The organism is Streptomyces goshikiensis (assembly GCF_014650555.1).
In the GTDB taxonomy this organism is placed as follows: domain Bacteria; phylum Actinomycetota; class Actinomycetes; order Streptomycetales; family Streptomycetaceae; genus Streptomyces; species Streptomyces goshikiensis.
The window spans coordinates 991,086-1,047,219 of the sequence record NZ_BMVE01000002.1 but is presented as its reverse complement, the minus strand read 5'-3'; the positions used below and the strand labels follow the sequence as shown (position 1 = coordinate 1,047,219).

At 73.2% G+C, this 56,134-nt stretch carries 49 protein-coding genes and 3 pseudogenes; 24 read left to right on the top strand and 28 right to left on the bottom strand.

All coding sequences use genetic code 11. From position 1 onward, the window contains the following. Positions 1-248: 248 nt before the first annotated feature. On the bottom strand, positions 249-1,475 hold the full coding sequence (locus tag IE248_RS09820) for a serine hydrolase domain-containing protein (protein ID WP_229895203.1): 1,227 nt from the start codon (positions 1,473-1,475) through the stop codon (positions 249-251). Positions 1,476-2,082: 607 nt separating this feature from the next. On the opposite strand from IE248_RS09820, the gene IE248_RS09815 reads away from it, so the two are divergent. Further along, a complete protein-coding gene (locus tag IE248_RS09815; protein ID WP_073796648.1) occupies positions 2,083-2,547 on the top strand; it encodes a type II toxin-antitoxin system PemK/MazF family toxin in 465 nt (154 codons plus the stop codon). On the opposite strand, the gene IE248_RS09810 is transcribed toward IE248_RS09815, so the two are convergent. Next, positions 2,532-3,410: a TIGR02452 family protein gene (locus tag IE248_RS09810; protein ID WP_190030414.1), complete on the bottom strand. Its 879-nt coding sequence runs from the start codon at positions 3,408-3,410 to the stop codon at positions 2,532-2,534. The genes IE248_RS09815 and IE248_RS09810 overlap by 16 nt on opposite strands. Before the next feature lie 120 nt (positions 3,411-3,530). Here IE248_RS09810 and egtA point away from each other — a divergent pair, with 120 nt between their 5' ends. Genes egtA through egtD form a run of 4 tightly spaced genes read left to right on the top strand, consistent with a single transcriptional unit; the run spans position 3,531 to position 8,017 of the window. Then, on the top strand, positions 3,531-4,889 hold the full coding sequence (egtA, locus tag IE248_RS09805) for an ergothioneine biosynthesis glutamate--cysteine ligase EgtA (RefSeq protein WP_190030413.1): 1,359 nt from the start codon (positions 3,531-3,533) through the stop codon (positions 4,887-4,889). Continuing rightward, complete coding sequence (gene egtB, locus IE248_RS09800; protein WP_190030412.1) at positions 4,886-6,196, top strand: ergothioneine biosynthesis protein EgtB; 1,311 nt, start codon at positions 4,886-4,888, stop codon at positions 6,194-6,196. The genes egtA and egtB overlap by 4 nt, the downstream gene beginning before the upstream one ends. Beyond that, a complete protein-coding gene (egtC, locus tag IE248_RS09795; RefSeq protein WP_100580166.1) occupies positions 6,196-6,990 on the top strand; it encodes an ergothioneine biosynthesis protein EgtC in 795 nt (264 codons plus the stop codon). Before egtB ends, egtC begins: the two co-directional genes overlap by 1 nt. Then, positions 6,983-8,017, top strand: a complete 1,035-nt coding sequence (egtD, locus tag IE248_RS09790) for an L-histidine N(alpha)-methyltransferase (protein ID WP_190030411.1) — start codon at positions 6,983-6,985, stop codon at positions 8,015-8,017. Before egtC ends, egtD begins: the two co-directional genes overlap by 8 nt. A 266-nt stretch (positions 8,018-8,283) precedes the next feature. On the opposite strand, the pseudogene IE248_RS38380 reads toward egtD, so the two are convergent. From IE248_RS38380 to IE248_RS09775, 3 genes and pseudogenes are all read right to left on the bottom strand, one after another. Next, positions 8,284-8,814 (bottom strand): annotated as a pseudogene (locus IE248_RS38380) (lysophospholipid acyltransferase family protein); the annotation flags it as partial. Beyond that, positions 8,811-9,634, bottom strand: a pseudogene (locus IE248_RS09780) (GNAT family N-acetyltransferase). The pseudogenes IE248_RS38380 and IE248_RS09780, both read right to left, overlap by 4 nt. Positions 9,635-9,759: 125 nt before the next feature. Then, positions 9,760-11,022: an extracellular solute-binding protein gene (locus IE248_RS09775; RefSeq protein ID WP_373301498.1), complete on the bottom strand. Its 1,263-nt coding sequence runs from the start codon at positions 11,020-11,022 to the stop codon at positions 9,760-9,762. A 161-nt stretch (positions 11,023-11,183) separates the two neighbouring features. On the opposite strand from IE248_RS09775, the gene IE248_RS09770 reads away from it, so the two are divergent. After that, the gene (locus IE248_RS09770) at positions 11,184-11,399 is read left to right on the top strand and encodes a dodecin (protein ID WP_037792278.1); all 216 of its coding nucleotides are present in this window, start codon (positions 11,184-11,186) and stop codon (positions 11,397-11,399) included. An 82-nt stretch (positions 11,400-11,481) separates the two neighbouring features. Here IE248_RS09770 and IE248_RS09765 read toward each other — a convergent pair whose 3' ends face one another. Continuing rightward, positions 11,482-11,976 (bottom strand): phosphatase domain-containing protein, encoded by a 495-nt coding sequence (locus IE248_RS09765; RefSeq protein WP_190030410.1) that lies wholly within the window; start codon positions 11,974-11,976, stop codon positions 11,482-11,484. Positions 11,977-12,054: 78 nt separating this feature from the next. Between IE248_RS09765 and IE248_RS09760 the strand changes: the two genes are divergently transcribed. Together IE248_RS09760 and IE248_RS09755 are read left to right on the top strand one after the other, a co-directional pair. Continuing rightward, complete coding sequence (locus IE248_RS09760) at positions 12,055-13,122, top strand: LLM class flavin-dependent oxidoreductase (RefSeq protein ID WP_190030409.1); 1,068 nt, start codon at positions 12,055-12,057, stop codon at positions 13,120-13,122. Positions 13,123-13,132: 10 nt separating this feature from the next. After that, entirely contained in the window at positions 13,133-15,508 is a 2,376-nt protein-coding gene (locus IE248_RS09755; RefSeq protein WP_190030408.1) for an excinuclease ABC subunit UvrA, read from the top strand. A gap of 47 nt (positions 15,509-15,555) precedes the next feature. Here the strand turns inward: IE248_RS09755 and IE248_RS09750 are convergent, their stop codons facing one another. From IE248_RS09750 to IE248_RS09735, 4 genes are all read right to left on the bottom strand, one after another. After that, positions 15,556-16,212, bottom strand: coding sequence for a hypothetical protein (locus tag IE248_RS09750; RefSeq protein WP_229895201.1), 657 nt, complete (start codon positions 16,210-16,212; stop codon positions 15,556-15,558). 190 nt (positions 16,213-16,402) lie between these two features. After that, complete coding sequence (locus IE248_RS09745; RefSeq protein ID WP_008740280.1) at positions 16,403-17,143, bottom strand: succinate dehydrogenase/fumarate reductase iron-sulfur subunit; 741 nt, start codon at positions 17,141-17,143, stop codon at positions 16,403-16,405. Next, positions 17,140-19,089, bottom strand: coding sequence for a fumarate reductase/succinate dehydrogenase flavoprotein subunit (locus tag IE248_RS09740; RefSeq protein WP_073772838.1), 1,950 nt, complete (start codon positions 19,087-19,089; stop codon positions 17,140-17,142). Before IE248_RS09740 ends, IE248_RS09745 begins: the two co-directional genes overlap by 4 nt. 2 nt (positions 19,090-19,091) lie before the next feature. After that, a complete protein-coding gene (locus IE248_RS09735; RefSeq protein ID WP_073772837.1) occupies positions 19,092-19,796 on the bottom strand; it encodes a succinate dehydrogenase cytochrome b subunit in 705 nt (234 codons plus the stop codon). Positions 19,797-19,892: 96 nt separating this feature from the next. On the opposite strand from IE248_RS09735, the gene IE248_RS09730 reads away from it, so the two are divergent. Further along, positions 19,893-20,771 (top strand): LysR family transcriptional regulator, encoded by an 879-nt coding sequence (locus IE248_RS09730; protein WP_008740276.1) that lies wholly within the window; start codon positions 19,893-19,895, stop codon positions 20,769-20,771. Positions 20,772-20,825: 54 nt separating this feature from the next. On the opposite strand, the gene IE248_RS09725 is transcribed toward IE248_RS09730, so the two are convergent. Further along, on the bottom strand, positions 20,826-21,449 hold the full coding sequence (locus tag IE248_RS09725; protein WP_190030407.1) for a TetR/AcrR family transcriptional regulator: 624 nt from the start codon (positions 21,447-21,449) through the stop codon (positions 20,826-20,828). A 70-nt stretch (positions 21,450-21,519) separates the two neighbouring features. Here IE248_RS09725 and IE248_RS09720 point away from each other — a divergent pair, with 70 nt between their 5' ends. Together IE248_RS09720 and IE248_RS09715 are read left to right on the top strand one after the other, a co-directional pair. Beyond that, the gene (locus IE248_RS09720) at positions 21,520-21,753 is read left to right on the top strand and encodes a hypothetical protein (RefSeq protein WP_073796658.1); all 234 of its coding nucleotides are present in this window, start codon (positions 21,520-21,522) and stop codon (positions 21,751-21,753) included. Between the two features lie 338 nt (positions 21,754-22,091). Then, positions 22,092-22,535 (top strand): IS110 family transposase, encoded by a 444-nt coding sequence (locus tag IE248_RS09715; protein ID WP_373301497.1) that lies wholly within the window; start codon positions 22,092-22,094, stop codon positions 22,533-22,535. Positions 22,536-22,930: 395 nt separating this feature from the next. Here the strand turns inward: IE248_RS09715 and IE248_RS09710 are convergent, their stop codons facing one another. Beyond that, positions 22,931-23,575 (bottom strand): TetR/AcrR family transcriptional regulator, encoded by a 645-nt coding sequence (locus IE248_RS09710; RefSeq protein WP_073796660.1) that lies wholly within the window; start codon positions 23,573-23,575, stop codon positions 22,931-22,933. A gap of 111 nt (positions 23,576-23,686) precedes the next feature. Between IE248_RS09710 and IE248_RS09705 the strand changes: the two genes are divergently transcribed. Beyond that, positions 23,687-24,754 (top strand): FAD-dependent monooxygenase, encoded by a 1,068-nt coding sequence (locus tag IE248_RS09705; RefSeq protein ID WP_190030406.1) that lies wholly within the window; start codon positions 23,687-23,689, stop codon positions 24,752-24,754. Positions 24,755-25,071: 317 nt separating this feature from the next. On the opposite strand, the gene IE248_RS09700 is transcribed toward IE248_RS09705, so the two are convergent. Beyond that, a complete protein-coding gene (locus IE248_RS09700; protein ID WP_190030405.1) occupies positions 25,072-27,240 on the bottom strand; it encodes a putative bifunctional diguanylate cyclase/phosphodiesterase in 2,169 nt (722 codons plus the stop codon). A 14-nt stretch (positions 27,241-27,254) separates the two neighbouring features. Next, positions 27,255-28,100 (bottom strand): SAM-dependent methyltransferase, encoded by an 846-nt coding sequence (locus tag IE248_RS09695; protein WP_037792291.1) that lies wholly within the window; start codon positions 28,098-28,100, stop codon positions 27,255-27,257. An 899-nt stretch (positions 28,101-28,999) separates the two neighbouring features. On the opposite strand from IE248_RS09695, the gene IE248_RS38145 reads away from it, so the two are divergent. The 3 genes from IE248_RS38145 to IE248_RS09685 all read left to right on the top strand — a co-directional run bounded on the left by IE248_RS38145 (position 29,000) and on the right by IE248_RS09685 (position 30,810). Then, positions 29,000-29,125: a hypothetical protein gene (locus IE248_RS38145; protein WP_256382841.1), complete on the top strand. Its 126-nt coding sequence runs from the start codon at positions 29,000-29,002 to the stop codon at positions 29,123-29,125. A gap of 61 nt (positions 29,126-29,186) precedes the next feature. Beyond that, on the top strand, positions 29,187-29,957 hold the full coding sequence (locus IE248_RS09690; RefSeq protein ID WP_008740266.1) for a bestrophin-like domain: 771 nt from the start codon (positions 29,187-29,189) through the stop codon (positions 29,955-29,957). Positions 29,958-30,150: 193 nt separating this feature from the next. Continuing rightward, positions 30,151-30,810, top strand: coding sequence for a hypothetical protein (locus tag IE248_RS09685; RefSeq protein WP_190030404.1), 660 nt, complete (start codon positions 30,151-30,153; stop codon positions 30,808-30,810). A 95-nt stretch (positions 30,811-30,905) separates the two neighbouring features. Here IE248_RS09685 and IE248_RS09680 read toward each other — a convergent pair whose 3' ends face one another. Continuing rightward, a complete protein-coding gene (locus IE248_RS09680) occupies positions 30,906-31,481 on the bottom strand; it encodes a hypothetical protein (protein ID WP_190030403.1) in 576 nt (191 codons plus the stop codon). Between the two features lie 352 nt (positions 31,482-31,833). Between IE248_RS09680 and IE248_RS09675 the strand changes: the two genes are divergently transcribed. Beyond that, on the top strand, positions 31,834-32,499 hold the full coding sequence (locus tag IE248_RS09675) for a class F sortase (RefSeq protein WP_008740262.1): 666 nt from the start codon (positions 31,834-31,836) through the stop codon (positions 32,497-32,499). Between the two features lie 34 nt (positions 32,500-32,533). Here the strand turns inward: IE248_RS09675 and IE248_RS09670 are convergent, their stop codons facing one another. Continuing rightward, on the bottom strand, positions 32,534-33,481 hold the full coding sequence (locus tag IE248_RS09670) for a polysaccharide deacetylase family protein (protein ID WP_190030402.1): 948 nt from the start codon (positions 33,479-33,481) through the stop codon (positions 32,534-32,536). A gap of 70 nt (positions 33,482-33,551) precedes the next feature. Further along, positions 33,552-36,854, bottom strand: coding sequence for a bifunctional lysylphosphatidylglycerol synthetase/lysine--tRNA ligase LysX (gene lysX, locus IE248_RS09665; RefSeq protein ID WP_190030401.1), 3,303 nt, complete (start codon positions 36,852-36,854; stop codon positions 33,552-33,554). A gap of 60 nt (positions 36,855-36,914) precedes the next feature. Between lysX and IE248_RS09660 the strand changes: the two genes are divergently transcribed. Continuing rightward, positions 36,915-37,376 carry a universal stress protein gene (locus IE248_RS09660; RefSeq protein WP_008740259.1) on the top strand — a complete coding sequence of 154 codons (462 nt, stop codon included), beginning with the start codon at positions 36,915-36,917 and terminating at the stop codon, positions 37,374-37,376. 251 nt (positions 37,377-37,627) lie between these two features. Here the strand turns inward: IE248_RS09660 and IE248_RS09655 are convergent, their stop codons facing one another. Then, positions 37,628-38,878: a CapA family protein gene (locus IE248_RS09655; RefSeq protein WP_073796666.1), complete on the bottom strand. Its 1,251-nt coding sequence runs from the start codon at positions 38,876-38,878 to the stop codon at positions 37,628-37,630. A 280-nt stretch (positions 38,879-39,158) separates the two neighbouring features. On the opposite strand from IE248_RS09655, the gene IE248_RS09650 reads away from it, so the two are divergent. Together IE248_RS09650 and IE248_RS09645 are read left to right on the top strand one after the other, a co-directional pair. Beyond that, complete coding sequence (locus IE248_RS09650) at positions 39,159-39,692, top strand: sigma-70 family RNA polymerase sigma factor (protein WP_008740257.1); 534 nt, start codon at positions 39,159-39,161, stop codon at positions 39,690-39,692. A 226-nt stretch (positions 39,693-39,918) separates the two neighbouring features. Then, a complete protein-coding gene (locus IE248_RS09645; protein ID WP_037792272.1) occupies positions 39,919-40,422 on the top strand; it encodes a hypothetical protein in 504 nt (167 codons plus the stop codon). A gap of 19 nt (positions 40,423-40,441) precedes the next feature. Here IE248_RS09645 and IE248_RS09640 read toward each other — a convergent pair whose 3' ends face one another. From IE248_RS09640 to IE248_RS09625, 4 genes are all read right to left on the bottom strand, one after another. Beyond that, positions 40,442-40,843 carry a hypothetical protein gene (locus IE248_RS09640; protein WP_008740255.1) on the bottom strand — a complete coding sequence of 134 codons (402 nt, stop codon included), beginning with the start codon at positions 40,841-40,843 and terminating at the stop codon, positions 40,442-40,444. Between the two features lie 18 nt (positions 40,844-40,861). Then, positions 40,862-41,722 carry an Fpg/Nei family DNA glycosylase gene (locus IE248_RS09635; protein ID WP_190030400.1) on the bottom strand — a complete coding sequence of 287 codons (861 nt, stop codon included), beginning with the start codon at positions 41,720-41,722 and terminating at the stop codon, positions 40,862-40,864. A gap of 90 nt (positions 41,723-41,812) precedes the next feature. Next, the gene (locus IE248_RS09630; RefSeq protein ID WP_008740253.1) at positions 41,813-43,876 is read right to left on the bottom strand and encodes a SpoIIE family protein phosphatase; all 2,064 of its coding nucleotides are present in this window, start codon (positions 43,874-43,876) and stop codon (positions 41,813-41,815) included. 7 nt (positions 43,877-43,883) lie between these two features. Next, positions 43,884-45,236, bottom strand: coding sequence for a DUF6777 domain-containing protein (locus IE248_RS09625; protein ID WP_190030399.1), 1,353 nt, complete (start codon positions 45,234-45,236; stop codon positions 43,884-43,886). A 190-nt stretch (positions 45,237-45,426) separates the two neighbouring features. On the opposite strand from IE248_RS09625, the gene IE248_RS09620 reads away from it, so the two are divergent. The 3 genes from IE248_RS09620 to IE248_RS09610 are packed head-to-tail and all read left to right on the top strand — an operon-like array spanning position 45,427 to position 48,335. Further along, positions 45,427-46,317: a YndJ family protein gene (locus tag IE248_RS09620; protein WP_190030398.1), complete on the top strand. Its 891-nt coding sequence runs from the start codon at positions 45,427-45,429 to the stop codon at positions 46,315-46,317. 24 nt (positions 46,318-46,341) lie between these two features. Next, positions 46,342-46,884 (top strand): DUF1990 domain-containing protein, encoded by a 543-nt coding sequence (locus tag IE248_RS09615; RefSeq protein ID WP_190030397.1) that lies wholly within the window; start codon positions 46,342-46,344, stop codon positions 46,882-46,884. 11 nt (positions 46,885-46,895) lie between these two features. Beyond that, a complete protein-coding gene (locus IE248_RS09610) occupies positions 46,896-48,335 on the top strand; it encodes a lipase maturation factor family protein (protein ID WP_073796672.1) in 1,440 nt (479 codons plus the stop codon). On the opposite strand, the gene IE248_RS09605 is transcribed toward IE248_RS09610, so the two are convergent. Both IE248_RS09605 and IE248_RS09600 read right to left on the bottom strand, forming a co-directional pair. Then, on the bottom strand, positions 48,321-49,304 hold the full coding sequence (locus IE248_RS09605; protein WP_100580182.1) for an NAD-dependent epimerase/dehydratase family protein: 984 nt from the start codon (positions 49,302-49,304) through the stop codon (positions 48,321-48,323). The two genes, IE248_RS09610 and IE248_RS09605, sit on opposite strands and share 15 nt — an antisense overlap. A 205-nt stretch (positions 49,305-49,509) precedes the next feature. Beyond that, complete coding sequence (locus tag IE248_RS09600) at positions 49,510-49,683, bottom strand: hypothetical protein (RefSeq protein ID WP_008740241.1); 174 nt, start codon at positions 49,681-49,683, stop codon at positions 49,510-49,512. A 332-nt stretch (positions 49,684-50,015) separates the two neighbouring features. Here IE248_RS09600 and IE248_RS09595 point away from each other — a divergent pair, with 332 nt between their 5' ends. Then, the gene (locus IE248_RS09595; protein WP_190030515.1) at positions 50,016-50,543 is read left to right on the top strand and encodes an HD domain-containing protein; all 528 of its coding nucleotides are present in this window, start codon (positions 50,016-50,018) and stop codon (positions 50,541-50,543) included. A gap of 60 nt (positions 50,544-50,603) precedes the next feature. Here the strand turns inward: IE248_RS09595 and IE248_RS09590 are convergent, their stop codons facing one another. After that, the gene (locus IE248_RS09590) at positions 50,604-52,085 is read right to left on the bottom strand and encodes an SDR family NAD(P)-dependent oxidoreductase (RefSeq protein ID WP_190030396.1); all 1,482 of its coding nucleotides are present in this window, start codon (positions 52,083-52,085) and stop codon (positions 50,604-50,606) included. A 257-nt stretch (positions 52,086-52,342) separates the two neighbouring features. Between IE248_RS09590 and IE248_RS09585 the strand changes: the two are divergent. After that, positions 52,343-53,179 (top strand): annotated as a pseudogene (locus tag IE248_RS09585) (DMT family transporter); the annotation flags it as partial. A gap of 27 nt (positions 53,180-53,206) precedes the next feature. Here the strand turns inward: IE248_RS09585 and IE248_RS09580 are convergent. The 3 genes from IE248_RS09580 to panD all read right to left on the bottom strand — a co-directional run bounded on the left by IE248_RS09580 (position 53,207) and on the right by panD (position 56,027). Beyond that, positions 53,207-54,454 (bottom strand): transglycosylase family protein, encoded by a 1,248-nt coding sequence (locus tag IE248_RS09580; protein ID WP_190030395.1) that lies wholly within the window; start codon positions 54,452-54,454, stop codon positions 53,207-53,209. 455 nt (positions 54,455-54,909) lie between these two features. After that, complete coding sequence (locus IE248_RS09575; protein WP_190030394.1) at positions 54,910-55,602, bottom strand: aspartate/glutamate racemase family protein; 693 nt, start codon at positions 55,600-55,602, stop codon at positions 54,910-54,912. Between the two features lie 5 nt (positions 55,603-55,607). Then, positions 55,608-56,027 carry an aspartate 1-decarboxylase gene (gene panD / locus IE248_RS09570; RefSeq protein WP_073772810.1) on the bottom strand — a complete coding sequence of 140 codons (420 nt, stop codon included), beginning with the start codon at positions 56,025-56,027 and terminating at the stop codon, positions 55,608-55,610. Positions 56,028-56,134: the final 107 nt, after the last annotated feature.

Below are 56,134 nucleotides of genomic sequence, written 5' to 3'. Positions count from 1 at the left end.
CGCCCGACCGGTACCCGTGCAGAGCGGAAACGCCGCCCTCCGGGCGGAAACCCTCCCGGACCTGCACTCCACGGTGTCCAGATCAACCAAGGCAGCGGTCAGGCGCATCAGATCGCTACCCGCCTGCCACTCGGCTCAGCGGCTGCGGACCGGCCGTGGCTGGACACAAGCCGCCCACGGCCCCGACAGACTTCTCGCCCCACGCGACTGCGGCCTGTCGGTGGCTGCGGTCGCATATGTAAGGCCCTTTAGGGGGTGGGGAGGTTGAGGCCGGTGTAGACCTGGTTGAGGACGGTGGGGAGCAGGGCCTGGGCCGTGGTGTGGCTGTCGGGGGACAGCGTCAGGTTGGTCCAGATCACGAGGGTGACGTCGTTCTCCGGGTCGTGGCCCATGAAGGAGTTGAAGCCCGGGAGTTCACCGCCGTGGTAGTAGATCGAGGCGTGCGGGGCGAGGTGTTGGTAGGCGATCCCGTAGCCGTACTTCTGGCCGTCTGGCACCGCCGGGTCCTCCGCCTGGGGGCTTGCGAGCCACTGCTGTTGGGACGCGGCGTTCAGGACTTTGCCCGTCACCAGCGCCTTGATCCAGGTGGCCAGGTCGTCTGCGGTGGAGACGGCTCCACCGGCGGCGTTGGCGTAGGAGGGGTTCTGGTGGGTGTAGTCGGTGGGCTTGAGCTTGCCCGTACGTGCCGCCTCGCTGATCGCGGCCGGGTAGGGATCGTCGGCCAGGGCGTACGAAGTCCCTCCGTACATGTAGCCGTGCGAGAAGGGGGCGGGGAGTGAGCGGTCGTGTATGCCGGGCAGTGAGGTCCCCTTCAACCCGAGGGGGGCGAACAGCCGGTCCTGGAACTGCTGGCCCAGGGGGCGGCCTCCGGCCTTTTCTGCGACGAGGCCCAGGAGGACGTAGTTGGTGTTGGAGTACTCGTACGACGCGCCCGGCGCGAAGTTCGGTGGGTGCCGGAACGCTATGTCCAGCATCTGCCGTGGGGTGAAGGCCCTCCCGGGGTCGGCGTCCAGGGCGGCCGAGAGTTCGGGGGCCATCGTGTAGTTGTAGAGCCCGCTGCGCATCTTCAGCAGCTGGCCGATCGTGATGTTCCCGCCGTTGGGAACCCCCGAGACGTACGCGGAGACCGGATCGCTCAACCGGAGCTTGCCGTCCTGGGCGAGCAGCGCGATCACTGCGGCCGTCATCGTCTTGGTGTTGGAGGCGATCCGGAAATGGTCGCCTGCGTCCGGCGGCTTGGCCGTGCCGAGTTCCGTCGTGCCGACGGTCGCGTGGAAGGTCCCCTGCGGGGTGCGGAGCAGGACGACCGCGCCGGGCACCGTCAACTTCTTCGCCGCACGCTCCACAGATGCCTGGAGGGCAGCCGGATCGATCGGCTTCAAGGCCGACGGAACAGGGGTCGCTGTCGCGACGGGCGTGGGCTCCGCGAGCGCCGAGGCGGTCGAGCCGAGGGGAATGGTGCCGCCTGCGATCACGAGGGCCGCACACGATACGAGGACGGCCCTCCGGGCAGGGATATTGCGAGCCGCGCGTGAGGTCACCACCGTTGCCTCCACTCTGGGTGGAATCGCCCAATTTTATCAGCCCCAGCCCAAGACGAGCCGACGGCCGATCCGCACCGCATGACAAGCATGGGCGGCTTGTGTCCAGCCACGGCCGGTCCGCAGCCGCTGAGCCGAGTGGCAGGCGGGTAGCGATCTGATGCGCCTGACCGTTGGCTTGGTTGATCTGGACGCCGTGGAGTGCAGGTTCGGGAGGGTTTCCGCCCGGAGGGCGGCGTTTCCGCTCTGCACGGGTACCGGTCGGGCGTCTCGCGATGGCTCGGTGGTCATGGTCCCCCCTGACCGTCTCTTTGGGGGTTCCCGACAGTCTTTGGCATTCCGGGGCGGGCCGGGCTGTCAAGGGTGGCCGAAGGCCATCGCGAAGCGACGCGACGACGAGGAACGAGGAGGAGCGCCCTTGACAGGCCGGACCGAACCGGAAGGACAGTGAGACTGGCGGGAAGCCCCCAGCACTGCCCGATCCCGCCCGACCGGCACCCCCTCCTCCTGCGGGGCCGTCCGAGCCACTAACCTCACCCGGATGACGGCACTCTCTCACCACGGTTCCGACGGCACCGAGCAACCCGGGCGCGGCGGGTACTCCGCGACCACCGAGGCCGATCCGCGTGCCATCGGGCCCGTGCGGACCTCGTACGCCCCCGATCCCGACGGGGATCCCGATCCCGGCGAGATCGTCTGGACCTGGGTGCCGTACGAGGAGAACGACGGCCGCGGCAAGGACCGGCCGGTGCTGGTGGTGGCCCGGGAGGCGGGCGGGCGGACGCTGCTCGCCGTACAGCTGTCCAGCAAGCGGCACGATCACGACCGGGAGTGGGTGCCGATCGGGACCGGGCCGTGGGACAGCGCCGGGCGGGAGTCCTGGGTCGACGTGGACCGGGTGCTGCGGGTGCACGAGTCCGGCATGCGGCGCGAGGCGTGCGCGCTGGACCGGGGGCGTTTCCAGCTGGTGGTGGACCGGCTGCGCGAGCGCTACGGCTGGGAGTAGCCGCCGCCCGGCGGTACTCCGTCCTGGCCCACCACCCCGAACACCCGCTCGAACGCCTGTCGCGGCCCCGGGGCGCGGTCCAGGACGGCGAACACCACCCGCTCGAAGACTCCCGCGAAGCGCCCCGCCAGCAGGCCCCGGAAGGCCTGCGCCACCTGCGCCGGGTCGTTCTGGAAGACCCCGCACCCCCAGGCGCCGAGGACCAGCTGCTCGTACCCGTGCAGCGCGGCGACCTCCAGGACGCGCTCCGCGCGACGGGCGAGGGCGGCGGGGATCTCGTGCGTCCGCTCGGGTTCCTGGCGGCGGATGGTGCCCGCGTTCGGCGCGGGCGAGGTCAGGAATCCGACGCGGAAGGGGGTCTCCAGCAGCTCGCCCCTGTCGTCGCGGAAGACGGGCACTCCGGGCGAGTGAATCACCCGGTCGGTGTAGAAGGTGCTGCGGCCCGCGCGGTGCACCTCGTAGTACTCCGGGGCCAGCAGCAGCGTCTCGTACAGGGCCGAGGCGCGGCAGAGCGCCTCCTCCTGCGCCTTGGCCCCGCGAACGTAGCCGCCCCCGGGATTCCGGGCCGAGGCGAAGTTCAGGACGGCTATGGAGCTCGCCCCGGGCGGCTCCGGATCCGCGGCGGCGAGCCTACGGGCTGCGACCGTGCTGCTCTCCCCGGTGACCTCCACCGCGGTCCGGTCGGTCCTCGCGGTGAGCTTGTCGCCTGGAACGACGGGCTTTGGCCCATATATCCTGGTTCCTGCCTTGGCTTCCGCCACGGCGGCGGCGAGGGAGATCTGCCGCCCCGACCGCGTCCGGTACGCGCCGGCCGCCACAATCTCCGCGTTCTCCCGCGCGATCTCGCGCAATCTGCTGCTCACGTCGGCCATCCTGGCCACCACAACTGCTGGTGACAACGGGTTTATGGAGTGTTTGTCGCCCAAGTGACGGGTAGGAGCGGGTGTTGGCCCCGGTCCACGACAGGAGATGAGGATCCGGTCATGCCCCCTGACGCACCCACCTCGCACACCTCATCCAGCGCGCTTAACCCACCCAACCCACTCAGCTCACCCACCCCACACAGCACAACCACCCCACTCAGCGAAACCGAAGCCGAAGAACTGATCCACGGCATCTGTTTCAAGACGGGCCCGCCCCGGGTGCTCGGGGCCGAGCTCGAATGGCTGGTCCTGGACGCCGAGCGGCCCGGGCTGCCGCTGGCGCCCGAGCGGCTCACCGCAGCGCACGAGGCGGCCGGCGCCCTGCCGTTGCACTCCCGGCTCACCGTAGAACCCGGCGGCCAGCTGGAGTTGAGCTCGGCGCCCGCCGACTCCCTCTCCGCCTGCGTGGACGGCCTCCAGGCCGACCTGACCGCCGTCCGGGGTGTCCTGCGCGCCCAGGGCCTCGTCCTGCGGGGCCTCGGCCAGGATCCGCGCCGCCCCTACCGGCGGCTGCTGACCGACCCGCGCTACGAGGCGATGGAGCGGTACCTCGACCGGGCCGGACCGGCCGGGCGGGCGATGATGTGCGCCTCCGCCTCCGTCCAGGTCTGCGTGGACGCGGGCCACGAGGAGCCGGGACCCCTCGGTCACGGCCGGCGGTGGCGGCTCGCGCACCTGCTGGGCGCAGTGCTGGTGGCCGCGTTCGCCAACTCCCCCGCCGTCGACGGCCCGTACGCCGGCTGGCGGTGTGCGCGCCAGGGCGTCTGGGAGGACCTCGACACCGGGCGCTCCCTCGCGCCCCCGCTCGACATCGAGCCGCGCGCGGCGTGGACGCGGCACGCGCTCGACACCCGGGTGATGTGCGTACGGGCCCCGGAAGGCGCCCCCGACGACACCCCGTGGACGGTCCCGGAGGGGCTGACGTTCCGCGACTGGATCCGTACCGGAGGGCCTCGGCCGGCGACCGCCGGGGATCTGGAGTACCACCTGACCACGCTGTTCCCGCCGGTGCGGCCGCGCGGGCACCTGGAGCTGCGCATGATCGACGCGCAGCCCGGGGACGACGGCTGGCTGGTCCCCGTGGCCGTGGTCCACGCCCTGTTCGATGACCCGGAGGCCGCCGAGACGGCGTACCGGGTGTCCAAGGCGCTGGCGGACTCCTACGGCCCGCATCCCGCTCCGCGCAATCCGCTGTGGCGGTCCGCCGCCCGCGCCGGGCTCGCGGATCCGGAGCTGCGCTCCGCCGCGACGGCCTGTTTCCTGGCGGCGGCCGAGGCGCTGCCCCGGCTCGGGGCCTCGGACCTGGTCCGCGACACGGTCGCCGAGTTCACCGAACGCCATGTGCTCGCGGGCCGGTCTCCGGCCGATGACCACGCGCACCCTCGCCAGCAGCTCTCCGGGAAGGGGACCCGCCCGTGACCACCGCATCCCGTCCCGAGGCGCTGCGCGAGCGGGCGCTGGCGGCGCTGACCGCCGCCCGGGCCCGTACGGCCGCGCTCACCGACCCGGTGAGCGAGCCGGATCTGACCGCGCAGCATTCCCCCCTGATGTCGCCGCTGGTCTGGGACCTGGCGCACATCGGCAACCAGGAGGAGCTGTGGCTGCTGCGCAACGTGGCGGGCCAGGAGTTCCTGCGCCCGGACATCAACTCGCTGTACGACGCGTTCGAGCATCCCCGCTCGGAGCGGCCGAAGCTGCCGCTGCTGGGGCCGCGGGAGGCCCGGCGGTACGCGGCGGACGTCCGCGGCCGGGTCTTCGACCTGCTGGAGCGCACCCCGCTGGAGGGTTCGGGTCTGCTCGACGACGGTTTCGCCTTCGGGATGATCGCCCAGCATGAACAGCAGCACGACGAAACGATGCTGATCACCCACCAGCTGAGGCGGGGCGCGCCGGTGCTGTCCGCGCCGGATCCGGATCCGCCGCTGGGTCCGCCGCCCGCCGCCGCCGAAGTCCTGGTGCCCGGAGGCCCGTTCACGATGGGGACGTCGGCCGAGCCGTGGTCGCTGGACAACGAGCGGCCCGCGCACACCCGTGAGACGGCGGCGTTCTGGATCGACACGGTGCCGGTGACCAACGCCGCGTACGAGGCGTTCATCGCGGACGGCGGCTACGGCGAGCGCCGCTGGTGGGCGGCCGAGGGCTGGGACCAGATCCGCGCGCACGAGATCGAGGCTCCGCTGTTCTGGCGCCGGGAGGCCGGGCAGTGGCTGCGGCGCCGCTTCGGGGTGACCGAGCCGGTGCCCGGCGACGAGCCGGTGCTGCACGTGAGCTGGTACGAGGCGGACGCGTACGCCCGCTGGGCGGGGCGGCGGCTGCCCTCGGAGGAGGAGTGGGAGAAGGCGGCCCGGTTCGACCCGGCCTCCGGCCGTTCGACGCGCTATCCGTGGGGCGACGCCGACCCGACGCCCGCGCACGCCAATCTGGGCCAGCGGCATCTGCGCCCGGCCCGCGCGGGCAGTTATCCCGCCGGGGCCTCCCCGCTCGGGGTGCGGCAGCTGATCGGGGACGTGTGGGAGTGGACCTCCTCGGACTTCCTGCCGTATCCGGGGTTCCGCGCCTTCCCGTACCGGGAGTACTCGGAGGTGTTCTTCGGCCCCGGTCACAAGGTGCTGCGCGGCGGTTCCTTTGCCGTGGACGAGGTGGCCTGCCGGGGCACGTTCCGCAACTGGGACCTGCCGGTGCGCCGCCAGATCTTCTCCGGGTTCCGGACCGCGAGGGATGCCTGATGTGCCGTCACCTCGCTTACGTGGGACCGGAGATACCCCTGGGGCGACTGCTGACCGACCCGGAACACTCGCTGGTGCGGCAGTCCTGGGAGCCGCGCCGGCAGCGGTACGGCACCGTCAACGCGGACGGGTTCGGAGTCGGCTGGTACGCGGAGGGCGATCCGGTGCCCGCCCGCTACCGGCGGGCCGGGCCCATCTGGGGCGACATGACCTTCGCCGACCTCGCCCGTGTGGTGCGCAGCGAGGCCGCGCTGGCCGCCGTGCGCGACGCCACCGATCCGGGGGCCGACGGGGAGGCCGCGGCGGCGCCGTTCGCGTCGGGGCCCTGGCTGTTCAGCCACAACGGCGCGGTGCGGGACTGGCCGGACGCGGTGGCCCCGCTGACGGCCGGGCTGCCGCCGCAGGAGCTGCTCTCGCTGGCGGCGCGCACCGACTCGGCGCTGATCTGGGCGCTGGTGCTGCGGGGGCTGCGGGAGGGCCGCGGCCTCGGGGAGTCGCTCGCGGGGCCGGTGCGGGCGGTGGCCGGTGCCTCGCCGGGTTCGCGGCTGAACCTGCTGCTGACCGACGGGTCCGAGATCGCCGCGACGGCCTGGGGGGATTCGCTCTGGTACCTGGCGGACGTACCCGCGCAGCGCACGGTGGTGGCGTCCGAGCCGTACGACGACGACACCCGGTGGCGCGAAGTGCCCGACCGGACCCTGCTGACCGCCACCCGTACACGGGTCGACCTGACCCCGCTCAAGGCGCCTCCCCTCGGGGAGTCCCCGCACAAGGAGACGAAGCCCGGTGAGTGACTTCCAGCTGACCCGAACCCTCGACGAGCACACCGCGGACGCCGCGCTGCGGGAGGACGTGCTGCGCGGGCTGACCCAGGCCCGCAAGGTGCTGCCGCCCAAGTGGTTCTACGACGCGCGGGGCAGTGAGCTGTTCGAGGAGATCACCCGGTTGCCCGAGTACTACCCGACGCGCGCGGAGCGGGAGATCCTCCTCGCGCGGGCCGGGGAGATCGCCTCGGCGAGCGGGGCCCGGACGCTGGTGGAGCTGGGTTCCGGTTCCTCGGAGAAGACCCGGCACCTGATCGAGGCGATGCCCGCGCTGGACACGTACATCCCGGTGGACGTGAGCGAGAGCGCACTGCGGGGGGCGGCGGAGGTCCTGCTGGCGGAGCATCCGGGGCTGCGGGTGCACGCGCTGCTGGCCGACTTCACCAGGGCGTTGCAGCTGCCGGACTCCCCCGGGCCCCGGCTGGTGGTCTTCCTCGGGGGGACCATCGGGAACCTGCTGCCCGCGGAGCGGGCCCGGTTCCTGGCGTCGGTTCGGGCGATGCTGTCGCCCGGGGACGCGCTGCTGCTGGGTACGGACCTGGTGAAGGACGAGGACGTTCTGGTGGCGGCGTACGACGACGCGCAGGGGGTGACGGCCGAGTTCAACAAGAACGTGCTGACCGTCATCGACCGGGAGTTGGGCGCGGACTTCCACACCGCCGACTTCGCGCACGTGGCGGTGTGGAATCGGGAGGAGGAGTGGATCGAGATGCGGCTGCGGGCCCGGTCCGAGGCTCTGGTGAAGATCAGGTCGCTGGATCTGGTGGTGCCGTTCGCGGCGGGTGAGGAGATCCTGACGGAGGTGTCCGCGAAGTTCCGTCAGGAGGGCATCCGGAAGGAACTGCTGGCGGCGGGGCTGGAGTTGACCCAGTGGTGGACGGATTCCGAGGGTCGTTTCGCGCTGTCCCTGTCCGTGGCGGAGGGCGGTCCGGGCTGGGAGGGGATCCCCGGCAGTGAGGGCGGCGCCGGCGCCGGTCCGGGGACGACCGCGGCCTGAGCGGCGGCCGCGAGGTCCCGCCGGTGCGCGTGGCGGCCCGGCGGGATCCGCGGCAGCAGCCGTACCTCGGCCCGCACCCCGCGGGCCCGGACGATCCGCCACAGCGAGGCGGTCAGCGGGTCGTCCCCGACGAAGGCGGGCGCCCCGGCCGGATAGACCCCCGTCGGGCGCGCCCCGGCGGGGGTCCGTCCGTCCAGCAGGTACGTGATGCGCACGGGCTGTACGGGGACGCGCGCGTCCAGCGCGGCCTGGAACGCGGCGCGCCGGAAGGGGCCCTGGGCGCGTCCGCACCAGGTGGAGCCCTCGGGGAAGACGGTGACCCGGTCGCCGTCGAGGAGGGCCCGGGTGACGGCCGCGACGGTGTCGGGGAGGGCTCGGATCCGATCGCGTTCGATGAACAGGGTGCCGTTCTGGCGGGAGAGCGGACCGAGGACGGGCCAGGTCCGGATGTCGCTCTTGGCGAGCATCCGGCTGGGTGTGACGGCGGCGACGAGCGCGATGTCGAGCCACGAGATGTGGTTGGCGACGATCAGGCGGCCGCCGTCGGGGCCGGGGCTCCCGTGCACGGTGAGCCGGATGCCGAAGGCCCGTACGAGAGCGGTCGCCCAGGCCCGGACGAGCGCCTGCCGGGGCCGCTCGGGCAGCAGCCGGACCGGCTGGGCGCCCAGGATCCCGAGCAGGACCACGGCGACGGCGGCAATGAGCCGCGCGGCCGCGTGCGGGACGCTCGCGACCCGCCCCTCGTGGCCGGCGCAGGCCGCGGGGGTGCAGGGCGAGGTGGGCAGCCAGACGCTCATGCGCCCGGGGTGAGCGAGAGGAAGTGCTTGAGGTAGCGCGGGTTGGTGCGGCGCAGCGAGAGCAGGACGTACAGGTCGGCGCAGCCGAAGTCGGCGTCGAGGGCGGGCTCGCCGCAGACCCAGGCGCCCAGGCGCAGGTAGCCGCGGAGCAGCGCGGCAGCTCGACCCGGTCGGGGAAGGTGATGCCCTCGGCGTTCCAGGGGGTGTGCGGGGTGACGCGGTACTCCTCGGGGGCGAGGTTGCGGGTGAGGACCTTCGCGCGGGCGGCGGCGGCCAGCACGCCGCCGTCGGCGAGGGGGATGGAGCAGCAGCCGGCCAGCCAGTTGTGGCCGGAGCGGTCCATGTAGCGGGCGAGGCCGGCCCAGACGAGGGCGATGACGGCGCCGCCCCGGTGGTCGGGGTGTACGCAGGAGCGGCCGACCTCGACGAGGTCGGGGCGGATGGGGGCGAGGGCGGAGAGGTCGAATTCGCCCTCGGAGTAGAGGCGGCCGGCCACGGCGGCGCGCTCGGGGGGCAGCAGCCGGTAGGTGCCGACGACCTGCTCGGTCTCTTCCTCGACGACGAGGAGGTGGTCGCAGTACGCGTCGAAGGCGTCGGAGTCGAGGCCCGGCTCGGGGCCGTCGAGGCGGGCGCCGAGCTCTCCGGCGAAGACGGTGTGGCGCAGCCGCTGGGCGGCGCGGACCTCGTCCTCGTCGCGGGCGAGGCGGACCGCGTAGCGGGGGGCGGTGGGGACGCCCTGCGCGGTGACGGTGGCGGGGGCCGCGACCGGGGCCGCGGTGGGGGGCGTGGTGCGGGACGGGGACAGGGGGGCGATGGTCATGGCGGCTCCTGATCCGGACACGGATGGCCGGGCCGACAGGTGTGCGGCCTGGCTCTTTACTTCTTCCGTGACCGGCTGGATTCGACATGACCTCGCAGCGGCAGTTGGATGTGCGGACGCTGAACTCACCGGTCGGAGCTGAGCACCTTGCTGATCGTCTCCGAGGCCGTCCGGGCCGCCTGGCGGGGGTCCTGGCCGGTGAGCACGGCCGTCATGTACGGCTTGATGGGGTTCTTGCCCTCGACCTCGGCCCAGCGGGCGGAGTTCGGGGTGGCCCGGCCCTGGGCGGCGCCGGGGGCCATGGCGGCGGCGCCCTCGTTGCCCTCGACCACGTGCGCGAGGGTGGTCTTGTTCGGGACGTAGCTCATGGTGCGGGCGAGCTCGGTCTGCCATTCCTCGCTGACCAGGGCGGTGATCACGGCCACGGCCTCGCGCCGGTTCCGCGTCCGCTCCGGGATGATCAGGTCGGAGCCGCCGGTGAAGACGGCGCCGGGCTTGTCGGAGGTCTTGCCGGGGATCGGGAAGAAGCCGAGCTTGCCCTTGAGGGCGGGGTTGGCGGCCTCGATCTGGGCGGCCTGCCCGGGCGGGGCGATGATCTGGGCGATCCGGCCGCGCGCGAAGACGTCCGCCTGCGGGGGCGTCTCCTCGTCGGCGTCCTTGGGGCCGTCGCCGAGGGCCTGGAGCTGCTTGTAGAACCGCATCGCGGCGAGCGCCTTCTCGTCGTCGAGGGCGCCGACCCACTGGCCGGCGCTCTCGACGGCGAGTTCGCCGCCCTCGTCCCAGATGAACCCGGCGAGGACGTACCAGTTCTGGCCGGGGAGGTAGATGCCCTGGCGGTCGCCCTTGTCCAGCTTCTGGGTGGCCTGGAGCCACTCCTGGCGGTTCCTGGGCGGGTTCTTCAGCCCGGCGTCCGCGAAGAGGTCCTTGTTGTAGATCACCACGCGGTTGGCGGCGTACCACGGGACGCCGAACTGGGCTCCGCCCACGCTCCCCGGGTCGGAGAGGCCTTTGAGCCAGTCCTTGCCGCCCCACTCGCGCAGGCCCTCCAGGGTGAGCTCGGAGAGGCCGCCGGCCTCGACGTACTGGGCCACCTGGGTGTTGCCGACCTCGATGACGTCGGCGCCTTCCCCGCTCGTGCCGTCGAGGACGGCGTTGACCTTGTCGCCGATGCCGGTCCACTCCTGGGTCCTGACCTCCAGGTCGACGCCGGGGTGGCGGTGCTCGAAGTCGGCGGTGAACCGGGTGACGAAGTCCTCCGAGGCGCTGCCCTTCATCAGCCAGAGCGTCACCTTCCTGGAGCCCCCGGCCGGATCGGCGAGCCGGCCGCAGCCGGTGAGGGCGGTGGCGGCCGCGAGGGCGGTGCACACGGCAAGGAAGCGCATCTTCACGTAGGTCACCTTCCGGGGACGGATGAGATGGCTTGAAATTGGCATAGACCAATGGGTGGGTCAAGGGGCTTCCGGCCGGCATCGCCCACCCATAGTTCGCGGACTCGGACGTACTGGGGCACCGTGGAACAAGGCAACAGAGACCACGGTCGGGAGGCCCCATGTCCAACCACACGTACCGGGTGACCGAGATCGTCGGCACTTCCGACGAGGGCATCGACCAGGCCATCCGCAACGGGCTCGCGCGGGCGGGCCAGACCCTGCGCAACCTGGACTGGTTCGAGGTCACTCAGATGCGCGGGCACATCGAGAACGGCGAGATCGCGCACTACCAGGTCGGCCTCAAGGTGGGCTTCCGCCTCGAAGGCGAGGACTGACCCCCGCCGGCCCCCCCGGGCGCGAGAGCGGGGCGCGGGGCGTACGGGGCTCAGGGCGTACGAGGTTCAGGGCGTACGGGGTTCAGGTGCGGCCCTCGCCCTCCTGGGCGGACTTGAGCTCGGGCGCGTCCGCCGCCCAGTTCGCGAGCACCACGCTGAAGCCCGCCGCGCGCGCCGCCTGGCAGACCAGCTCGTCGTCGTCCACCAGCATCCGCACCTGGCGCCCCCGCGAGATCCGCTTCAGCACCTCCAGCTTCGTCGTGCGCGCCGGGCGGCGGTCCTGATCGCCGCGCATCCACAGCCGCCCCTCGGGCAGCCCGTGCCGGGCGAGCCACTCCTCGGTGTCGGCCCGGCACCGCTCCGGACGGCCGGTCAGGTACACGACCTCGCAGTCCGCCGCGCTCTCCACCGCCAGCTCCACGCCGCGCGCGAGCGGCGGATCGGCCGGGGCCGCGCCGAAGAAGCCGTCCCAGTCGCGGGGCCGGCCCTCCAGGAAGTGCTGGCGGTGGTCGGTGTCGGCCAGGGTGTTGTCGATGTCGAACACGGCCAGCGGCCGTCCGTTGCTGATCTCGCTCATGCGGCCAGCGTAAGCGCGGGGAACGGGCCCGGTCCGGCCGCCCGGGAATGCCCGCCGCCCCGGGGCGTTGAGGAGGGTGTGTTCCGCGAAATCTCGGTCCTCGACCGCTCCCGCACCCGCGAAGGGCACCCGGCCGCCGGGGCGCTGCGCGACACCGTCGAGCTGGCCCGCGCCGCGGACCGGCTCGGGTACCGCCGCTTCTGGGTCTCGGAGCACCACAGCGTTCCCGGGGTCGCCGGTTCCGCCCCCACCGTGCTGGCCGCCGCCGTCGCCGGCGCGACCGGCCGGATCCGGGTCGGCACGGGCGGGGTGATGCTGCCCAACCATCAGCCGCTGGTCGTCGCCGAGCAGTTCGGGGTCCTGGAGGCCCTCTTCCCCGGGCGGATCGACATGGGGCTCGGCCGGTCCGTGGGCTTCACGGGCGGCATCCGGCGCGCGCTCGGCCGTGACACCGCCGACGCCGACGCCTTCGAGGAGCAGCTCGCCGAACTGCTCGGCTGGATCGACGGCACCCAGCGGGCGCATCCCGAGGTGCACGCCCGTCCCGCGGAGGGGCTGCGGATCCCGGCGTTCGTGCTGGCGACCGGCGAGGGCGCGGGGATCGCCGCGCGGGCCGGGCTGCCGCTGGTGGTGGGTGACCTGCGGGCCCGTGACAGGGTCGTGGAGATCATCGAGGGGTACCGCGCGGCGTTCCGGCCCTCGGCCCGGGGCGCGGAGCCGTACGTGGTGGTCTCCGGGACGGTCGCGGTGGCCGCCACGGCGGAGGAGGCCCGCCGGATCCTGGTCCCGGAGGCGTGGGCGCTCGCGTACTCCCGGACCCGGGGCAGTTTCCCGCCGCTGCGCCCCGCCGGGGAGGTGGAGGCGCTGGCCATGACGGCGAAGGAGCGGGAGCTGTACGAGGGCGCGCTCGCCGGGCACGTCTTCGGCACCGAGGAGCAGGTCGCGGCCGAGCTGGAGCGGGTCCGGGCGGCGACGGGGGCGGACGAGCTGCTGGTCACCACCTCGACGTACGACCGGACGGCCCTGTTGGACTCCTTCGGCCGGCTGGCCCGCCTGGCCGGGCTCGCGCGCACGACGGCGCCGGCTACGGCGTCCGCTACGCCGCCCGCCGGGCCGCTCGCGGCGGCGCCGAGACCGGCGCCCTAAACTAGGGCGAATGCACCAGTCCACCGATCCCTACGTCCGCGTCCGGGGCGCCCGGGAGCACAATCTGCGCGGCGTCGACGTGGACATCCCGCGCGACGCGCTGACCGTGTTCACCGGGGTCTCCGGCTCCGGGAAGAGCTCGCTGGCCTTCGGCACGCTCTACGCCGAGGCCCAGCGCCGTTACTTCGAGTCCGTGGCCCCCTACGCCCGCCGGCTGATCCACCAGATCGGCGCCCCGAAGGTCGACTCCGTCACCGGGCTGCCGCCCGCCGTGTCGCTGGAGCAGCGCCGCTCGACGCCCGGCTCGCGGTCCTCGGTGGGGACGGTGACCCTGCTGTCGAACTCCCTGCGCATGCTGTACTCGCGGGCCGGGGCGTACCCGCCGGGGGCGGAGCGCCTGGACTCCGACGCCTTCTCCCCCAACACCGCCGCCGGCGCCTGCCCGTCCTGTCACGGCATCGGGCGGATCCACCGTACCGACGAGCAACTCCTCGTACCCGATCCGGACCTGTCGATCCGTCAGGGTGCCATCGCGGCCTGGCCGGGAGCATGGCAGGGCAAGAACCTGCGCGACATCCTGGAGGCGCTCGGCCACGACGTGGACGCGCCCTGGCGGGAGCTGCCCGCGCGGGACCGCGAGTGGATCTTGTTCACCGAGGAACAGCCGGTGGTCACGGTGCACCCGGTGCGGGAGGCCGAGCGGATCCAGCGGCCCTACCAGGGCACGTACATGAGCGCCCACCGCTATGTGATGCGGACCTTCGCGGACAGCAAGAGCGCGTCGCTGCGGGCCCGCGCGGAGAAGTTCCTCACCGACTCCCCGTGCCCGGTGTGCCAGGGGCGGCGGCTGCGACCCGAGGCCCTGGCCGTGACGTTCGCGGGCCGTACGATCGCGGAGCTGGCGGCGGTGCCGCTGACCGAGCTGGACGGCGTACTGGCTTCCGCGCCGCCCGGTGGTGAGGCGGCCCGGGTGCTCGCCGAGGACCTGCGGGCGCGGATCGCGCCCGTCACGGAGCTCGGGCTCGGCTATCTGAGCCTGGACCGGACCGCACCCTCGCTGTCGGCGGGCGAGTTGCAGCGGCTGCGGCTGGCGACACAGCTGAAGTCGGGCCTGTTCGGGGTGGTGTACGTACTGGACGAGCCGTCGGCGGGGCTGCACCCGGCCGACACCGAGGCGCTGCTGACCGTACTGGACCGGCTGAAGGCGGCCGGGAACACGGTGTTCGTGGTGGAGCACGACTTGGACGTGGTGCGGCACGCGGACTGGCTGGTGGACGTCGGGCCGCTGGCCGGGGAGCACGGAGGGCGGGTCCTGCACAGCGGGCCGCCGGCGGGGCTGGCGGACATGGCGGAGTCGGCGACGGCGCGGCACCTGTTCGCCTCCCTGGAGTCGCCGGAGCGTCCGCGCCCGGTCCGGGAGGCGCGCGGTGCGGTACGGCTCAGCGGGGTCGACCGGCACAACCTGCGCGGGGTGACGGCCGAGTTCCCGCTCGGGGTGTTCACCGCCGTGACCGGGGTGTCGGGTTCCGGGAAGTCCACGCTGGTGGGCCAGGCCCTCGCCGGTGAGGTGGCCGGGCGGCTGGCGGAGCCCGGGTTCCCCGTACGGCGCCTGGTGGAAGTGGACCAGAAACCGATCGGCCGGACGCCTCGGTCCAATCTGGCGACGTACACGGGGCTGTTCGACGTGGTGCGCAGGCTCTTCACGGCCTCCGACGAGGCGCGGGCGCGCGGCTGGAAGGCGGGCCGGTTCTCCTTCAACGTGCCGGGCGGGCGCTGCGAGACCTGCCAGGGCGAGGGGTTCGTCTCGGTGGAGCTGCTGTTCCTGCCGAGCACGTACGCGCCGTGCCCGCAGTGCGGCGGGGCGCGGTACAACGCGGAGACCCTCCAGGTGCGGTACGAGGGGCTGACCATCGCGGAGGTGCTGTCGCTGACGGTGGAGGCGGCGGCCGTGTTCTTCGCGCAGGTCCCGGCGGCGGCGCGCAGCCTGCGCGCGCTGGAGGACATCGGGCTGGGCTACCTGCGGCTGGGGCAGCCGGCCACGGAGCTGTCGGGTGGCGAGGCGCAGCGCATCAAGCTGGCGACGGAGTTGCAGCGGCTGCGCCGCGATCACACCCTGTACCTGCTGGACGAGCCGACGACGGGGCTGCATCCGGCCGATGTGCGGGTGCTGCTGCGGCAGTTGCACGGGCTGGTGGAGGCCGGGCACTCGGTGGTGGTCGTGGAGCACGACATGGAAGTGGTGGCGGGCGCGGACTGGGTCATCGACCTGGGTCCGGGCGGTGGTGCGGAGGGCGGCCGCGTGGTCGCGTCGGGCACGCCGTCCGAGGTGGCCCGTACGCCGGGCAGCCGGACGGCGGGCTACCTCGCGCGGGCCCTCGGGGTCTGACGCTCCCCCGGGCCCGGTCCTCCGGGCGCGGGGGTCAGGGCGCGGGGTCAGGCGTCGCCGGGGAGCAGGTGCTGCGGGAGTTCGCGGAAGCTCCACACGCCCCGGGTGCGGGTGAACGTCCAGACGAGGTCGTGCCGGTCGGGCCAGGCGGCGGGGACGCCGCGCACCTGGTGGGCGCCGAGGGCCCGGACCAGGCGGGGGATGCCGGCGCGCTCCCAGCAGACGAGTACGGGGGCCGGCGCGGCCAGGACGCTGTGGGCCAGGGCCGTCTCGGCGCCGATCGCGAACTCGGAGCGGACCGGGGTGCCCAGGGCCTTGGCCAGTGCTTCCACGGTCTGGCGGGAGTGTGCGGGGGCCGCGTGCGCCTTCCCGCCGGCGGCGAAGACGGCGGCGGGCCGGGGCAGTGAGCCCCGGCGGCCGGGCGGGAAGAGGCGGGGCAGTTCGGCGGCCCGGCGCCAGCCGCGCCCGGCCAGGAACCCGGGGTCCTCGTTGCCCTCGGCGTCCTCGCCGGTGGCTCCGGCGTACGGGTGCTCCGCGTGCCGGATGACCATGATCAGGGCGTCTTTGGGCGGGGCCTGCGGGCCGTTGGCCCGGGTGCGGGGGCCGTCCTGCTCCGTGCAGCCGGCCGCTGCCAGCGGGGCGAGGGCGGCGGCCGCCAGCAGGGTGCGGCGGCGCGGTCCGGTCCCGGCGGGGGCATGTGGCATGGGGCCCACTGTCGCCGATGGCCCGGACCCCGCCGGGGCGCGGCGCGGGGATCGGGCCGTACGAGCGCCCGGTCGGCGGATCGGGTCAGCCGATCGGCCCACGGGACGGGGGGCCCGGGCCGCCGGTGTCGCGGACGGCCGGCGGGCGCTCGTACGGGGTCGGGGAGGCGGGTTGGTTCCCGGTGGCGGGTCAGCCCTTGCGGAGCGCGCGCAGCCACTCCTTGTTCATCGCGGCGATCGAGGGCAGCGGGATGCCCTTGGGGCAGGCCGTGGCGCATTCGCCGGTCAGGGTGCAGCCGCCGAAGCCCTCGTCGTCCATCGTGGCCACCATGTCGAGGACCCGGGATTCGCGCTCGGGCGAGCCCTGCGGCAGCACGTTGAGGTGGTTGATCTTGGCGGAGGTGAAGAGCATCGCCGAGCCGTTGGGGCAGGCCGCCACGCAGGCCCCGCAGCCGATGCACTCGGCGTGCTCGAAGGCGTGGTCGGCGGCCGGCTTGGGCACGGGCGTGGCGTGTGCCTCGGGCGCGGCGCCGGTCGGGGCGGTGATGTAGCCGCCGGCCTGGATGATCCGGTCGAAGGCGCTGCGGTCCACCACGAGGTCCTTGACGACGGGGAAGGCCGAGGCGCGCCACGGTTCGACGTCGATGGTGTCGCCGTCGGCGAAGGACCGCATGTGCAGCTGGCAGGTGGTGGTGCGCTCGGGGCCGTGGGCGTCGCCGTTGATGACGAGGCTGCACGCGCCGCAGATGCCCTCGCGGCAGTCGTGGTCGAAGGCGACCGGGTCCTCGCCGCGCAGGATGAGGTCCTCGTTGAGCGTGTCGAGCATTTCCAGGAAGGACATGTCCTGGGAGATGCCGTCGACCTCGTAGGAGGCCATGGCGCCGGGGGCGTCGGCGTTGTGCTGGCGCCAGACGCGCAGGGTGAGCTTCATGCGTAGCTCCGCTGGGTGGGGTGGACGTACTCGAAGACGAGGTCTTCCTTGTGCAGGACGGGGGCGGCGCCGGTGCCCTGGTACTCCCAGGCGGCCGCGTAGCCGAACTCCTCGTCGCGGCGGGCGGCTTCGCCGTCGGGGGTCTGGGACTCCTCGCGGAAGTGGCCGCCGCAGGATTCGGCGCGGTGGAGGGCGTCGAGGCACATCAGCTCGGCGAGTTCCAGGTAGTCGACGATGCGGTTGGCCTTCTCCAATGACTGGTTGAACTCCGCGCCGCTGCCGGGGACCTTGATGCGGCGCCAGAACTCCTCGCGGATCTCGGGGATCCGGGCGAGGGCCTTGCGCAGGCCGGCGTCGGTGCGGGCCATTCCGCAGTACTCCCACATGAGTTCGCCGATTTCTCGGTGGAAGGAGTCGGGGGTGCGGTCGCCGTCGACGGCGAGGAGTTTCGCCAGGCAGTCGCGCGTCTCGCGGATCGCCGCGGCGGCTTCGGGGTGGTCGTCGTCGACGGAATCCTGGTGCGGGTGGCGGGCCAGGTAGTCGTTGATGGTGGACGGCAGGACGAAGTAGCCGTCGCCGAGGCCCTGCATCAGCGCGGAGGCGCCGAGGCGGTTGGCGCCGTGGTCGGAGAAGTTGGCCTCGCCGATCGCGAACAGGCCGGGGACGGTGGTCTGGAGGTCGTAGTCCACCCACAGGCCGCCCATCGTGTAGTGCACGGCGGGGTAGATCCGCATGGGGACCTCGTACGGGTTCTCGGCGGTGATCCGCTCGTACATCTCGAAGAGGTTGCCGTACTTCTCGGCGACCTGGTCGCGGCCCATGCGGCGGATGGCGTCGGCGAAGTCGAGGTAGACGCCCTGGCCGCCGGGGCCGACGCCGCGGCCCTCGTCGCAGACGTTCTTGGCGGCGCGGGAGGCGATGTCGCGGGGGACGAGGTTGCCGAAGGAGGGGTAGATCCGCTCCAGGTAGTAGTCCCGCTCCGCCTCGGGGATCTCGGCGGCGGGGCGGGTGTCGCCCTTGGCCTTGGGGACCCAGATGCGGCCGTCGTTGCGCAGGGACTCGCTCATCAGGGTGAGTTTGGACTGGTGGTCGCCGGTGCGCGGGATGCAGGTGGGGTGGATCTGGGTGAAGCAGGGGTTGGCGAAGTGGGCGCCGCGCCGGTGCGCCCGCCAGATGGCGGTCGCGTTGGAGTTCATGGCGTTGGTGGAGAGGTAGAAGACGTTCCCGTAGCCGCCGCTCGCCAGGACGACGGCGTCGGCGTAGTGGGTTTCGATGCTGCCGGTGATCAGGTCGCGGGCGACGATGCCGCGGGCCACCCCGTCGACCGTGATCAGGTCGAGCATCTCGGTGCGGGCGTGCATTTCCACGTTGCCGGCGGCGATCTGCCGGGACAGTGCCTGGTAGGCGCCGAGCAGCAGCTGCTGGCCCGTCTGGCCGCGGGCGTAGAAGGTGCGCGAGACCTGGACGCCGCCGAAGGAGCGGGTGTCGAGGAGGCCGCCGTACTCGCGGGCGAAGGGGACGCCCTGGGCCACGCACTGGTCGATGATCTCCACGGAGATCTGGGCGAGGCGGTGCACGTTGGACTCGCGGGCGCGGAAGTCGCCGCCCTTGACGGTGTCGTAGAAGAGGCGGTGCACCGAGTCGCCGTCGTTGCGGTAGTTCTTCGCGGCGTTGATGCCGCCCTGCGCGGCGATGGAGTGGGCGCGGCGCGGGGAGTCGGAGTAGCAGAACTGGACGACGTGGTAGCCCTGCTCGGCGAGGGTGGCGCCGGCCGCCCCGCCGGCCAGGCCGGTGCCGACGACGATGACGGTGTGCTTGCGGCGGTTGGCCGGGTTGACGAGCTTGGCCTCGAAGCGGCGGCGGTCCCAGCGCTCGGCGATGGGGCCTTCGGGCGCCTTGGTGTCGGAGATCGGCTCGCCGGTGGTGTAGTTGGCGTATTCGCTCATGGTCAGCTCACCACTCCGGTCATGACGGCGACGGGGACGGACACGAAGCCCGCGAACAGGACGAGGGCCAGGGCGTTGGCCAGGAACTTCAGGGTGCGGTCGCGGCGGGCGTTGCCCGCGCCGAGGGTCTGGGCGGCGCTCCAGAAGCCGTGCCGGACGTGCAGGCCGACCGCGACCATCGCCACGATGTAGATCGTGTTGCCGTACCAGGTGGAGAAGGTGGCGAGGACGTTCTCGTAGGGGTGGCCGGCCCAGGCGCGCTCGTTGACGGTGAGCGTGGTCAGGTCGAGCAGGTGCCAGACGATGAACAGGGCCAGGATGATGCCGCCCCAGCGCATGGTGCGGGTGGCGTAGCTGGCGCGGCGCCGCTTGTGGGCGTACTTGACGGGGCGCGCCTTGATGTCACGGCGGCTGAGCTGGTAGGCGGAGACGCCGTGGGCGATGACGGCGGCGATCAGGACGACGCGGACCATCCACAGGGCCCACTCGTGGTGCAGGAGCGGCGCTCCCATGCCGCGCAGCCAGTGGGCGTAGCCGTTGAAGTCGCCCGGACCGAAGAAGATCTTGAGGTTGCCGAACATGTGGGCGACGAGGTAGCCGAGCATGATCGCGCCGGATACCGCCATCACGGACTTCTTGCCGACGGTGGAGTCCCAGAGCGTGCGCGTGGTGGACGGCCGTCGGCCCGTCCGCGTTGCCAGAGCCATGGCACAACACGCTAGGGACCGGGACCCCGAAAGGTCCAAGACATGATGGAGCTGATATCGATAGAGCATCCCTATGCAGGGCGCTACGCTGGGACGATGCAGTTCCAGCAGCTCCTGTACTTCGTGGCCGTCGCCGAGACCCAGCACTTCACGCGCGCCGCGCAGCGGGTGCATGTGGCCCAGCCGTCGCTGTCCCAGCAGATCAAGGCGCTAGAACGGGAACTGGGGGCGGAGCTGTTCAGCCGGGCGCGGGGCAACATCGCGCTCACCGACGCGGGCGAGGCGCTGCTGCCGCTGGCGCGGCGGATCCTGGCGGACGCGGACACGGCGCGCCTGGAGGTGCAGGAGCTGGCGCAGCTGCGGCGCGGGCGGGTGCGGCTGGGAGCCACCCCGAGCGTGTGCACGGGCCTGCTGCCGGGCGTACTGCGCGCCTTCCACACCGCGCACCCGGGGATCGAGCTGCTGATCGAGGAGAGCGGGTCGCTCGACCTGGTGCGGGAGCTGGCGCGCGGGGCGCTGGACCTGGCGCTGATCGCGCTGCCGCTGCCGCCGTCGGCGCCGGCGCTGACCACCGTGGAGCTGCTGACGGAGGACCTGGTCGTGGTGTCCTCGGCGGAGCTGCCACCGCCGGCGGGCGGCGGCCCGCTCACGATCTCCGCGTTGCGCGATGAGCCGATGGTGATGTTCCGGCACGGCTACGACCTGCGGGACCTGACGGTGACCGCCTGCCGGGCGGCGGGCTTCGAGCCGGTGTTCACGGTGGAGGGCGGCGAGATGGACGCCGTACTCGGCTTCGTCCGCGCGGGCCTGGGCATCGCGGTGGTCCCGGCCATGGTGGTCGACCACGCCGACCCGGGCCTGCGCACCACCCCGCTGGCCGGCTCCCCGCTGCGCCGCACCATCGCCCTGGCCCACCGCACGGACGTCGCTCCCCCGCGCGCGGCCCGCGAACTCCAACGCATCCTGACCGGCTGACACCCCCGCACCACACGAGGGTCGGGGGGCCCGGAGCGGACGGGTGCGGCTGCTTCACCCGGCCCGTGCCAGGCCCTCCAGATGGGTGCGCAGCACGTCCCAGGATTTCTGCGGGGGCAGCAGGTCAGGGTGCAGGACGCCGCTGAGGCCCAGTCCGTCGACGAGCGCCGCCAGCCGCTCGGCCTCGATGTCGAGGTCGAGGCCGGGGCGCAGACTGCCGGCCGCGTCGAGCCGGGCGAGGATGCGACGCAACAGCCATCTGGTGCCCTCGGCGACCTTCCGCGCGAGGTCACCGAAGGCCGGGTCGGTGCGGGCGGCGGCGTTGAAGTCCAGGAAGACGGTGACTTCGGTGCGGCGTCGCTCGTCGAGCGGCAGGAGCTCCGCCAGCAGTTCGGCCGCGAGCCGTAGCTGCTCGGGGCGGGGGCGGCTGCCCAGGTCTCCGATCTGCTCGACGCGTGCCAGCAGCCGGCCGCCCACCCGGTCGATCATCGACTGCATCGCGAACCGCATCAGCTCCTGCTGGCTGGCGAAGTAGTGGCGCAGGGATCCGATGTTGAGCTGCGCCTCGTTGGCCACGCCTCGCAGCGAGGTGCGGTGGAGACCCTCGCGGACGACGACCCGGAACAGCGCGTCGACGACCTGCTGACGGCGGGCGTCCGGGTCCACGTGCTTGGGCATGGAGCCGTTCTATCACGGGTGTGCTAGAAAGGAAGTATCACAGCCGTGATAAAACGAAAGGCGGTCCCTCGTGGAGACCCTCCTCAACGTCATGCTCATCCGGTTCGCCGTGTTGGCGGGCTGCTTGGTGGTAGCCGCACTACTGCTCTTCACCGTCGCCCTGACGCTCAAGCGCCGGGGCAAGCTCGACGACGTCCGCCGCTACACGGACCCCGCTGCGAAGGCCGCCCTGCGCGCCGCCGCCCGCCGACTCGAAGGACGAACTTCCGCAACGCCCCGCTCGCGGGACCGGGGCGGTCGATGATGGCCGGCCCCACAGCGATGTCGTCGGACCTCATCGAACACCTGCTATTGCACCGCGCGATCGAGGTCTCCATCGTGATCGTGGCGCTGACCGCCCTTGCTCTCGGAATGACAGCGATCTGGCGCAAGGCCGGACACACTAGGAATCCCGAGGACTGACACCCCCACCCGCGCCCCCGGCCCAGCATGCCCCCGGGAGGTGCCGCCGGAGACACCGATGAGGTGTCCGGCCACCACGGGGCCCGGCGCAACGCCGGTCAGCCTGCGGGCGGCAGGCAAGGTCAACTTCCAGCAAGCGGAGCACTGTTCGACATCGCAGACGCAGACGCCTTTCTCGGGATGGACATCGGCAAGCCGGCTCACCACGACCAGGGTCCCGCCCCGGCCGGGAAGAAGGCCTTCGACAAGCCGATGCCCCACAGCGAACCCGAGCGACGGACCGTCTTCGACAACCTCAAAGCCAAGTCCGGCACGCCCCGGTGGGCCCCGATCGACGCCCTCCCACTGGCCGTGGCCCGTATCGCGAGCTACCAGGCTGCCCAGCCGCCCAGACTCTCGATGCGACGGACCGCCGATCCGTATCCGGGCAACGCGAAAACGGACGCGAAGTACGCAGCGGCGATCGCGGACGCAGCCCGGACGACGCCTCGCACGCTGCGCTCGCTGGAGCTGACCGCCGAGCTGACGCTACTGACCGGCTTCGGCCAGAACCTCGCAGCCGAACCGACCCGCACCGGCAACCGGATTCGCGACCCGCTCACCCTGCCCTGGACCCGCAACTAAGCCATCGGACCACCACCCCCTGAGGCGATACGGCCCCCGGCCGCCCCACTCACCGCAGTCCACGGCCAGCGGCGGGGGCACGGGAAGCGCACATCAGCAGCCCACCGAAGGCCACCCTCTCCACCCAGCCCCGACCTCGACACCCGGAAGCGACGACAGGCCCGCCACAGCCCCACCAGTCACCACCGGAGACGGCCCCGACCTCCCCAGCGCCGCCCCTACGACTTCGCCGTCGGGGTCATCGATCCCCCACAAGCACGCACGGCGAGACGACAACCGGCACCTCAAACACGCAACACCCCTCCCCGACCCGCCCGCCAACGCATCAGCGCCCCGTCCACCCCACCCCCGGCCCCCCGGCCCCCGGACTGCCTCAGACCCCGCAGCCAAGGCCGTCAGGCCGAGCGTATGGACAGCGCCCCGTCCAAGCCGGAGGCGAGCATGGCGAAGGCTCGGTCGGCGTCGGCGACGGCGGCCGGGTGGGCTTCGTCGGCGGTGAGGCCGGAGTCGATCCGCCGCCAGTTCTCCCGCCCCAATTCATGGCGCACCGCAACGACATGCATGGCCGCGAGCCGCGCGGCCAGCGGGTCGACCGACTCCGCTTCGAGTACGCCGGCGAGCAGCTCGACCTCGCGGGCGGTGTAGTGGGCGATCCGGGTCTCCAAGCTCGCGGTGGAGTAGATCAGCCCCTGGAAGGCGACGACGTTCGGGTGGTCGCAGAGCCCCGTGATCGGATCGCGCTCGGCGAGCGCGGCGAGGAAGTGCGCATGCACCGCGCCCACCGGCGTCTGACCGGCGGCCCGATCGCGCACGATGCGCGCTGCTTCGTCCTGATGGTCGGCGAAGCGGTCGAGCACCAGGTCCTCCTTGCTCGGGAAGTACCGGAACAGCGTGGGCTTGGAGACCTCGGCCGCTGCGGCGACATCCGCCACCGACACGGCATCGAATCCCCGCTCCAGGAAGAGTTCCAGCGCCGTACCCGCCAGCTGCTGGCGCGTACGGAGCTTCTTGCTCTCTCGCAGACCCGTCGTGTTCTCCATGCACACAACCTAGCGCGGGATCGTAACCGAGTCAATTTTTTAACCGGGTTGCATTTTCCCTCGAAAGCCGCTTTCCTTGAGCCATCGACAGACAGACGCGGAGGACTTCCGATGACCGATGTACTGATCGCGGGCGCCGGCCCCACCGGCCTCACGCTCGCTTGCGACCTGGCCCGCCGCGGCATCGCCGTACGGGTTGTTGAACAGCGCTCCGCTCCGCATCGCGAGTCGCGCGCCAAGGGGCTCCGCCCAGGCAGCCTCGAAGTCTTCGAGGAGTTCGGCGTGGCCGAGGCCGTGGCGGCCCGGGGCAGCGCACGCGTGGTGCTGCGCAAGTACTTCGACGGGCGGCACATCAACGACACCGTCACCGACGGCGGCGTGCTCGTGGGGCAGTGGCAGATCGAGGAGGTGCTCCGCGACCGCCTGGCCGAGTACGGCGTGCGCGTGGAGTACGGGAGCGCGATCGCCGGGCTCACCCAGGACGCGGCCGGGGTGCGCGTGGAACTGGAGGGCGGCGCCGTGATCGCGGCCGGCTACCTCGCGGGGTGCGACGGCGGGCGCAGCACCACCCGCCGGCTCCTCGGGATCCCCTTCGAGGGGACCGGGGAGGAGGAGCCCGCGATGGTCCTGGGCGACGTCAAGGCGCCGGGGCTCAGCCGCGAGTTCTGGCACCAGTGGTTCTCTTCGGAGGGGACGGGGATACTCCTCTGCCCGATGCCGGGGACGGACACCTTCCAGTTGCAGGCCGCGCCCGAGACGGACGAGCGGGGCGCGTTGCTACCGCCGTCGCTGGAGAGCTTCCAGCGGCTCTTCGAGCGGCACGCCCGCATGCCGGAGATCCGGCTCGCGGACCCCACCTGGCTCTCCTCCTGGCGGGTCAACGTCCGCATGGCCACCCGGATACGCGAGGGCCGGGCCTTCCTCGCGGGGGACGCGGCACACGTCCACCCCATCGCCGGCGGGCTGGGCATGAACACCGGCATCCAGGACGCGGCCGCCCTCGGCCGGTCGCTGGCCGCCGCCCTCACCGGCCCGGCCGGGGAGGAGGCGCTCGACGCGTACCAGGCGGAGCGTCTCGCGGTCGCCACCGAACTCCTCGCCGACACGGCGCGGCGCTACGAGCGAGTCCTGGCAGCCGTCCGCGAACCCGGCCGAGGCACGGAGGCAGGCCTGGACTGACCTGAAGGCCACCCCTGACCGGGGCCGACATCTGGCCAGGCCCACACCTGACCGGGCCGACATCTGGCCAGGCCCACACCTGACCCGGTCCGGCTCTGGCTCGGTCCGACTCTGACCCAGCCCGCCCCTTGCCCAGTCCGACTCTGAACCGGTCCGACTCTGAACCGGTCAGGCTCTGAAACCGGCGCCCGACCCGGGCCCAACTCCGACACTGGCCGCACCCCGACCCGGGGCCGGCTCGCCCCGGGGCCGCCCCTGGCCGGTCCGGGAGGCCGGCCCTGGTCAGGGGGCAGGGGGCGGGGGCAGGGGGCAGGGGGTCAGGAGGTGGGGACGGCGTCTGAGAGGGAGAGGGTGTGGATGCGGTCCGGGGCGCCTGGGCGGGCGTAGTACCAGCCCTGGGCGGTGTCGCAGCCCAGCTCGCGGAGTTGGGCCGCCTGGGCGCCGGTTTCCACGCCTTCGACCGTGACGGCGAGTTCGAGGCTGTGGGCCAGGGCGACGATGCCCTCCACGATCTTGACGTCGACGGGGTCGGCCGGCTGCTGCTGCATCCCCTGGGTGAAGGAGCGGTCCAGCTTCAGGACGCTGACGGGCAGGCGCCGCAGGTTCGCCAGGTTCGAGTAGCCGGTGCCGAAGTCGTCGAGGGCGATGTCCACCCCGAGGGCGGCGAGCCGGCGCAGCGGTTCCAGGAGTTCGTCGTCGGCGCCTATCAGGGCCGACTCGGTGACCTCCAGGCACAGGGCGCCGGGGGCCAGGCCCGAGTTCTCCAGGACGGCCACGGTGTCGGCGACCAGGCCGGGGTGGTGCAGCTGGGTCGGCGAGAGGTTGACGTTGACCCGCAGGGCGGAGCAGCCGTGCTGGCGCTGCCAGTTGCGGGCCTGGCGGACGGCTTCCTCCAGGACCCAGCGGCCGAGCGGCACGATCAGCCCGGTCCGTTCGGCGAGGGGGATGAAGCGGTCCGGGCCGAGCACCCCGTACTGCGGGTGGGACCAGCGGACGAGGGCCTCCGCGCCGTGCACGCTGCCGTCGTGCAGGTGCACCAGCGGCTGGTATTCGATGAAGAACTCGCCGCGTTCCAGCGCCGCGGGCAGGGCGTTGGTCAAGCCGTGCCGGGTGATCGCCCGGGCGTCGGCTTCCGCGTCGGCGAACTCGAAGCGGTTGCCGCCGGCCGCCTTGGCCCGGTACATCGTGATGTCGGCGCTGCGCAGCACCTCCGCCGGGGTCCGCTCGCCGGCCGGGCCCTCGACGATGCCGATGCTGCCCCGGACCGACAGCTCCCGGCCGTCCAGCCGGATCGGGGTGGAGAGCGCCGACAGGATGCGGACGGCGAGTTCGGTCGCCTTCTCGTCGGTGTCGGAGCCGGTGGTGAGCGCCACGAACTCGTCGCCGCCGAGCCGGGCGACGACCTCGCCGGGGCCGGTCGCGCAGCTCTGCAACCGGTCCGCGACCTCGACGAGCAGCCGGTCTCCCGCCGAGTGGCCGAGGCTGTCGTTGACGGCCTTGAAGCCGTCGAGGTCCAGGTAGCACAGGCCGAAGTGCTTTCCGCCGGCGCCGCCCAGGGCCTTCTCCAGGCGTTCGAAGAACAGCGTCCGGTTGGGCAGTCCGGTCAGCGCGTCGTGGGTGGCCTCGTAGCGCAGCCGAAGGTTCAGCAGCCGGCGCTCGGTGGTGTCCTCCATCAGGGCCAGCTGGTACTGCGGCCGGCCCTCGGCGTCGCGCAGCAGCGAGACCGTCAGGTTGGTCCAGAGCACGGTGCCGTCGTGCCGGTAGTACGGCTTCTCCACGCGGTAGTGCTCGCGCTCGCCGCGTACGAGTTCGGCGTACATCTGCCAGACGTGCGGGGTGTCGTCGGGGTGTCCCCACTCGCTGACGTTGCGGCTGCGGACGTGCCCGTCGAGGCCGCCGAACATCTGCAGCAGCGTGTCGTTGACCTCCAGGACGTTGCCGTCCAGGTCGGCGATGCCGATGCCGATGGCGGCGCCCTCGAAGACGGCGCGGAAGCGGGCCTCGCTGGCGTGCAGAGCCTGCTGGGCATCGGTGCGCGCGGTCTGCGCGGAGCGGGCTATTGCCTCCTGCTCGCCCAGGGTGCGCTCGCGCAGGGCGCGGGCGAATCCCGCTGCGATGCCGTGCTGGAGGCGGGCGCAGCGGGAGCGGTACTCCTCGGTGCCCTCGGCGTCGGAGCCGTCGGGCCCGCAGTAGAGCACCAGGTACGACTCGACCACGCCGAGGGTGCCCGCGAGCGCCTCGGGGTCGGTGCAGTGCACGGCGACGAGGTCGGCGCCGACGCGCTGGGCGACGGCGGCGTCGAAGGGCCGGGCGTGGAGGGCGTCGACGAGGGTCCGGGTGAGCGGCACCAGGTGGCGCTCGAACTCGGGCCGGGTCAGCGAGGTCGCCGTGACGGGGAAGATGGCCCGCCCCCAGATGGTGGCGAACCGCCCGATCCGGTCCTCCAGCGCACAGTCCGGGTCGGGTGTCGGCGTGCCGGCAGGCACCGCGGCCGAGAGTCTCACGCCTTGCGCCCCACACCACCGAAGCCGGAGAAGGCGTACGGGTCTTCCGCCGCCTCGCCGTCCGCAGCCTCGCCGTCCGCGGCGCCGGACGCACCGTCGGGCCGCCAGTTCGGCATCGCCACGACGCCGGGCTCGACCAGCTCGAAGCCGTCGAAGAACCGGGTGATCTCCGCTCCGCTGCGCATGACGAGCGGGTTGCGGATGTCGCGGTAGACGCCGACGGTGCCGGCCGCGACCTCCTCGGTGAGCGGGATCCCCTCGTACGAGGCGTGGGTGAGGACCAGCAGGCTTCCCGGGGCGAGCGCGTCACGCAGTCCGGCGACGGCGGCGTACGGGTCGTCCGCGTCCTCCAGGAAGTGCAGGACGGCGACGAGCAGGAGCGCGACGGGGCGGCTGAGGTCCAGGAGCCGGCCGACCTCGGGGGCGGCCAGGATCTCCTGGGGCTTGCGCAGGTCGGCGGCGACGATGTCGGCTCGGTCGTCCCCGGCCAGGACGGCGCGGCTGTGCGCGACGGCGACCGGGTCGTGGTCGACGTAGACCACGCGCGCCTCGGGGCTCGCGGCCCGGGCGATCTCGTGGACATTGCCGAAGGTGGGGATGCCGGAGCCGATGTCGAGGAACTGGGTGACGCCCTGGCCTACGGCGTAGCGGACGGCGCGGCGCATGAATGCCCGGTTCGCCTGCATGATCTTGGGGAGCCCCGGCATGAATTCCATGGCGCGTCGGGCGGCCTGGCGGTCGACCTCGAAATTGTGCGAGCCGCCCAGGTAGTAATCGTAGATGCGGGACACGCTCGGCACCGATATGTCGATGCCTGGCGGGGCCCAGGCGGGGCGCTCCATCGGGTTCTCCAAGCCGTAGTGATTCCGTGGTCCGGACGTGTCGGACTCGTGTCGGACTCCTGTCCGAGCCGAATGTACTGATCATTGACCAACGGAGCGAGCCAAAGCGGAAATTGGCGATCCGTTCTTGGTCACACATCAAAGGGGGACGAGGCACTCCGCACCACCTATGAGCGAATCCGACACATCCCTTTTGCGGATTGATCGACTCGTGACCGAACCCCATCGAAGACTGGCTCAAACCCATAGGGTCCCAACTCCGCCCGTTCAGGCGAACCGAGGCGGGGCCGAGCGTGCGCGGGCGCGCGCGGGCCCATGCTCCCCGGGTGAACAGAGCCTGTGCCCGGCGCCTGCTGGCGGTCCCGGTCCTGCTGTGGGCGGCGCTCGCCACCACACCGGCCGTGGCTGACAGCCGTGCCTACGCGACGATCGACGCCGGCGACGAAGCGACCGTCGCCAGGGCGCTCGCGGCCGTCGCCTACGGCGGGGGCGGAGCTTCCCGGGGTGGCGGACATCACGGCGGCAGCCATGAAAACGGTCATGGAAACGGCCACGGGAACGGCCACGGCAGCGGGCATGGCCACGGCCACGGCCGCCCCCACTGCCCGCCGCCTCCCCCGCCGTGCCCACCGAAGCCGACACCGACGCCCACGCCCACCCCCACACCCACGCCCACCCCGAAGCCGACCCCGCCCAAACCGACGCCGCCCCCGAAGCCGACGCCACCGCCGCCCGAACCCGCGCCACCGCCGGCTCCGCCGCCGGGGCCCCGGCCCACGCCGCCCGCGCCGAAGCCGGCCCCGCTCCGCGTCCAGCGGGCCCCGGCACCACCACCGGCACCACCGCCACCACCGGCGCCCCCCGCCCCGGTGGTGACCCCGCCGCCACCGCCCAAGCCGGTGGCGCGCCCGACGTACCACGCGCCGGCCCGCAAGCCGGTCGAGCACCACATCTCGCCCGTCACCTTCACCCTGCTGACCTCGGCCCCCGCGGTGCTCGCGATCGTCGCGCTGCGCCCGCGCTAGCCGCGCCACCGCCGCCCTGCCCCTCGGCGGTCAGCGCCCGTCCGACCGATTTGGAGTCATCTTGTCGGAATGGCTCGTCCTTTCCATCGCGATGGCAGCCGCGTGCGCCGTGGTGCTGTCCATCGCCTTCTTCAACCACCGGCGGATCGGCGACAACGACGATCCGAACGAAACCCCGGACGTCATCGAGTACATGACGATGATGATCGGGGTGATCTACGCGATCGTGCTGGGCCTGGCGATCGCGGGCGTCTGGGAGGGCCGCGGCGCCGCCCAGGAGTACGTGCGCCAGGAGGCGCAGGCCCTGCACGAGGTCAGCGTCCGTTCCGAGGTCTATCCGGTCGAGGTGCGCAAGAAGATCCGCGCCGACGTCGACGCGTACGTGACGTACGTGGTGCGCACCGAGTGGGCGGAGATGGCGGAGAGCGGCACTCTCACCGACCACGGCGGGGAGCTGCTGGAACGCATCCGCCGGGACGTGACGGACTACGACCCGCAGACCGACCACGAGGGGCAGGCCTACCAGCCCCTCGTGGACCAGGTCGCCGCGGTGGACGACGCCCGCAGCTCCCGTGGCGCGGGCGCGGGGGCGACGATGCCGGGGGTGGTCTGGTTCGGGCTGATCGCGGGGGCGCTGGTGACGGTCGGCCTGATCTTCACCCTGCAGATCCGGCGCTCGTTCCGCGAGATGCTGCTGGCGGGCCTGTTCAGTGCCCTGATCGCGTTCCTGCTGTTCCTGATCTGGGACTTCGACGCCCCGTTCGGCCGGGGCTTCTCGGCGACCGCCGAGCCCTTCCTCAGCCAGTTCCCGCACCTCGGCCTCGGCGACTGAGCCGGGTCCCGGCGGCCCGGCAAACCGGGGGCGGGCCTCCCGTCCCCGGTTCGGCCTACGGCCATGCCCCATTCGCCCGTCACTGATCGCGGGTGACCGGGCCCGCACCTAGCGTGGCGGACATCGAGGCGCACGAACTCCCACGTGCGGAAACCGTTCCGCGGCTGCTCCTCGGGGATCCGGAGAATCAACCATGGGTGCGATACGCAGCTCCGCCACAGCCCTGCTGAGCGCCGGCGCCACGGGCGCCGCCCTCGCGCTCGGCGCTCTCTGCATGCCCTCCGCGACGGCGGCCGAGGCCCAGCCCGCCGTGACCTCGTTCGGCTTCACCGTCACCCCGTCGACGGTGGCCCCCGGCGGTCAGGCGGTGCTCTCCGTGAGCGGCTGCAACGCCGCCTACGCGACGGCCTCCTCCGGAATCTTCGACACCGTCAGCATCGCGCGCGGACAGACGGCGCGGGTGACCGTGGACCGGGACGCCCGGCGCGGAGCCGTGTACTCCGTCTCCTTCACCTGCAACGGCGAGACCGGCTCGGCCGATGTCACCATCGCCGGCGGCACCACCCGGCCGACCACCAGCTCCACGGCCGGCGTCTCGCGCAATCCCGCGGCCCCGGTCCCGCGCAACTCCGCAGCCCCGGTCCCGCGCGGCTCCGTCCCGGCTGCCCCCGTCCCCGCGGGCTCAGTTCCCGCGCCCTCCGGCAGCGGCGCCCTGGGGGTGCGCGGCGGACTCGGCGGCAGTGTGGCCGGCATGGACCCCCTGGAACTCGGCGCGGGCGCCGCGTTCTTCCTCGCCGCGTCCGCCGGTACGGCGTACGTGGTCCGGCGGCGCGGAACCGGCCGCAGCCATTGAGCGTACGCACCGGCGCTCGATCGCCGGTCGCCCCGGGTCCTGTGCCAGGACCCGGGGCGACCGGCGAATCGGGGCTGCCCGGGGAGGTCGGCCGGTCAGCCCGTGGCACCGGCCGGGCGGCGACGGCGCACCACGTGGATGCCCGCGCCCAGGGCCGCCGTACCGACGAGGCCCGCACCGATGGCGGTCTCGGCGGCGGACGGGCCGATGGATCCGCCGATGCCGCCCTGGGCGCCGTTGCCCCGCAGGATCGTGAAGCGGTGGGTGGCGACCAGGCTGTTGTCGTGGCACTTGACCGACAGCGTGTGGTTGCCCGGCGAGGCGTGGTTGAAGATCCGCACGGTCGCGAACCCGATGGAGCCGGCGGACAGGTTCGTCTGCGGAAAGTTGCCGTGCGACCAGACCGTGCCGCCGTGGCCGCAGCCGGCGGCGCTGACCTGCATCGTGGCGCCCTGGTGCACGGAGTACGGGTTGACCGTGACGTTGCTGGGCCCGTTGCCGGAGCCGTTGCCGCCGCGGCCGGGTCCGTCGCCGCCGCGGCCGGAGCCGTCGCCGCCGCGGCCGTTGCCCGGTGGCGGGCCGCCCGCCGCGTCAGCGACGGCGAGCGTGGTACTGAGGCCGAGGGCGACGCAGGCCGCCGCGGCCACGGTGAGGGCGCGGAGAACACGCATGGTGGAACCTCCAACGGGAAGCGCCCCGGAGCGGTCGCCCGGGATGATCGACGAGAACGCCTCCCACGTCGAACCCTCGGGGCGCTCCGCAACCGGCGCATGTCCGGCTTTGGGCCGCCCGGTTGAGCGACACGCCGAAGGGCGTTCGCGTTTGCTGACGGATCCGCAGGTCACGACCCGTCAGGCATTTATGTGACGAATACCTGGATGGGCGCACCCCGACCGGGCGCACCACCCGTTCGCCCCTCACCGATCGCCGGACCCCCCGTGCGCGCTTAACGTGCGGGAGGAAGGGCGTACAGGGGTGGGACTGGAACGCGGGTCGGGACCCCCGCGTCGGGAAGGGAGAGCCATGACCGAGGACGAGAGCGAGCAGCCACCGAGAAGACGCGCCCCCTGGGGTGTGCTCGCGCTGGTCATGCTCAGCGGCCTCGCCATGATGCGCAACGGGGCGCTGGCGCAGGACGGTCCGCCGCAGCCCGCCGCGGCCGCGGCGGTCGCGGCGAGCTCCGATCAGCTGCCGGTGAAGCCGCCCGAGCCGCCACAGGACATGGAGGTGCTGGAGCATTCGTCGGTGCAGCGCGTGCGGATCCCGGCGATCAAGGTGGACGCGCCGGTGATGACGGTCGGGCTGGACGCGCAGGGCTGGATCGACGCCCCGCCGCCGCAGGACCCGAATCTGGCGGGCTGGTACCTCAACGGCATTTCGCCGGGGCAGCGCGGTTCGGCGGTGCTCGTGGGCCACGTGGACAACGCGCAGGGCCCGGCGGTCTTCTACGGCCTCGGGTCGGTCCGCAAGGGCAATCACATCGAGGTGGAGCGGTACGACGGGCGCACCGCGGTGTTCGAGGTGTACGGGGTGGAGGTCTTCTCGAAGGAGTCCTTCCCCGGAGCCCGGGTGTACGGGGACACCGGGCACGCCGAACTCCGGGTGATCACGTGTGGCGGCGGCTATTCGAAGGCGAAGGGCTACGACGGCAACGTGGTGGTCTTCGCCCGGATGGTGGCGACCCGCTGAGGACGGCGCCGTCGCCCCGCCGGGGAGCGTTTCCTCAGCGGGGCGGCAGGGTCGGCAGGGTCATCCGGTAGCCCCGCCCGATGAGCTGGGGGAGGTACTCGCCGAGGGCCTGGACGGTCTGCGACCGGTTGCCGCCCGCGTCGTGGGACAGGACGATCACGCCGGGCGCGGCCCCCTTGAGGGCCCGGGAGACGATGGCGGGGGTGCCGGGTTCCTTCCAGTCCAGGGTGTCCACGGTCCAGGCGAGCGGCTCCATGCCCAGCTCGGCCCCGATCTCGAACGTGGCCCTGTTCCACTCCCCGTACGGTGCGCGGAACCAGACGGGTGCCTCTCCGACGGCCTCGTGTACGACGTCGCTCGTGCGGCCGATCTCGGAGGCGAGGGCGGGCCGGCTGAGCTTGGGGAGGTGCGGGTGGGTCCAGGTGTGGTTGCCGATGACATGGCCCTCGGCGACCATCCGGCGCAGCAGGTCGCGGTGTTCGGTGGCCATCTCCCCGCAGACGAAGAACATGGCGCGCACCCCGTGGCGGGCGAGGATGTCGAGGATGACGGGGGTGTAGCGGGGGTCGGGGCCGTCGTCGAAGGTGAGCGTCATCGCGTGGGCCGGGGTGGTGCCGGCGGGCAGTTCCAGGATGGGCCGGGTGCGGACGGCGGGTTTCGCCGCGGCCTGCCGGGCCGGCGCCTCGGAGGTCATGGGCTGGAGCCGGTACGCCGTGCGGGGCGGGCCCTGGAGGCTCATCGCGGGCGCTCCGCCGGCTCCCGCCGCTCCCCCGCCCGGCCCGGCGGCCCCGGCTCCGGCCCCGGCGGCGCCGCCCGGGGCACCCGGGGTACCCGGGGTACCCGGGAGGCCGCCCCTGGCCGTGCCCGGTCCGGGCGCGCCGGTCTCGCCCCCGGAGAGCAGTCCCGAGGCGGCGGCGACTCCGAGGAAGACGGCGGTGCGCAGGAGCACGCGCCGCCCTACTGTCGGTTCGTCGTTTTTCATTATTACTACGTATCAACGACATCCCCGCGGATGTCGAGAGGCGCGGACGCTCCTTGTGCCCCTCACCCGATCAGCCGCGCCGCACCAGGGGGAACGGAAGCGTCTCGCGGATCGTCAGACCGGTGAGGAACATGACCAGCCGGTCCACGCCGATGCCCAGGCCGCCGGTCGGCGGCATGGCGTACTCCAGCGCGTCCAGGAAGTCGTTGTCGAGCTCCATCGCCTCCGGGTCGCCGCCCGCCGCCAGCAGCGACTGCGCGGTGAGCCGGCGCCGCTGTTCGACGGGGTCGGTCAGCTCCGAGTAGGCCGTGCCCAGTTCGGTGCCGAAGGCCACCAGGTCCCAGCGCTCGGCGAGCCGTGGGTCCCTGCGGTGCTGCCGGGTCAGCGGGGACACGTCGGTGGGGAAGTCCTTGTAGAAGGTGGGCAGCTTGGTCCTCTCCTCGACCAGCCGCTCGTACATCTCCAGCACCACGTCACCGCGGGTGTCCTCGGGCCCGTGCGGCACGCCGGCCCGGTCGCAGAGCCGGCGCAGCACGGGTTCGGCGGTGTCGGCGTCGACCTCCTCGCCGAGGGCCTCGCCGATCGCCCCGTACATCGTCTTGACCGGCCAGATCCCGGAGATGTCGTGTACGACGAGCTTGCCGTCCGGGCCGGCCTTGTGGGCGATGGGCGAGCCGTAGGCGGCGGTGGCGGCGCCCTGGATCAGCTCGCGCGTCAGGTCGAGCATCACGTCGTAGTCGGCGAAGGCCTGGTACGCCTCCAGCATCGTGAACTCGGGGTTGTGCTTGTAGGAGACGCCCTCGTTGCGGAAGGTGCGGCCCATCTCGAAGACCTTCTCCATGCCGCCGACGCACAGCCGCTTCAGGTACAGCTCGGGGGCGATGCGCAGGTACAGGTCGAGGTCGTAGGCGTTGATGTGGGTGCGGAACGGCCGGGCGTTGGCCCCGCCGTGGATCTGCTGGAGCATCGGGGTCTCGACCTCCAGGTAGCCGCGGTCCAGCAGCCCCTGGCGCAGCGCCTGCACGGCCGCGGAGCGCGCCCGTACGACATCGCGCGCCTCGGGGCTGGCGACCAGGTCGAGGTAGCGGCGCCGGACCCGGGCCTCCGGGTCGGCGAGGCCCTTGCGCTTGTCGGGGAGCGGGCGCAGGCACTTGCCGGTGAGCTGCCAGGAGCGGACGACGAGGGACAGCTCGCCGCTCCTGCTGGCGCCGACCTCGCCGCGCGCGAGGACGTGGTCGCCGAAGTCGACCTGGGAGGTGAAGGAGTCCAGGACGCCGGCGCCCGCCTCGTCGCGGGTGAGCATCAGCTGCGTGTCGCCGGACCAGTCGCGCAGCACGGCGAAGACGACGCCGCCGAGGTCGCGTACGACCATCACGCGCCCGGCGAGGGTGACCTCCTCGCCGGTCCGGGCGCCGGGCGGGTGTCCGGGGTGGGCGGCTTTGAGCTGGGCGACGGTGTGGGTGCGCTGCGGGATGCCGACGGGGTACGGGTCGGTGCCGGCGGCGCGGATCCGCTCCAGCTTGTCGTGCCGGACCCGGACCTGCTCGGGCAGCCGCTCCGCGGGCGCGCCCGCGGTCTCGTCCGCTACGAGGTCCAGCCCGAGGGAGTCGATGGAGGGCAGCCCCTCGGTGGTGACGGGCGCGGTGAGCCCCCTGGCGTGGCCCTTGCCCCACAGCTTGCGCATGCTGGGTACGGAGACGAAGCCCTCGGCGATGCCGGAGGCGAGGCTGACCCGGGCGAGCGAGCCGGCGTCCTGGTAGCAGAGGAACCGCGGGTACCACTCGGGGCCGTACTTGACGTTCGAGCGGTACAGGGCCTCCAGCTGCCACCAGCGGGAGAAGAACAGCAGCAGCCGGCGCCACAGCTTCAGGACGGGGCCGGCGCCGATCCGGCCGCCTTCCTCGAAGGCGGAGCGGAACACGGCGAAGTTGAGGGAGATCCGGCGTACGCCGAGGCCGGGGGCGGCGGCGCAGAGCTGGGCGACCATGAACTCCATGATCCCGTTGGGGGCGGCACGGTCTCGGCGCATCAGGTCGAGGGAGATGCCGTCCTTGCCCCAGGGGACGAAGGAGAGCAGGGCGATCAGCGTGCCCTGGTCGTCGAAGGCCTCCACCAGCAGGCAGTCCCCGTCGGCGGGGTCGCCGAGCCGGTCCAGGGCCATGGAGAAACCGCGTTCGGTCTCGGTGTCGCGCCAGGTGTCGGCCCGGTCGACGATGTGCTGCATCTCCTCGTCGGTGAGGGCGGAGTGGCGCCTGATGAGGGTGGTGGCGCCGGCCCGCCTGACCCGGTTGACCGCCTGGCGGGTGACGCGCATGTCGCGGCCGTCAAGGTCGAAGTGGGCCACGTGCAGGATCGCCTCGTCGCCGAGCTGGAGGGCGCTGAGCCCCGAGCGGGCGTACGCGGTGGCCCCCTCCTCGGAGGCGCCCATCACGGCGGGCTGCCAGCCGTAGCGGCGGGCGACGGCCAGCCAGGCGTCGACGGCGGGGGTCCAGGCCGCGGGGTCACCGACGGGGTCGCCGCTGGCCAGGCAGACTCCGGCCTCGACGCGGTAGGTGACGCCGGCCTTGCCGTTGGGGGCGAAGACGACGGCCTTGTCGCGGCGGGTAGCGAAGTAGCCGAGGGAGTCGTGGCGTCCGTAGGCGCCGAGCAGGGCGCGGATGCGGGGTTCCTCGTCCCCGTGCAGGGCGGCGGTCAGCCGCTGGGACCGGAAGAGGGTGGCGGCCGCGTTCAGCAGGGCGAGGGCGCCGAAGAGGCCGCACAGGAAGGACAGCGGGCGGGGCGGGCGGCCGTCGAACTCGCGGTCCGAGAAGAGACCGCCGAAGACCTCCTTGGCGGCCCAGTCCAGCCACTGCCCCTTGGGCAGGGTGCCTGGGAACAGCGCGACCAGGCCCCAGCCGAGGAGCACGGCGGCGAGCAGGCCGAGGCCCAGGACGAGCAGGGCCCGCCAGAGGGCGCCGGGGCGGGAGGCGGCGTAGAACTCGGCGCGGGCGGCGATCAGGATGCCGAGGGCCGCGACCGAGATGGCCATCGAGGGGCCGCCGATCCAGTAGTCCCCGCCGGCGATGATCAGTACGTCGACCAGGATCAGCAGGGCCAGATAGGTGACGACGATCCACCAGGCGACCTTCTTGCAGGCGGCGAGCGCGGCGGCGAGCAGGAAGAGGAAGACGGCGTAGGCGAGGTTCGCGCTGACCGGGACGATGTACAGGTCCAGGAAGCGGACGATGTGGCGCAGCAGCCGCCGCAGGGCCGGGGAGACCGACAGCAGGACGCAGAGGACGCCGAGCGCCGCGAAGAACGCGCCGAACGCGTCGGGAACCCGCTTCAGGAAGCGGTTCCTGGTTCCGCGCGTCTGCTCCACGGTCACACTCATGGTTCGCACTGTAGGGAGGGCGGCGTCGGTCCGCGCGTCGAGCCGGATAGCCTCGCGGGTGTGACGGAGCATGTGAACACGGGGTTCGAACGCGGTACGGACGGCCCGAAGGTGATCCTCGCCGGGATCGACGGGTCGGACTCCTCGCTGCGGGCGGTGGCGTACGCGGCGGGGCTGGCCCGGAGGCAGAACGCGCTGCTGGCGCTGGTGTACGTCCAGCCGGTGATGGCGGCCGGCGCCTCGCTGGGCGCGCCGGTGGCGGAGGCCACCGGGGAGGTCGCGGAGGAGATCGTGACCGGGATCCGCGAGGCGGCGGAGCGGCTCAAGGGCATCTTCGACGTCCGCTGGGAGTTCCACACCTTCCGCGGCGATCCGTACGCGGGGCTGGTGAGCGCGGCGCAGGAGCTGACGGCGGACGCGGTGGTGGTGGGCGCCTCCGAGCAGGCGGGGCACCGGATCGTGGGCTCGGTGGCGGTCCGCCTGGTCAAGGCGGGCCGCTGGCCCGTCACGGTGGTGCCGTAGGGGGCCAATGGCCGGACGGGACGGCGGAATCTGCCGGCCCGGCGGGATCCCCGCGCCGGGCGGCACAGGGCCGACGGCCGCCCACCCCGACGGCCCGGCCCGCGCCGGCGGGCCAGCGCCCGGGGCGGCCGGTACCCGGTAGGCCGGTGGCCGGTGCCGGGCGCCGGTAGGCAGGTGCGCGGCGGGCCGGCGCCCGGGGGCCGGTGCGCGGCGGGCCGGCACCCGGGGGCCGGTGCGCGGCGGGCTGGGGGTCAGGTGCCCTGGGTCAGGCCGTCCTTGGCGGCGCCGCGGCTGAGGACGGCTTCGCTGATGGCCTCGCTCGCGCTCTCGTAGTCCTCGCGGTCGGGGTGCCGTTCGAGGCCCTCGGAGAGGTTGACCACCCGGCCCGCGCCGCGGTCCATCCACTGCGGGATGTACTCCGCCTTGGTGACCCGCCAGCGCTGCCCGGCGGCCGCCGGCGGGGCGAAGGTGAAGCGGCCGATGGATCCGTAGCCGCCGCGCGGGTCCTCCGCGCCCGAGTGGTTGAACATCTGGCCCGCGACCTGGTCGCCCATGCCGTAGATGATCCAGGTCCCGTTGACCTTCTCGTAGGCCTGCGGGATGTGTGCGTGCGTGCCCAGGATCAGATCGATGTCGGGGCGGCCGCCGGTCCGCGAGGCGGTCAGCGCCTTGCCGAGCGAGAGCTGCGTCTCGTCCGGCTCGGTCTGCCATTCGGTACCCCAGTGCAGGCTCACCAGGACCACGTCCGCACCCGCCTTCCGGGCGGCCCGGGCGTCGGCGACGATCTTCTCCTCCCGCATCAGGTTGACCGCCCACGGCCGGCCCTCCGGCATCGGGTAGCCGTTGGTGTCGAAGGTGTACGCGAGGTGCGCGACCTTCGCGGAACCCGCCGTGTACACCGTGGGCCTGGCCGCCTCGGCGGCGCTGCGGGCCGAACCCGCGTGCCCCAGGCCGGCCTTGTCGAAGGCGTCGAGGGTGCGTTTGATCCCCTCGGCTCCGTCGTCCAGCGTGTGGTTGGAGGCGGTGGAGCAGCCGTCGTATCCGGCGTCCTTCAGCCCGGCGGCGATCTGCGGCGGCGAGGTGAACGCCGGGTAGCCGCTGAACGGGCCGTCCTCCTCCCCGTAGACGGTCTCCATGTGGCAGAGGGCCAGGTCGGCGGCGGAGACCACCGGTTTGACCCCGGAGAACATCGGCCTGAAGTCGTAGCCGTCGCCGCCCGCGTCGGCCGCGCCCTGGCTGATGACGGAGGTGTGGGGCAGTACGTCGCCGCTCGCGACCAGGGTGAAGCCCTTGCCGGACCCGGCGGATCCCGCGGACGCGGCGGGAGCCGCGGTGGGTCCGGCGGCGCTGGACGGGGCAGGGGCGGACGACCGCCCCAGGCGTGCGGGTGCGGACTTCCCCGGTCCGTCCGCGGCGGAGCAGCCGGCGACCGCGACCGCCGGCAGGAGAACGGCCGACAGGATCCCGAGGGCCCGCCGGATGCGCTGGGTGCGCTGGGTCATGGCGCCATCCCTATTAGTACGACTATCGGATCATCTGAATTCATGAATTGACAGAAGGAGACTTTGCCCGTCAAGGAGCCGCGCCGCCCCGCGCTCCGACCCCATCCCGATGGCGGCACTGCCGTTCGCCGTGCCGTTCGACCGTTCACCGCCCCGCGCGCCCGCCCACCGGACGACCCCGGACGCTCGGCGCACCGGCGCGGCACGACGGTTCCCGGGTGGCGCCGCGCAGGTGAGGGTGAGGGCGTCGGACCAGACCGGACCTCGGAAGGAGCCCCTCGTGCCGCTCTCCCCCACCCTCCAGCGCACCGACCCCGAGGCGCTGGCCGATCTCCAGCGCGAGCACGGCCGGGCCCTGTTCGGATTCCTCCTCAGCCTCACCGCGGGGGACGCCCAGCGCGCCGAGGACCTCGTACAGGAGACGTTCGTACGCGTCTGGCAGCACCCGGAGGTGCTGGCGAGCGGTCACGAGTCCATGCGGCCCTGGCTGTTCACCGTGGCGCGGCGGCTCGCGATCGACGCCCGCAGGGCCCGGCTGTCACGGCCTCAGGAGGTCGACCCGGAGGGCCTGGAGCAGGCCCCCGCCCCGGACGACGCGGTGGCCGGCTCGGTCACGGCGATCGACGTCCGGCGGGCGGTGGGGAGCCTGGGGCAGGAGCACCGCGAGGTGCTGATGCAGGTGTACTTCCGGGACCGCTCGGTGGCCGAGGCGGCCGCCGAACTCGGGATCCCGGCCGGAACCGTCAAGTCCAGGACCTACTACGCCCTGCGCGCCCTGAAGAAGGGCCTCCAGGGGTACGGGCTCGGCGCCTGAGGGAAGGGCGGGACGGGAGACTTCGTTTCCCCGGGGACGCCACCGTGAAACACTCAGCGAACGCCCCGAATGGGCACGGAACGGACGCTTGGCGCATGAAATCCGGCACCAGACCGTTCAAATTGAGTAAACACTCCCCGCTCCGCCAGCCGCTCGCGGAAGGCTCAGGACTGACGGCGGCAGGTTCGAACGCGCGGGAGAAGGTGGAACGGTGCAGCCCGAGGGTATGAACGGCACCAGTGACGGCGGGCTCGCGGTGCCCATGGCATGGCTCTACGCGGAGTACATCGCCGACGAACTGCTGCGCACGGGGAGGCTGATCCCCGCCGGCACCCTGGAGTTCCGCGCCGGGCGGGACACCCTCGCGCTCACCATCTACCTCTCCGACGCGGCCGGCGAGCTCTCCGGGATCCGGGTGGTCTCGCAGCTCGACGAGTGGCTGTCGCTGACGGCGTACGGACACCCCTGGCGCGACTGGGTGCACACCCGGTTCCTCGCGCTGGGCGAGGAGGCCCACGAGCGCGGCGGGGGCGAGGACCCGGACCTGGAGCTGGCCCGGGCGGCGTGGCGCTGGCTGGACCGCACCGAACTGTTCGCCACGAACCTCGACCCGGGCCGGCCCGGCATCGACGACGACATCCCGCCGGGACTCGACGAGAACGTCCGCGTGTGGACCCCGGCCTGGCAGCTCGGCCTGCCGCTGGGACACCTGGCGATGCACCTGTTCTGAGGACGGCCCCGGGGTCGTCCTAACAGCAGCGCGGGCGGGGCGACTCGGCCGGGTCGGTGACCAGGCCGGTGAAGGCGGCCTCGTTGGCCTCGGCCCGGCGTACGTACCAGCGGGCGATGAGCCACATCACCGGGTACACCGCCAGCGCGAGCGCCACCCACACCAGCGGGCCCGAGAATCCGCGCGGCACCACGACGAACACCAGCGGCAGCAGGCCGATCAGCAGCGCCATCGCGGCCAGCGCCATCGCGCCCGCCCGGAGCTGGCTGCGCATCAGGGCGCGGACGTACGTCGCGCCGAGGGTGGTCTGCTCGGAGATCTCCGAGCGGGCGGGGGTGTGCGGGGGCGGCCGGCGGCGGGTACCGCGCGGCACTCCGGTGACGACCTCCCGCCGCGGCGCTGCCTGCTGCTCCTCGGCCATGCGCGGGAGTCTACGAGCTCACTTGAGGAGCCGCGAGAGCCTCCGGTCGGCCAGTGGCTTCCCGCCGGTCTGGCAGGTGGGGCAGTACTGGAGGGAGGAGTCGGCGAAGGACACCGAGCGGACGGTGTCCCCGCACACCGGACAGGGCTCCCCGTCGCGGCCGTGCACGCGCATGGCGCTCTTCTTCTCGGCCTTGAGCCGTCCGGCGGCGACCCCGTGCGAGCGGGCGACGGCCTCGCGGAGGGTGTCCTGGACGGCGCCGTACAGATGCGTCACCTGCTCCTCGTCGAAGGAGGCGGCGAGCTTGAACGGGGAGATCTTGGCGCGGTGCAGGATCTCGTCGCTGTACGCGTTGCCGATCCCCGCGATGACGCCCTGGTCGCGGAGCACGCCCTTGATCTGGCGCCGCTCGCCGGCGAGGAGGGCGGCGAAGGCGTCCCGGTCGAAGGCGTCGGCGAGCGGGTCGGGGCCGAGGCGGGCGATCCCGGGCACCTCCTGCGGATCGCGCACGACGTACACGGCGAGGCGCTTTTGCGTGCCCGCCTCGGTGAGGTCGAAGCCGCCGCCGCCCTCCAGTACGAGGCGCAGCGCGAGCGGGCCCTTGCCGGGGCGCGGGGGCTGCTCGGGGAAGGAGTCCTGCCAGCGCAGCCAGCCGGCGCGGGCGAGGTGGGTGACGAGGTGGAGCTCGCCGATGCGCAGGGCGAGGAACTTGCCGTGGCGGGCGGTGGTCCCGGCGGGCTGCCCTTCTAGGGCGGCGAGCGGGGGCTCGTACGTCTTGAGCACGCTGACGGCGAGCGGGTGGACGCGTTCGACGACCCGCCCGGTGAGGTGTTCGTCGAGGAACTCCCTCAGCGCCTCGACCTCCGGCAACTCGGGCATGCCCCCAGCCTGCCAATCCCCCGCCCGTGGCGCGACCCGGCCCCGTCGGCGGGCGTGGCGGCGGGCGTGGCGGCGGGCGTGGCGGCCGGGTCAGTCCACGACGAACTCGCACCACACGCACTTGCCGCTCCCCCGCGGCTCCACGCCCCAGACGTCCGCCAGCCGGTCCACCAGCATCAGGCCCCGTCCCGAGACCCCCGAGTCCCCCGCCTCGCGGCGGCGCGGAAGCGCGCTGGAGCGGTCCTCGACCTCCACCCGGAGGCGGCGTTGCGGGCCCGCCAGGACCCGGAGGGTCACGATCGCGGGGCCGTCGGTGTGCATCAGCGCGTTCACGATCAGTTCGTCCGCCACCAGCTCGATCTCGTCGGCCCGGCCGCGCGCGCCCCATGCCCGTACCGCCGTGCCGATCATGTGCCGGGCCGCGACCAGGGCCTCGGGGTCGCCCGGTGCCACGTGCTGTTGCAGGCGGCCGCCGCCCTGCGGGGTCTCCCCGGCGTCGCGGCGCAGCAACAGCAGGGCCATGTCGTCGTCGCCGCCCCGGTCGTCGATCACCCCGCAGACCTGGTCCGCCAGCTGCTGGAGGTCCTCCGGGCCGCTGCAGATCAGTCCCATGAGGATCCTGATGCCGTCGTCCAGGTCGGCGCCGGGCTGTTCGACCAGCCCGTCGGTGCACAGCAGAAGCGTTTCCCCGGGCTCCAGTTCCAGGGTGGTGACCGCGTACTCCAGCGGGCCGAACTCCGCCGAGAGTCCGAGCGGCATCCCGCCGTCCACCAGCAGCCGTCGGCAGCTCCCGTCACTCCCGCGCACCAGCGGGTCCAGGTGCCCGGCGCGGACCACCTGGAGCACGCCCGTCGCCAGGTCGGCCTCCACGTACGTGCAGGTCGCGAAGCGGTCGGTGTCCAGCTCGTGGAGAAACACCGAGGCCCGCGCCATGACGGTGGCCGGCGAGTGCCCCTCGGCCGCGTACGCCCGCAGCACGATGCGGAGCTGTCCCATCACCGCCGCCGCGTGGGTGTCGTGGCCCTGGACGTCGCCGATGACGGCCCCGACCCGGCCGCCCGGCAGCGGGATGACGTCGTACCAGTCGCCGCCGATGTCCTGGCCCATCCGCGCGGAGCGGTAGCGGACCGCGATCTCCGCGCCCTGGACGGAGGGGATCCGGCGCGGCAGCATCGCCTGCTGGAGGCCTTCCGCCAGATCGTGTTCCTGCTCCAGCAGCATGGCGCGCTGAAGGCTCTGCGCGATGCTGCTGCCGAGCGCGACGAGCAGGTTCCGCTCGTCCTGGGTGAAGCCGTCCTTGTCCTGGTACAGCAGTCCGATCGCGCCGATGGGGCGGGCCTGGGCGATCAGCGGCAGGTACGCGGCCGCCGAGATGTGCATCGACGAGATCCTCGCCCAGAGGCCGGGATACCCGGCGGCGAACTCGGCCGCGGAGTCGAGGAAGCGCGGCTGGAGCGACCGTACGACCTCGCTCATCGGGTACTGGTCGTCGATGCGGGTGTAGCGGGTACCGGGGACGAAGCTGCCCGCCGGGCCCTCGGCGACGAGGTGGATGCGGCCCGCCTCGACCAGGCCCATCACCATGCCCATCGAGCCCAGCCGCTCCAGGCCGTGCGCGTCGCCGATGACGTCGATGACGTCCCGCACGGTGCGGGCGTGTGCGAGGGCCGCGGTGGTGCTCTCGACCACCGAGGTCTGGCGGCGCCGCTCCTCGTCGAGGCCGAGCCGCTCCGCCGAGTGGCTGAGCTCCTCGGTGGCGTCGCGGACGATGCCGATGATCCGGTGCGGGCGCCCGTCGGTACCGCGCATGACGCGGCCCTGGGTGTGGGTCCAGCGGAGCCGGCCGTCGCGGCAGCGGATCCGGAAATAGGCGCCGTAGCTGTCCACGCCGCTCTTGAGGGCGCTGGAGACCAGGGCGTCGAGGCGGGCGGACTCGGCGGGCGGCACCCGCGGGCCCAGTGACTCCGGCCGCCCGTCGTACTCGGCCGGGCGCGTGTCGAACACGTCGAGGGCAGCCTCGTCCATGTGCATGAGCCCCGTGGTCAGGTCCCAGTCGAAACTGCCCATGCGGTTCAGAGAGAGCGACCGGTCCGGGTGTGCGGGCCAGTCGTCCGGCAGCGATACGGCGGTCGGCACCGATCCACCATGACACACCGGAGGGTCAGGCGCTCTCCAGGTACACCCCCGGATCGGAGGCGCCGGGGTCCTGCCCCGGAGCGGTGAAGGGGTCGTACGGAGCGCCCGGGTCGTACGGGCCGGGCGGCGGGGTCAGGGGGCCGTCGGGCGCCGGCTGGAGCCCCGGGTCACCGGGGTCCTGCGGGACGGGGTCGGCGGGGAGGCCGTTCGGCGGGATCCAGGGGGCGTCGGGCAGCGGCTGCGTCGGATCGCCCGGCTGCGCGGGCGGCACGGCCGCCGGGCCGTCCGGCAGGTTCGGGGGGCTCGGCGCGTTCGGATCGTTCGGGGTGTTCGGCAGGCCCGGCGCGTCGGGTGCGTCCGGCTGCCGGTTCGGCGGGGTGGCCGGGGCGGAGGGGCTGGGCGGGCAGTCGGTGGCCTCGGGGCCCGGGACGCCGGTGCGGCCGTCGGGAGCGGAGGGGCGCGCGGTGGGCGGCGCGGTGCGCGCCAGGCTGTTGCCGACCGGCGGGTTACAGGGCCGGCCCTGCCCCGGCGAGTCGGGGGTGACGGAGCCGTCCGGGATGCCGTCGGCCGGGTCGTACGGGGGCGGGGCCTGGGGGGCGCGGTCCTGGGCGCCGTCGTCGCCGGCCTTGCGCTCGATCCAGGTGTTGTTGGCGATGTTGACGATGACCAGGCTGCCGACGGCCTGGATGGTCGGCTCGATGACGACGACCTGGTTGGCCTGGTAGCCGTTCCACGCGTCGCCCTTGTAGACCGGGGAGCCCTTGGCGGCGCGCGGCGCGAGCAGCGGGTTCCCGCAGGCGCAGCGGACCCGGGGCATCCCGTGGCCGTCGACGAGGACGGCGGTCCCGGCCTGGAGGACGGACTGGAAGGGGGCGGGGCGGCCGTCGCGGAAGCCGTGGTTGGTCACGCGGGCGTCGGCGCGGAGCACGACGGGGGTGAGGCCGCGCAGGAAGTCGGAGATCTTCTCCGGCTCGATCCCGGCGGCCTCGGCGAAGGCACGGGCCTTGGCGCTGTCCTCGGAGAGGGAGTGGAGCTGCTGTTCCACGTCGCAGCTGCCGAGCCGCTGGGTTCCTCCGTACAGGCCGGGGGTGGCCGCGTTGACGGTGCGGATGCCCTGGCCGGTCGGATTGGGCAGCGGGGGCTGAACGGGGGCGGACTCGTGGGTGGCGGAGGAGGAGGTGAAGGGTTCGGGACCGGCGGAGGCCACGGGCTGGAGGTGGACCTCCTGGCTCTCGGAGCCCGCTCCCCGGGTTCCGCCGGAGGGCTCGGAGCTCCCGCAGGCCGCGGCGAGCAGGCCGAGGAGGGTGAAGAGGGCGGCCTGGGCCGGTGCGTGACGACGCGGCGACTGACGAGGTGTCGGAGGTGTCGGTGCGTGCACGTGGATCTCCCTTTCGGCCCCGGTTTCTCCTCCTTGTCTGCCGTATGTCGGGGGTGGCCGCAACCGGAGCGGCGGCGGTGCGCCGGGCGGCCTCCGGACAGTCTTGAACATGTTCAAGGAAGCACGTACGCTCACACCGTGAGTTGAACGCGTTCAATGCGTTCGGACGCGCCTGGGAGGGGAGTCCGCGGTGACGGTACTGGTGAACCTGATCGTCACCCTGGGCATGCTCTACGTGGTCCCCGCCGGCCTCCGCCTGATCGATCCGGCCGGGCTGCGCACGGCCGCCCGCCTCTGGCCCGTACCGGCCGCCCTCGGGGCGCTCTGCCTCTGGCTGCCGCGCGGGATCCCGGCCACGGTCCTCGCCGCGCTCTACGCGGCGGCCGCCCTGGCCCTCGCGACCCGGGCCCCGGCCCGGCTGCTGGAGGCCCGCCGCAGGAGCCGGGCGGACGGGAGCGCGGGCGGGGCCCCGCCCCGGACCACCGTGTCCGGCCCGGCCGAGGTCGCCGTGTGCACCGCGCTGGTGTCGCCCTCGATCGCCGCCACCGCCCTGGTCGCCGAGCGCGCCGGGTACCGGCTCTTCGGCTTCGACCTCGACATCCTGGCGCTCACCGTGCCCCACTTCCACTTCGCCGGGTTCACCGCCGCACTGGTCGCCGGCCTGGTGTGCCGGGCCGGCGCCACTGCACCCGCCACCGCGCCGGGCTCCGCGACGCTGTCGCGCTGGGCCGCGTACAGCGTTCCCGGCGGCACCTTGCTGGTGCTCCTCGGCTACTTCGTCGACGACTGGGCGGAGCTGGCGGGCGCGGTCGTGCTCACCACCGGGATGTGGGCGGTGGCGCTGCTGACCTGGCGCGACATCCGCCCCGGCGCCCGCGACCGCACCACCGGGGCGCTGCTCGGCACCTCCGCCGCGGTGCTGGTGGCGACCATGCTGCTGGCCCTGTGGTGGGCGGCCGGCGAGGCGACCGGGATCACCCACCCCACCCTGACCTGGATGGCCGCCACCCACGGCCTCGGCAACGCGCTCGGCTTCGCCCTGTGCTCGGTGCTGGCCTGGCGCCGGCTGACCGTCGACTGACGTCGACCGATTGGAGACCACGCCATGACCCGCCTCATCAGCACCGGCCGTGACACCGTCAGCTACCCCGACCGGGGTGCGACCCGGTGGCGGCCGCTGCCCGCCGGGTACCACCACCTGCGCCACCGCACCCGGATCGGGCAGGGCCGGGCCGCCTTCGAGGCCGCCGGGGTCGCGGTCACCACCTTCCACGCGCACCGGGCCTCGGGGATGCGGGTCCGCGCCGACGCGGGCGCCGTCCGCCCGGGCAGCCGGGTGGTGGTCGGCATCGGCATCGGGCCGCTGCGGATCGAGGCCCCGTGCGAGGTGATCTGGACCGCGTACGAACCCCGCCGGATCGGCTTCGCCTACGGGACGCTGGCCGGGCACCCCGAGTGCGGGGAGGAGTCCTTCCTCGTGGACATCGACGCGGACGGCGCGGTCTGGTTCGAGGTGACCGCCTTCAGCCGCCCGGCCACCTGGTACACCCGGCTCGCCGGCCCGGTGGTCCCCTTCCTCCAGCTGCGCTACGCGCGCTGGCTCGGGCACCGCCTGCGCAGGCTGGCCGCCGCCGCCCGGCCGGCCTGATACTGGAGGGGATGGACTGGTTCACGGCGCCGGGCTACTGGCTGGGCCGGCTGGTCTTCCAGCGGGCCCTCGCCGGGGTCTACCTCTTCGCCTTCGTCGGGGCCGCCCTGCAGTTCCGGGCCCTGATCGGGGCGCACGGCATGCTGCCCGTCCCGCGCTACGTGCGGTACGTGCCGTTCCGGCACGCCCCGAGCCTGTTCCAACTGCGCTACTCCGACGGCCTCTTCGCGGGCTGCGCCTGGGCCGGGGCGCTGCTGGCGGTGGCCCTCGCGGCGGGGGCGGGGGACGTGGTGCCGCTGGGCGCGGCGATGGGGATGTGGGCGGTGCTGTGGCTGCTCTACCTGTCGATCGTGAACGTGGGTCAGACCTGGTACTCCTTCGGCTGGGAGTCGCTGCTGCTGGAGGTGGGTTTCCTCGCGGTCTTCCTCGGCAACGCCCGGGTGGGACCGCCGGTGCTGGTGCTGTGGCTGCTGCGGTGGGTGGCGTTCCGGGTGGAGTTCGGCGCGGGGCTGATCAAGATGCGGGGCGACCCCTGCTGGCGCCGGCTCACCTGTCTCTACCACCATCACGAGACGCAGCCGATGCCCGGGCCGCTGAGCTGGTTCTTCCACCACCTGCCGAAGCGCGTGCACCGGGTGGAGTGCGCGGCCAACCACGTCACGCAACTGGTGGTGCCGGTGCTGCTGTTCACTCCGCAGCCGGTGGCCTCGTACGCCGCCGGGATCATCGTGGCCACCCAGCTGTGGCTGGTGCTGTCGGGCAATTTCGCCTGGCTGAACTGGATCACCATCACGGTCGCCCTGTCGGCGGTGGACTTCACGGGGCTCGCGGGCCCCCCGCCGGCGGCGGCCTACCGGGAGGCGCCGCTCTGGTACGTCGTGCCGGTGTGCGCGGTGACCGCGCTGGTGCTGGTGCTGAGCCGGCATCCGGTGCTGAACATGATCTCGCGCCGCCAGGTGATGAACCGTTCCTTCGACTCCCTGCACCTGGTCAACACGTACGGGGCGTTCGGCACGGTGGGCCGGATCCGCGACGAGGTGGTGGTGGAGGGCACCGCGGACCGGCTGCCGCGCGAGGACGGCGCGTGGTACGCGTACGAGTTCAAGGGCAAACCCGGCGAACCGGGCCGGATGCCGCGCCAGTTCGCCCCGTACCACCTCCGGCTCGACTGGCTGATGTGGTTCGCCGCGCTCTCCCCCGACTACGCCCGGGACTGGTTCGGGCCGTTCGTGGAGCGGCTGCTGGCGGGCGACCGGGACACGCTGCGGCTGCTGCGCCACAACCCGTTCCCGGACGCCCCGCCGGTGTACGTGCGGGCCAGGCTGTACCGGTACCGGTTCACGACCTGGCGGGAGCTGCGCGAGACGGGCGCGTGGTGGCACCGCAGGCTGCTGCGCGAGTACCTGCCGCCGACCCGTCTCTCCGGGGTGTCCGGGTCAGAGGCCGAGTAGCGCCGCCTCGCGCTCGGCGCCGAGGCCGGGGGCGGGCCGGTCGGAGCGCTGCGGGGCGACGCAGTCGAGGGAGCGGAGCCAGGCCCAGGTGTCGGCGACCGTCCGCGCCACGGGGCGGCACTTGAGGCCCGCTGCCAGGGCCTTGCTCACGTCGCCGCCGTACATGTGGTCGTGCGGCTCGCCCAGCCCGGTCCACACCGGCAGCTCGGTCCAGGGCGCGACGCCGGCCTCCTGGAGCACGGCCGGGTCGGTCCAGCGCAGTTCCGCGTCGCTCCCGGTGGCGGCGACGCAGGCCTCCAGGAAGCCGGCCATCGTGGCATGGCCGACCGGGGAGACCAGGTTGTACGGGCCGCCCAGTCCGGCCGCGGCGGCGTCGAGGGTCCAGGCCGCGAGGTCGCGTACGTCGATGTACTGGATCGGGAGGTCACGCGGACCCGGGGCGAGCATCGGCCCGCCGCGGGCGGCGCGGTTCAGCCACCAGGGCAGCCGGCCGACGTTCTCGTACGGGCCGAGGATCAGGCCGGCGCGCACCAGCAGGGCCCGGTCCCCGAAGGCCTCGACGGCGGCGAGTTCACCGCCGCGCTTGTCCTCGGCATAGGCCACGGCATCGGCGTCGGCGGAGCCCTCGACCAGCGGGCCGTCCTCGCCGAGGCCGGCCGGGGCCGGGTAGGAGTAGACGGAGCGGCTGGAGACGTACGCGTAGTGCCCGGCGCGGCCGGCCAGCAGCCGGGCGCTGTCGCGCACGGCGGTGGGGGCGTCGCCCCAGGTGTCGACGACGAGGTCCCACTCCCCCTCGGCGAGGGCGGCGAGCCCGCCGGGAGCCGTCCGGTCCCCGTGCACGGCGGTGGTGCCGGGCGGGGGTGCATGGCGCCCCCGGTGGAAGACGGTCACCTCCCAGCCCCTGCTCACGGCGTCTTCGGTGATCGCGCGCCCGACGAACTCGGTCCCACCCAGCATCAGTAGTCTCATGCCGCTCACCCTGCCCGGGGGCGGGTGGCGCCGGAAGGCTTGATCGCCCTCAGCGATGACGCTGACGGCTTAGCCCGTTCGGGAACCGGGGGCGCACGGCGCGCGGTCGGCGCGCGGTGGAGGGGGCGGCCCGCACATGCCGCGCCCCCGTCGCCGCTGTGTCGGCGCGGGGGCGCGGGGGCGCGGGGGGAGCTGCTGCCGGGGCTCAGTCGATACCGGGCAGGATGTGCGGCTCCGCCAGGTCGTCCTCGTACCCGGCCAGACGGATGGGAGCGGATCGGGCCCACACCTCAAGCGTGCCGAGCTCGTCCGAACGGGTCTTGGTTCGCCCGTTCGGGTGCTCCAGCAGCTTCGGTTCGGTCGTCGTCATTTCAGTCACCGCGCACTCCTTAGTGTCGCGTAACCCGGTGGGCGGAGCGCCGCGCCGGGCAGGAATAAAGGTTTCCGGACGCGGTGGCGCCGTGGTGGAGCGAGGGCCCGGGTGGGGCTCTCATGCGGTTTAGAGTACACATATGAGCGGACCCCCGCTCGATGGAACGGTAAAATCCGCACTGGACCGCTGTTTTTCGCCCCACGTTCAGTCACTCGTACGACAGACGGACGGTGCGGGCTGATCTGCTCGGCGGGCAACACACGGGCGACGGGCGGGCTACGGAGGGAAACGCGGTGGCGAGGTCCAGGGTGGCGGAGGTCCGGAGCGTCGACGAGTTGATGGATCTGCTGCGCGCCTGCCGGGGCGCCTGGGACACCCCCGACCGCAGCGGCGACCCGGTCGACCTGCACGACCACGGGCTCCAGACGGCGGCCCTGCTGCGCCGCTCGCACCCCGCGGACAAGGAACTCCAAGTCGCGGGCCTCGTGCACGACCTGGGCCACCTGCTGTTCCCGGGGGACGACGCGGGCCACGCCGACCACGCGGCCGAGGCGCTCCGCCCGCTGCTGGGCGACCGGGTGGCCCGGCTGGTACGGCTGCACGTGCCGGCGAAGCGCTACCTGGCGGCCGTCGAGCCGGCCCGGGCGCTGTCGCCGCAGAGCGCGCTGACCCTGCGGGCGCAGGGCGGGGTGATGGGCGCGGACGATGTCCGGGCGTTCGCGGCCGATCCCGAAGCGGACGCCGCGGTGACACTGCGTCAGGCCGATGACGCGGGCAAGGTGCCCGGACTGGACGCGGGCGTGATGGAGGACTGGCGCCCGGTTCTGGAACGGGTGGCGGCGGGGGCGTACGCGCGCACGCCGTGAACGCGGCGCGCCCCGGCCCCTCCGAAGAGGGACCGGGGCGCGCGGCCGGGCTCGGGCGGCCTACCAGTTGGCGGGCGCGTAGTCCTTGAGGAAGACGCCGTACAGGTCCTCGCCGAGCTCACCGCGGACGATCGGGTCGTAGACCCGGGCCGCGCCGTCGACCAGGTCGAGCGGGGCGTGGAAGCCCTCCTCGGCGAGGCGGATCTTGTCCGGGTGCGGACGCTCGTCGGTGATCCAGCCGGTGTCCACGGCGGTCATCAGGATCTGGTCCTTCTGGAACATCTCCTGGGCGCTGGTGCGCGTCAGCATGTTGAGCGCGGCCTTCGCCATGTTGGTGTGCGGGTGGCCGGCGCCCTTGTAGCCGCGGCTGAACACGCCCTCCATCGCGGAGACGTTGACGACGTAGCGGCGGCCGCCCTCGGTGGCCGCCATGGCCGGGCGGAGCCGGCTGATCAGGATGAACGGCGCGGTGGAGTTGCAGAGCTGCACTTCGAGGAGCTCGATCGGGTCCACCTCGGACACCGTCTGGATCCAGCTGTTGGTGTCGTGCAGGTCCGGGACCAGCCCGCCCGCGTCGATGGCCGTACCGGCGGCGATCCGCTCCAGGGAGGCGGAGCCGGAGACCAGCGCGAGCTCGGTGACGTCCTGGGCGGTGAGCTTCTCGCCGTGGCCGGTGGGCAGCGCGGCGACACGGTCGACGGTGCCGCTGCCGAAGGTGCCGATGACCTCGGCGGCCGGCAGCTCACCGGCCGGGAGCGGGGCGTTCTCGGCGGCGACGAGCTCGCTGTAGGCGCCCGGGGAGCGGCGGACGGTCTGCGCGGCGTTGTTGATCAGGATGTCGAGCGGGCCCTCGCCGGCGACCGAGTCGGCGAGCGCGACGACCTGGGCCGGGTCGCGCAGGTCGATGCCGACGATCTTCAGGCGGTGCAGCCATTCGGAGCTGTCGGGCATCGCCTTGAAGCGGCGGATCGCGTCGTTCGGGAAGCGGGTGGTGATGGTGGTGTGCGCGCCGTCGCGCAGCAGCCGCAGCGCGATGTACATGCCGATCTTGGCGCGGCCGCCGGTGAGCAGCGCGCGGCGGCCGGTCAGGTCGGTGCGGGCGTCACGGCGGGCGCGGTTGAAGGCGGCGCAGTCCTGGCAGAGCTGGTGGTAGAACGCGTCGACCTCGACGTAGCGGGTCTTGCAGATGTAGCAGGAACGCGGGCGCTGGAGTATCCCGGCGATCGGGCCCTTGGTGGCGGCGGTCAGGGCGTTGCCCTGGGTCTCGTCGTCGATGCGCTCGGCGGAGCCGGTCGCGGTCGCCTCGGTGACGGCCTTGTCGTTGGCGGTCTTGGCGGCGCGGCGCTCCTGGCGGCGGCGCTGCTTGACCGTGCGGTAGAGGCCGGCGGTGGCGCGGCGTACGGTGATGGCGTCCGGGTGGTCGACGTCGAGCTTGTCGAGCTCGTCGATCACGCTGAGGCAGAGGGCCAGCCGGTCGGGGTCGATGCCCGGCCCGAAGGCGTCCTCTTCCCCGCTCACGTGGTTGTCTTCGGTCACCGTCATGGCCGCTGCCCGTTCCTTGATCACTCGTCCGCGCCCGCTGCTGCGGAAGTCCCCAAAAGGGCGAGTGTACGGATTCGACACGCCGGGGTCCAAACCCGTGTGCGCGGGGCTCACGTACCGCGAGGAGGGCGTCACTGCGGGGAGCGGCCCGCGGTCCGTGGGCTTGTGGCCCCTCCTCCCGTACTACGCCCGGAGTACGACTCGTGACCTCCTGTGGGCGGAGGAATTGTGCAGGTGAGTGGGGCATTGTGGGATTCATGAGTGCCTTGGCCCTGTCCGTCGTCCTGTGCCTGGTGTCCGCGCTCGCCTATGCCGGCGGGGCGATCGTCCAGGAGCGGGTCGCCGCGACCTCACCGGACCGCCCGTACGCCCCGCTGCACCGCGCCGGGTGGTGGGTGGCGGTGGGGCTGAACGGCCTCGGCGCGCTGCTGCACGTGGTGGCGCTGGCCTACGGGCCGCTGAGCCTGGTCCAGCCGCTGGGGGCGCTCACCATCGTCTTCGCGCTCCCGCTGTCGGCCGTGTTCGTACGGCGCCGGGCGGGCGCGGCTGCCTGGCGCGGGGCGCTGCTCGCCACGGCGGGCCTGGCCGGGCTGCTGGCACTGACGGGCGGGGACGGGGAGACGGAGCAGGGGCTGGCGGGCGGCGAGCAGAGCCTGCTGCTGATCGCGACCGCGGCCGGGGTGGCCCTGCTGTTCCTGGCGGCGCACCGGATGCGCCGGCCGGTGCTGCGCAGCGTCCTGCTGGCCGCGGCGGCGGGTACCTCCTTCGGCATGGCCTCCGTGTTCACCAAGTCGGTGGCCGAGGACTTCCGGCTGGACCAGCTGAGCGGGGAGGGCGCGCCGGGCGCACCGGGCGCGCTGTGGCCGCAGCTCGGGGCGATCGCCGTGCTGGCCGTCGGCGGGCTGCTGCTGTCACAGGCGGCCTACCGGGGGGCGGGGCTGACGGCTCCGCTGGCCACGGTGACCATGGTGAACCCGGTGGTCGCGGCGGCGGTGGGCCTCACGTTCTTCGAGGAGGGCTTCCGGTACGGGACGGTGGGCGCGCTGGCGGCGCTGGCGAGCGCCGCGGTGGCGGCGGCCGGCCTCGTCCTGCTCATGGCCGTGCCGCCGCACGTGCGCGGGTCAGATCCGGACGCCGTGGCCGCGGAGATACGCGAGCGGGTCGATGTCCGTTCCGTAGCCGGGGCCGGTGCGCATCTCGAAGTGCAGGTGCGGTCCGGTGGTGTTGCCGGTGGAACCGGAGCGGCCGATCCGCTGGCCTCCGGAGACCTGCTGGCCGGCCTTGACGCTGAGCGCGGAGAGGTGCGCGTACTGGGAGTAGCGGCCGTCGGAGTGCCGGATCACGACCTGGTAGCCGTACGCCCCGGCCCAGCCGGCCGAGACGATCTGGCCGGAGCCGACGGACTTGACGGTCGTGCCGGTGGGCACCGGGAAGTCGACCCCGGTGTGATAGCCGCTGGACCAGGAGGAGCCCGCGACGCGATAGGCGGTGCCGAGTCCGGCGTCGACGGGGGCGGAGAAGACACCGGCCGCCGGCTGCTGCTGCGCTGAGGCGGGCTGCGGGGCGGGCTTGGCGGGGTCCGGCTTGGCGGGCGCGGGCTTGGCCTGCTCCGGCTTGGGCTTGGTCGCCGCCGGTTCCCCTGGCTTGACCGGCTCGGCGGTGCGCGGGGGCTTCTCCGGATTCTGCGCGGGCGGCGCCGCGGTGATGCGCAGGGTCAGCCGCTGGCCCGGGAGGATCAGGTTCGGATTGCCGCCGATGGTGGCCCGGTTGGTCTCGTACAGGGCCTGCCAGCCGCCCTCGACGTGCTGCTCCGTGGCGATGGCCGACAGCGAGTCGCCGGGGGCCACGACGTACGGATTGGGCAGGACCGAGGTCCCGGTGGGGCGCGGTGCGTTCTGCCGTTGCTCGGCCGTGGCCTGCTCGGCTTCGGTCCGCAGCGCCGCGGGCTGTTGCGCCTGCTTCTGCTGCGGGATGGCGGCGGGTGCCGGGCCTCCGCGACTGAGTCCGGCCTGCTTGCCGCATGCGGGCCAGGCCTGCGGGCCCTGCCCCTTGAGGACCTTCTCCGCGACCGCGATCTGCTGGTCCTTGGTGGCCAGGTCGGCCCGCGCGGCATACGCGGTGCCGCCGAATTCGCGCCAGGTGCTCTGGCTGAACTGGAGCCCGCCGTAGTAGCCGTTGCCGGAGTTGATGTGCCAGTTGTGGGTCGATTCGCAGGCGGCGACCTTGTTCCAGGTGTCCACCGAGGCGCCGTGGGCGACGCCGGCGCCGATCAGAGGGAGCGCGATTCCGGCGCCACCGGCGGTGACGGCCAGCGACGCCCGGTTGATGCTGCTCGGCTGGTACCGGCGGTGCCGGCCCCGTACACCCATGGGAGCCCCCAGTGAAGACATCAGGAACCGCACAACCTAACGCTGCGATCAGTTCATGACAAGGGGCACAACAGGGCGCACACGTGAGGGAGTTGACGCTCCCTCACGGGCCGGCGGCCGTACGGGGGACCGCGCCGGGCCGGTGTCGCACACCCGGCACACGGGGCGCACGCCGGCGCCCCGTGCGGGGCTCAGCTCAGGGGCCCGGGCTGCGGGATCGGAGCGGGCCCGGGCGGCGCGGGCACCGGGTCGGGCTCGGGCACCGGCGCCGGCTCGGGCGGCACCGGCCGCGGGACGGGCTGGGGGTCCGGGAACGGGTTGGGGCCGGGAGCCGGTCCGGGGCCCGGCGTCGGGTCCGGGGTCGGGCCCGGTCCGGGTACGGGCGGCTGTGTCTGCTCTACGTTTCGCACCATAAGCCCCACCTTCCCCGGATCCCGCCGGGTACGCCCTCCGGATCAGCCATCGGAGACCGCACCAAAGGGAGCGCCCCGTTGCCGCACGGGCGAACCATCACGGAACGACTGAGCGGGGGCTCCGCGCAGGGCCGCCGCCAGTCCCGCGGCCGGGCTGGACAGCACCGGGACACGGGTCCTGACCAGGCCCGCGGCATCGGCCATGGAGGCCTGGGCCAGGACGATGACGTCCGCGTCGCTCACGGCGTCCGCCGCCTCGGCGACGAGGCGGAGGTAGCCGGCGGTGTCCCCCGCCTCGAAGCGCTCCCAGGCCCCGGCGACCACCTGCGTACGCGGGGACACGCGCCGCCCTGCGCCCTCCTCGGCCAGCAGCTCCCGGGTCGGGGCGAGGGTGGACTCCAGGGCCGCGAGGACGACGATCCGCTCGCCCAGGCGCACGGCCTCGGCCGCCATCGGCCGGTCCACCCGCAGCACCCGGGCGCCCCGCTCTGGAGCCAGGGACTCCGCGACGGCCCCGATGGTCGAGCAGGTGACCAGCACGGGCACGTCCCCGACCTCGGCCAGCAGCCCGCGCAGGGCCGGGACCACCGCCTCCGGGCCCTCCGCCCGGGCCAGGTCGAGCAGTTCCGGAACCACCACGTGCCGCAGGACGGCACCCGGGTGGTCCCGGTCGCGCAACGCCTCGAAGACCGGGACGTGCACGGGCGAGGTGTGCAGCAGCACCAGGGCCGCCACCCCGTTCAGACGGCCACCGCGTGGGGGCTGCGCTCCTGATCGGTACCCGGAACCGGCGCGGACGGGTCCGCGCCCAGCTCGATGATCCGGTTGTCGCCGTCGACGTGCACGACGCGGGGCTTCAACACCCGCGCCTCGGCGTCCTCGACCTGCGCGTAGCTGATGAGGATCACCAGATCCCCGGGGTGCACGAGATGCGCGGCGGCCCCGTTGATCCCGATGACCCCGGACCCGCGCTCGCCCTCGATGACGTAGGTCTCCAGCCGGGCGCCGTTGGTGATGTCCACGATGTGCACCAACTCCCCGGGCAGCAGATCGGCCGCGTCGAGCAGATCGGCATCGACGGTCACGGACCCGACGTAATGCAGATCGGCCTGCGTGACGGTCGCCCGGTGGATCTTCGACTTGAACATGGTACGAAGCATGGAGTAACTCCCGAATTGTCTGCTCCCTGCCTGCTTCCCGCAGGTCAAGGGCGTCCCGGCAGCGTACAACGATTCACCCCCGCGGTCAGCTGTCCTCCGGGTCGGGC

What these genes read in the sequence shown, in the direction of transcription:
- IE248_RS09815 (WP_073796648.1), top strand. Translation starts at nt 2,083, where the DNA reads ATGACGGCACTCTCTCACCACGGTTCCGACGGCACCGAGCAACCCGGG.
- IE248_RS09635 (WP_190030400.1), bottom strand. Translation starts at nt 41,722, where the DNA reads ATGCCCGAGTTGCCGGAGGTCGAGGCGCTGAGGGAGTTCCTCGACGAA.
- IE248_RS09645 (WP_037792272.1), top strand. Translation starts at nt 39,919, where the DNA reads ATGAACGGCACCAGTGACGGCGGGCTCGCGGTGCCCATGGCATGGCTC.
- egtA (WP_190030413.1), top strand. Translation starts at nt 3,531, where the DNA reads ATGCCCCCTGACGCACCCACCTCGCACACCTCATCCAGCGCGCTTAAC.
- IE248_RS09710 (WP_073796660.1), bottom strand. Translation starts at nt 23,575, where the DNA reads ATGGAGAACACGACGGGTCTGCGAGAGAGCAAGAAGCTCCGTACGCGC.
- IE248_RS09740 (WP_073772838.1), bottom strand. Translation starts at nt 19,089, where the DNA reads ATGAGCGAATACGCCAACTACACCACCGGCGAGCCGATCTCCGACACC.
- IE248_RS09695 (WP_037792291.1), bottom strand. Translation starts at nt 28,100, where the DNA reads ATGGAGCGCCCCGCCTGGGCCCCGCCAGGCATCGACATATCGGTGCCG.
- IE248_RS09725 (WP_190030407.1), bottom strand. Translation starts at nt 21,449, where the DNA reads ATGCCCAAGCACGTGGACCCGGACGCCCGCCGTCAGCAGGTCGTCGAC.
- IE248_RS09580 (WP_190030395.1), bottom strand. Translation starts at nt 54,454, where the DNA reads ATGGGTGTACGGGGCCGGCACCGCCGGTACCAGCCGAGCAGCATCAAC.
- IE248_RS09640 (WP_008740255.1), bottom strand. Translation starts at nt 40,843, where the DNA reads ATGGCCGAGGAGCAGCAGGCAGCGCCGCGGCGGGAGGTCGTCACCGGA.
- IE248_RS09675 (WP_008740262.1), top strand. Translation starts at nt 31,834, where the DNA reads ATGACCGAGGACGAGAGCGAGCAGCCACCGAGAAGACGCGCCCCCTGG.
- IE248_RS09755 (WP_190030408.1), top strand. Translation starts at nt 13,133, where the DNA reads ATGCACCAGTCCACCGATCCCTACGTCCGCGTCCGGGGCGCCCGGGAG.
- IE248_RS09735 (WP_073772837.1), bottom strand. Translation starts at nt 19,796, where the DNA reads ATGGCTCTGGCAACGCGGACGGGCCGACGGCCGTCCACCACGCGCACG.
- IE248_RS09730 (WP_008740276.1), top strand. Translation starts at nt 19,893, where the DNA reads ATGCAGTTCCAGCAGCTCCTGTACTTCGTGGCCGTCGCCGAGACCCAG.
- IE248_RS09670 (WP_190030402.1), bottom strand. Translation starts at nt 33,481, where the DNA reads ATGAAAAACGACGAACCGACAGTAGGGCGGCGCGTGCTCCTGCGCACC.
- egtC (WP_100580166.1), top strand. Translation starts at nt 6,196, where the DNA reads ATGTGCCGTCACCTCGCTTACGTGGGACCGGAGATACCCCTGGGGCGA.
- IE248_RS09595 (WP_190030515.1), top strand. Translation starts at nt 50,016, where the DNA reads ATGGATCTGCTGCGCGCCTGCCGGGGCGCCTGGGACACCCCCGACCGC.
- IE248_RS09655 (WP_073796666.1), bottom strand. Translation starts at nt 38,878, where the DNA reads ATGACCCAGCGCACCCAGCGCATCCGGCGGGCCCTCGGGATCCTGTCG.
- lysX (WP_190030401.1), bottom strand. Translation starts at nt 36,854, where the DNA reads ATGAGTGTGACCGTGGAGCAGACGCGCGGAACCAGGAACCGCTTCCTG.
- IE248_RS09765 (WP_190030410.1), bottom strand. Translation starts at nt 11,976, where the DNA reads ATGAGCGAGATCAGCAACGGACGGCCGCTGGCCGTGTTCGACATCGAC.
- IE248_RS09615 (WP_190030397.1), top strand. Translation starts at nt 46,342, where the DNA reads ATGACCCGCCTCATCAGCACCGGCCGTGACACCGTCAGCTACCCCGAC.
- IE248_RS09605 (WP_100580182.1), bottom strand. Translation starts at nt 49,304, where the DNA reads ATGAGACTACTGATGCTGGGTGGGACCGAGTTCGTCGGGCGCGCGATC.
- IE248_RS09745 (WP_008740280.1), bottom strand. Translation starts at nt 17,143, where the DNA reads ATGAAGCTCACCCTGCGCGTCTGGCGCCAGCACAACGCCGACGCCCCC.
- IE248_RS09705 (WP_190030406.1), top strand. Translation starts at nt 23,687, where the DNA reads ATGACCGATGTACTGATCGCGGGCGCCGGCCCCACCGGCCTCACGCTC.
- IE248_RS09685 (WP_190030404.1), top strand. Translation starts at nt 30,151, where the DNA reads ATGGGTGCGATACGCAGCTCCGCCACAGCCCTGCTGAGCGCCGGCGCC.
- IE248_RS09715 (WP_373301497.1), top strand. Translation starts at nt 22,092, where the DNA reads ATGGACATCGGCAAGCCGGCTCACCACGACCAGGGTCCCGCCCCGGCC.
- panD (WP_073772810.1), bottom strand. Translation starts at nt 56,027, where the DNA reads ATGCTTCGTACCATGTTCAAGTCGAAGATCCACCGGGCGACCGTCACG.
- IE248_RS09750 (WP_229895201.1), bottom strand. Translation starts at nt 16,212, where the DNA reads ATGCCACATGCCCCCGCCGGGACCGGACCGCGCCGCCGCACCCTGCTG.
- IE248_RS09590 (WP_190030396.1), bottom strand. Translation starts at nt 52,085, where the DNA reads ATGACGGTGACCGAAGACAACCACGTGAGCGGGGAAGAGGACGCCTTC.
- IE248_RS09680 (WP_190030403.1), bottom strand. Translation starts at nt 31,481, where the DNA reads ATGCGTGTTCTCCGCGCCCTCACCGTGGCCGCGGCGGCCTGCGTCGCC.
- IE248_RS09610 (WP_073796672.1), top strand. Translation starts at nt 46,896, where the DNA reads ATGGACTGGTTCACGGCGCCGGGCTACTGGCTGGGCCGGCTGGTCTTC.
- IE248_RS09770 (WP_037792278.1), top strand. Translation starts at nt 11,184, where the DNA reads ATGTCCAACCACACGTACCGGGTGACCGAGATCGTCGGCACTTCCGAC.